Genomic DNA, 57671 nt, shown 5'->3' with positions numbered 1-57671 from the left:
GCCGCAGCCGATGTCAACGCACACCTGGCCGGGCATAAGGTTCAGCCGGTCTCCGACGGCATCGACCAGCGCCTCGACGGCTTCACCAGACGTCTCGCGCCCCGTAACCCACAGCCCGTGATGGACATGGTCACCCCACACTTGGCGATAGATGGGATCGAGGTCGTCGTAGTGCTCCGCCACCGCCACGGCGTCCTGGGGAGTACTGGGCTCGATCACGCCATGACACTACAACGGCTCTCCGGCACGAAGGAAGAGGAATGCCCACGCCTGCACCCCGTCGCTTGTCCAACAAACAGGTGCAACGTGTTCTAGGCTGGAGACCCCAAAGACCCAAGAAAAGAGCGAGGCTAAACGTGCACCAGGACGCCGCCCGGTTCCTGTCCCAGCCGGTGGCCGCCCAGCCCGGTTCGCCCCTACGCGTGGCGGTGTACTCGCGCATTGCCGAGGCCATCCGCAACGGCCTCCTCACGCCCGGTTCCATGATCCCCACCGAAACCGAACTGGGCGCGGACATGAAAGTCAGCCGTACCGTGGTCCGCGAAGCCCTCATGCTCCTCGAGGAGGACGGGCTGATCAGGGCGCGGCGCGGCGTCGGACGCTTCGTCTCGGACACGCTCCCCCGCATCGGCATCGAACGCATCCGCCCGTTCGAGGAGGTCCTCGCCGGCCCCGGCCAGACGCTCGAGGTCAAACGCACCCAAACCATCCGCCAGGCCGCGTCGGAATTCGTCGCCCCCGGCATCGGCGTGGAGCCCGGAACCGACTGCTGGCTGTGGGAATCGGACCTGATCCGCGACGGCGAGGCCATCGCCCACCTGCAGGAGAACGTCGCGGCCCAGCCGGTCAGCTTCGGCAAGGGCCCCGCCGCGCCCCTTGAGATCAAGGACGACGGCGGCAGCACCCTGCTTGCCACGCTGAACAACCAGCTGGGCCGGTTGGCCGGCCCGGGTGAGTGCCAGATCAGCCTCAGCCAGGTGGGCCCCAGCCGCGCGAAGCTGCTAGACCTGCGTCCGACGGACCCGGTCCTGGTGCTGACCCAGTACGTCCGGCACGGCAACCGGCCCTTCTACCTGGCCAAGTGCCTCGTCGCCGCGCGGGCCGGGCACCTCTCCGTGATGCAGCAGTTCCAGTTCTGAAAGCAGCCCAAACCAAGGGCGCCACGCACCCCGCCGCCTTGCCCGCGTTCACCCGGCCACGCGACCAGCATTAGTCAGCGCTGCCCGGCGTCAGCCGGCGGAACCTGCTGGGGCGAGTGCCGCCGTCGTGCCTTCAAAATGGCCAGCAGCTTCCCCACCCGCACCGGCGTATGGTTCTTGCATGGAACCGATTCGGGTCATCCTGCCTCCTGGTTCAGTGCTCCCCGCGGAGCTTGCCTACAAGCGCCTGATTGAGGCGCTGGGCCCGGGCGTGCATGCCGTTGCCAAGGATCTGGAGCTGTACAAGGGCGATGCCGTACCCCCGGGATGGAGCCTGGACACCGAGGGGGACGGAGTCCTGAGGGAAGCTGACGCCTTGGGCTGGGAGACCTTCCATATCCTGGGCTATTCCGGTGGTGGCGGGGCGGCCCTGGCGTTCGCTGCCAAGCACCCGGCCCGGCTGCAGAGCCTGGCCTTGCTGGAGCCGGCGTGGGCAGGGAACTGGGATTGGAGCCGCGCCTACGCGGAGCATTGGAAGAAGTTCGGGGAGCTGGACGCCCTCCCGCCGGAGCAGTACATGCCTGCGTTCATGAGGCTTCAGGTCAGGCCCGACGTCGTCCTGCCGCCGCCGGAGGCGGGTCCCCCACCGCCGTGGATGGCCAAGCGGCCGGCCGGAATCAAGGCCTTTATGCAGACCTTCAAGGACTACGACCTAGACAGGTCCCGGCTTGCCGCCTTCAGCAAGCCGGTGTTCTTCGCCCTCGGCGGCCTTAGCCATCCGGATGATTTTGGCGAGGTGGCGGCCCGGCTGGCCCGGGTCTTCTTTCCCGACTTCCACCTGGAGGTTTTTCCCCGGCGCCACCACTTCGACCCGCCGCACCGGCCGGAGCCCGGGCGGCTGGCGGAGGCGCTGCGCCGGCACTGGGCCTCCGCCGAGGGACGGCCCGAGGGGCAGCGGCTGTCGTCCGGGTCCCAGAGCGTTTAGACCCGGCACGCCCAAACTTCGGCCTAATGTGCTGCTGGTTCAGTGTGCGGCGCCCGGTGGCGGGGCCTGCCGAACGCCTTTGCGTGCCCTCTTCCGCAGCACGATCCTGGCGGTTACGGCTGCGATGAGGCCGGCGAGGGTCACCAGCTGCACTTCGTCGAAGGACAGGCCGTCGATATTCGGCTGGAGCTCCTCCTCCGTCGCCCAACCGAACCAAACTTCACTGACCAGAATGCCCGCCACAAAGTACCCGGCCGCCGCATAGATCCACAGCCAGCGCGACACCCTTTTGCCCACGATCACGTGGGTCACCAGGCCGAAGGCCACTGACATGGTCGCGAGCAGTCCCAGTCCGGCGATTCCCAAGTCCCAGCGATCCACGGCCCGCCACCTCCCTGCTTCCCGTGGTCCTTCCGCCAGTCTCGCGGAGCGTGGTCCCGAGGTGTAGAGGCCATGGTCCCGCCACCCGGATCAGGCGAGTGAACCTGCTTCGGCGAGTGCAGCCGTCGTGGTTTCGACAGGCTCAACCACCGAGAAGTGGCCCAGCAGCGTCTCCACCAGGTGCGGGGCGAACTCCTCCTCCAGGGACAGGACCACGCGGCACCGCGCGCCCTTCACCTCCGGATACCCGGCGTACACGCCGCGCATGTCGCACACCGTCTGCCCGCGGCCGGGCCCGTCGGAGGTGTCGACGGCGGCCCGCACCACGGGCGCCACCGCAGCACGAACAGCACCGACGGCGAGCGCCGCCGCCAGCGGATCGTGCATCGCGGAGCAGGGCCGGCCGTAGATGCCCTCGTAGAAGCGGAAGTAGTAGCCCAGCATCTCCCCCAGCGCCCGCGGCACCGGCGCCGGGGAGGCCAGCAGGGTCTGCCGGTGCGGCTCCTCCAGCACCGACGCCATGGTCACGTCCAGCGGCACCAGGGTCACGTCCCAGTCGGCGGCCAGCACCAGGGCGGCCGCCTCGGGGTCGTGCCAGATGTTGGCCTCGGCCACGGGCGTGATGTTCCCCGGTGCCAGCGCGGCCCCGCCCATCACCGTCACGGACTGGACCAGGGAAGGCAGCGAGGGGTCAAGCTTCAACGCCTCGGCAAGGTTGGTCAGCGGCCCGATCGCCACCACCCGCAACGCCCCGGGATAACTACGCGCCAGCCGCACCAACATCTCGGCCGCGGACTCCGGGACAACAGAAGCAGCAGCAGGCGCCAGCACAACCTCCCCAACACCGTTCTCCCCGTGCACCCACGGCGACCCGCCGCCAAACGAGCCAGCCAGGGGATCGTGCGCGCCAACGGCCACGGGCACGGAAGCTTCCCCGGCCAACGAAAGCAGATCAAGGGTATTCCGGGCACCAACCGCGGCACTGACATTCCCGCTGACCGTCCCGATGCCCACCACAGAAGCAAGTGGGGAGGCGAGCAGGTAGGCCAGGGCGAGGGCGTCGTCGATGCCGGTGTCGCAGTCCAGGTAAACGGGGGCAGTCACAATAGGTTCCTTCGAAACAGGTAGAGGGGTTAGACCGTCTCGCCCTTGGGGGCGGCGACGAAGAGGCTGACGATGAACGCGGCGGCGGTGATGCCCACCGAGATCCAGAGGGCGGTGGCGTAGCCCGCAGAAGTACCAAAGGCGGCGAACGACGCCACGAGCACGACGCCGAGGCTCGCTCCGATCCCGAACGACGCACCGTTGATGCCGGGCAAGGCCGCCGGGGCCTCCTTCGGTGAGAGCAGCACGGAGAGCCCGTTGATGGCAGTCAGGAAGAACCCGTTGTAGAAGATGCCCAGGCAGGCAACAGCAACCAACACGGCAACAGGCGAAGTGGAAAACGCCGCAGCGACCACGGCGCACACCAGGCTCAACGAAGTCCCCAACCGCAGAATGCGGATCCACCCGCGCCGGTCCGCCAGCCACCCGGCCAGAGGCGCGGCGAAGACGCCAATCAGCGCGGCCGGGGTGAGGAACAGCAACGCCGAGATGGAGGCGGAAAGCCCGAAGCCGCCGTCGGAATCCTGGCTCAGCAGCACCACGGTGAAGTTGATGACCGCGAAGATGCCGGCGAGGGTGAGGACGGTGGTGGCGATGACCGGCCAACCTGGCGGGAGCGCAGGTGGTGCACGGCGATGAGCGGGTGGCTGCGGCGCTTCTCGATGAACCAGAATCCCGTGAAGGACAAAACGGTGCCGGCCAGCAGGGCCAGGGCGGTGGGCGACGTCCAGCCGGCGGCCGAACCGTCGGACACGAAGTACGTCAGGAACACCAGGAACAGCGAGAGGGAACCGGCGCCCCACCAGTCCATGGCGCCGCGCAGCCCAGCGGGACGGCCGGCGGGCACCAGGCGGAAAATGCAGAAAGCGGCGATGGCGGTGAGGACGAGCACGACGACGAAGATGGACCGGAAGCCGAGGGTCTCGGCCATGAGCCCGCCCACGTAGCCGTCCACGCCGCCGATCCCGCCGTTGATGGCGGCGATGAGGCCCACGGAGGTGCCGAAGACCCTGGCCTGCAGGTTCTCGCTGAGCACGATGTAGGCGAGCGCGAACACGGCGCTGGAGACGCCCTGCAGGAACCGGCCGGTGACGAGCAGCGGCAGGGTGGGCGCGGCGATGCAGAGGATGGTGCCGGCGCCCATGATGCCCAGGACCAGCAGCAGCGCGGCGCGGCGGCCGATGAAGTCGCTCCACCGGCCGATCACGGGCCCGGCGATGGCGCCGGCCAGGAAGAACATGGACTGGACGGGGGCGGCGCTGTCCGCGCTTTCGCCGAAGCTCGCGGCGATCTGCGGCAGAGCGGGGGTGACCATGCTGGCGTTCAGCTGGAAGGACAGCACGCCCAGCAGCAGGGTGGAGATGAGCAGGGCGGCGCGGCGGCCGGAGAGCCTGGTTGCGTCATCGGGGATTACGACGCCGGCGCCTCCTTCGGCGGGAGGCGCGGTTGCGGCGGGGGTCGGGGTGTTCACATCAAACTCCTTTGTTCGAGCAGAAGGGATCGTCTTTCGCGGCGATTCGAGTTTGTTATACAACCATGTATGACTCACAAGTACAACCATGCGCTACACTTTTCCGAAAGCCCGGCCGCTTCCGGCCCTCCTCCTGAGAGAGTTTTCCCATGAACACAACACGTCCTGCCGTCACGGTGGTCGGCAGCATCAACCTGGACCTGATCGCCACCGCCGAGCGGCTCCCGACGGCGGGCGAAACCATCGGCGGCGCTGTCCTGTCCGAACAGCCCGGCGGCAAGGGCGCCAACCAGGCCGCGGCCGCCGCCCGGCTGGGCGGCAGTGCCCGGATGGTGGGCGCCGTCGGCCAGGACGTGTCCGGGCAGCGGATGCTGGAGGCTTTGGCTGCCGCTGGCGTGGACACCGCTGATGTGGCCGTCCTGCCCCAGCCGACGGGAACCGCGCTGATCGTGGTGGACCGCGATGGCGAGAACCAGATTGTGGTGTGCCCGGGCGCCAACGCGCACCTGTCCCTGGACGGGGTGGAGTTCGGCCCGGAGGAGACGGTGCTGTGCCAGCTGGAGGTCGGCCTGGACGTGGTGCTGGAGGCGGCGCGGAAGACGCCCGGCTTCTATGTGCTCAACGCGGCACCGGCGATGGACCTGCCGGCGGAGCTGCTGGAGCGGTGCGACCTGGTGATCGTCAACGAGAGCGAGTACGCCCTCATTCCCGCCCTGGCTGAGGCGAAGCTGGTGGCGGTGACGTACGGCAAGGACGGGTCCGCGATGTTTGAGCACGGCCGGAAGGTGGCCGAGGCGCCGTCTGCTTCGGTGGCCGTGGCGAACACGGTGGGTGCCGGCGACGCGTTTTGCGCCGCTTTGGTCCTGGCGCTGGGGAGCGGGCTGGACTATACGCGGGCGCTGGCCGTGGCCAATGCCGTCGGCGCGGACGCCGTGGGCGATCCGTCGTCGCAGCCGGATTTGGCACAGCTGCGCCACTACGTGGAGCAGTCCGCTGCTTCGGGCGCTTCCTCATGAACTTTTTGTTCCGCCGCGCCGTTGCGGCGGACTTCCCGGAGGTCAGGCGCATCACCCGTGAGGCTTATCTCCGGGCCGGGCACTTCCCCGCCGACCACCCCTACATGAGCGTGCTCGAGGACGTGGAGCACCGGGCCGAGAACGCGCAGGTGTCGGTGGCAGAAACTGCAGGGAAGGTCGTGGCCGCCGTGACGCTGACGTTTGCCGGCCAGCCCTATAGCGAGATCGCGCAGGACGGCGAGTTGGAATTCCGCATGCTGGCGGTGGACGCCGCACACCAAGGCGGCGGCGTGGGCCGGGCCGTGGTGGAGGAGATAGTGGAGCACGCCCGGGAGCTGCCAGGCATCGAGGCAATCAGCATCACCAGTGCCACGTTCATGGAGCGCGCCCACGGCCTGTATGAATCGCTAGGGTTCCGCCGGGCGCCGGAGCGGGACTGGTACGTGCCGGGCGAGGACGTGCTGCTGTGGGTGTTCCGGCTGGAGCTTTGACCCTGGTTAGCTGCTCATTCGGGAACAGACCCCTTAGTTGAGGCTAGCCAGTCCGCGCTGATGACGACTAGATGCAGCTAGCCGCGCAAAGACGTTGGGACCGCTTGAACGGAATTAGGCAAACGCAGCCTGCTAGCTTCGGGGCGAAATGAGGGCAGCCAAAGCGGTCTTCCAGTCGATGCGTTCCTGTTCCAGACGCACGTTCCCGAGTACCGCCAGCTGTTCCACCACGGCAAGCTCCTCCGGCAGAAGGTGCTGCATGGTCCCAACGGTCGGCTTGGGCTCGTGCCCCCAGAGGTCTTCGAATGCCTCCAACGTGTCCAAGTCCATTAAAGCAGTGCTCACAGGAATGCCTTGGGCCCGCAACCGGTTCAAAATGCCAAAACCGTGGCTGTCCAAGTCGCCCCAGTAGACCACTCCAATGTTGCGGACCCACGGGATGCGGGCCAGGCGGTCCACGGCGTAGCCGGAGCCATGGATCACCACAGCACCGCTTAGAGAGGGCATGGCCAGCACGGACTCCAGGTTCTCAAACACATAGATGACCTCAGGGCACAGGTCCATGGCGGCCAACTCAGTGACGGGTGCAGCTACATCCGCCAGTCCGCCGGGGGCTAGTGCGGGATCTAGGAAACGCACGCGGACCAGGTCGGGTTTGTCCGCCAGTCCCAACCCACTTCTACCGGTGACTGCTTCATGTAGCCGTGTGACGAGGGGTCTGTACTTTTGGACCCATTTGGTGTCGACTCCGCGGATGGGCAGTTGGCGGATGTACAGTCCGGATGTGGGATGCTCTTTGAGCCATTCCAGCACCCCAGCGAGCCGGTTGAAGTCATCGGGCGCTAAAGCCGCAAGTTCCGCGACGCTTCGTCCCACCGCGGTAGCAAATCGGCCAGGATCGGGGGAAGTCGCCGAGTTGACCAGTGCCTTGGCCCTGGAGGATGCCCGCTGCCAATGGGTGGCCTTGCCAGCAAATGCCGCGACTGCCCCAGGCGTGTGGAGTTCCACACGGACGGGAATTCTTTGCTGGCCCAGGCTGGCCCACCGGCGTTCTGTCCATACCACGCAGTCAGTTCCCTCCCATGACTTGGCCCACGCGACGGCGGCCGACACGGAGGCTAATGCCTGCGCTTCTGTGGGCGGATGCAATGGGATGCCGAATGGAAGTGACGTGTCATCGCCGACGGACCACGAACCAACGTGGCGGTTGTATTTCTTTAGCGCCTCAGCGGCCGCCCCGGCAGGAGTCACAGGCAAGGGGCTCAAAACAGCGCATCCTCTGTGTGAGCTTCAACGTCTGCGGTTTCCAGCACCCCTGCTGCGTCTAGCCGCCGCGGCCCCGGCGCCTCCCTAGACAGTGGCGCAGAGTCTGAGACCGCGTTGTCCTCCATGGACAGGGACCCGATGCGGGAGTCCTTGAACTCCCGGCAGGTGACCACGGCCATGCCCCCGATGTAGTCCTCCAGCGTTTGGAGGAGTTTGAGCGGGGTGGCGAGGACCATGTGGAAACCGAATTCGGTGAAGACGTCCATGGCGATGCGGGTGAAGTTGCCGTCTGCCTTATCGAACGCCTCGTCCATGACGACGGTGCCGTAGCGCGGCACGTCCTCACCATCGCCGGCCAGCTGGTAGCGCAGGGCGGCGGCGAGGCAGAACGTGACCAGCTTCTGTCGCTGACCGCCGGAGAGACCAGCGCTGGAATCGTAGACATTGAGCTGCCTGCCGGCTGCATCCACCTCCGTGGCGGTGAAGCGCACGTGCAACCGTGTGTCCAGGCATTGGTTCCGCCAGGAGGTATCGCCTGGTTCGCTGGAGGCGAGCTTCTCCATAAGGCGCCGCATGACCTCGAACTTGGCTTCCGCGTCGTCGCGGCTCTCCGCCAACCAGGAGCCGGTGCTTATGTCTTGAAGATCGCTGAGGAACCTTCTGCCCAGCTCGCCCCGGTTCTCCTTGACAACAATCTTCAGGAAACGTCCAGCATCGAAGGCAGAACGTTGAAGGGAGCCGTTGATAGGCGCCACCCTGTCGCGAACCTCCAACGGCGCGCGCCGGATCTCATTGGCCAGTGTGGCCACATTTTGCTGGGACTGGCGTTCCATGAGTTCGAAGAACCGGGTCTCAAAGTCAGGTAGGCGGTCGGCGACAAGCTGCTCCAGCAGGGCAAGATATCCCTCCCCATCCTCCACCTGGTCGGTCAGATCTCCAGCTTTGGCGGACCAATTACGCCGAAAGTCTCCTGCCAGCGAAGCGAAAGCGGTCCGTGCGGCTGCCGCCTGGGACGTGGCCTGCTTTTCCTCCGTACTCAACCCAGTGGCTACCGTCAGCGCGACCTCGTCGATCACGTCGTGGACGATGCTGCGGCGCTGCTTCAGGAACCGTTCCCGCAGAATGGCGCCAAATTCCTCAGGCACGTCTGTTGCCCCGGCAACACGAGGCTCTAGCCCCGAGACGACGCGCTTCAATCCCGCCAGTTGGGTTTTCACTTCAGCCAGCGACTCCATAGCGGTTTGCTGGGCCTTCTGCGCGGCCTCCCATCGCGCTCCGGCCTCCTTCGCGGCAGCTTCCGCTGCTCGGAGGTCGCCGCTTGCCGCTAGGACCTCTTCCAGCCGTTCCTTATGGCGCTCCACCCTGCTGCTGGCACGGGCAGCATCAATTTCGTCCCAGCTGTGCGTTTCAGTCAGTGCCAGTGCCTCAGCGCGCAGGCGTTCGGTCTCACGGCGATTCTCCGCGGCGTCGACTTCGACGGCGAGTTGGTCAGCCTTGATACGGGCCGCCTGGACGAGCGCACTCAGGTGCTCCAGTTTGTCGACGTTATCGAATCCGAGCACCCACGTCGTGCGATCATCTACCCGTGACCGATCGTCTTTTTCGTGGCGGGTGCGGGAGCGTTTGACCTGCCCGGCACGGGTGACCGCTCTCTCCGCACCGCCGAGCTCCGCCGGTGCATCCACACATTCGTAGTCATAGTTGACGGACAAGACCGAGTGCAGCCATCCGGCCATAGGACCATCGGCCACCTGGACCCGTGAAACTAGGGACCGCTCGGTCCGTGCGGGCCGCGGCGGTTCCGCCCGGCTGGGGACGGACTCAAAGACAAGCCGCGTGCCCAGAAACAACCCATCGACGGCGTTACGCACTCGGTCAATGTGCATCTCCGGGACGAGCATCACGGTGGCCAGGGGCCGCAGCACCCGCTCGATGGCCCCGGTCCAGTCCACGAATTCCTTCCGGACCTCCAACAGCTCGCCAGCGAACGGAAACGCTGACGCTGGCATGCCCGCTACTTCGGCCACGACGGACCTCGCTCTGACCAGCCTGTCGCCAAGATTGGAACGTCGGCCGCGCAGGGATTGGAGCTCCTTTTCGAGGTCGCGGACCTCGGCTTTGGCGGCGGCGCGGGCCTCATGGAGCTCATTGATCGCTTGTCGGCTGGCCGCTTGGGCGTCCGCCAGGCCGCTGCGTTCAATTCGGGCCGCGGCCCGAAGTTCCTCATACTCTTCAAAGCTAGCGGGAAAACTGATACGTACCGCTTCAAGCCGGGAGGCCAGCTCGGCCCGCCGCCCCAGGACGACGCGTTGGCGTTCTTGTGCGAGATCCACCTGGGCCTGTTGGTCTCGCAGGGCCTGGCCGCCATGGTCGTCCACTTGCCGGCGGGCCGCTGAGTATGCCTGTTCCAGTTCTGCTGTTGTAGAAGTCGTCATCTCGACGTCGTATTGCGCGGTCAGCGCGGCGGATTCGGCGGCCGCCTGGGCTTCCTTAGCCAGCTTGAGCTTCCATTCATCCTTGAAGCTAGGCAACGCCGCGGAAAGTGCCGCGGCCTCGGCTGCATGGGCACTACTGAGCGTAAACCGGCGCGCGGGTTCCTCCATCCTGCGCAGATGTTCCACCTGTTCGCGGGCCTCCACCACCAGACGGTGTGCCTCGGATAGTTCACCAAATTGCGCCACCGCGGTATTGGCCATGTCGAACGTCTTTGGCCTATCAAGCATGAATTGGCGGAATAGGTCGTCGAGGTTCCCAAGCGACTTGGCCGATTGGGTCTTGTGCAGCAGAAGCACGGCATTTTCGCCCGAAATACCCATCAGTCGGCAGAAGCGGCTGGCGAAGGCGGAATGTTTGTCAGTGATGTACGCGGCTGGCCACGTGCTCTTGATGCGCCTGGTCTCGATGCCGTTGCGAAGGTGGTCGACAAAGTCGGGAAGCGTCGCCTCCTCCTGCAGCAGGATGCTCAGTTCGCTGACGTCAGCGGGCGTGTTGGAGCCACGGCGGAGGTGGTACAGCTTGAGCAGGAGGACAGGTTTGGTCCCTGTGCAGTCACTGTATCGCAGCAGGATGCCGCTAAACGTAGCACCGTTGCGCAGGTACTCCGCCCGCACTTCTCCTGTTTCGTCATCGGCGCTGCGTCGCCAGGCGCCGCGTATGTAGCTCACCATCGTCCGGTCTTCTCCCCGGACGGAGGTGTCCTGGGCGGCTGCGTTGAATTGCAGCTTTCCGCGAGGCGTCAGCACGGCTGAAATAGCATCCACCAGCGATGACTTTCCCGAGCCGGAGTGGCCAGTCAGCAGGAACCCTTTCCTTGCTATATCCAAGCCATGGTGGCCTTGGAACGTTCCCCAATTGAGAAGCTCCACCCGGTCCAGTCGCCATTGTCCTACCTGGACGCCCGATACCGTATTCGTCGTCACAATGCTCATTCTGCCTCCTCCCCTGTGTCGGGGAGTTCCGCGAAGCCGGGCTCCGCCTCCGCGACCAGCCGCCGGTACTCCGCTTGCACCGCTGCAATCTCCTCAGCCCCGAAGACTAGTCTCAGGACAGGCGAGACCTCGAAGCGGCCCTCCGTGCTGGTCGCGGCCAGTAGCCCGTATTTGATCATTTTTTGCCAGGAGGAGTTAACGCGCTTGGAGAAGCCCGCAACGTCGGCGTTGTCCTTCCCTCGGTAGACCTGCAACTGGTCGGCCATCTCGTCGGCGCCGACAATGGTCTTGCGGCCGCCGTTCTCCTGCAACAGCGTTTGCCGCAGGTGGAGCAGCAGCGCCGTATCCAGGAACGTTAGTGTCGCCGTGCGCATAACCTTCGGTGCGTCTACGTCCGCGGTGGTGTTGCGAACGAAGGCAACTTGGGCGGGGTGGTCGGTGACAAGGTCTAGGAAAAGGTCTGCCAAGCTGGATCGGATGGCCGCCTCGTCGGCCAGGAGCGCCGTCCAGAGGTTCCCGTGCCGGGAAGCGGAGAGGTAGGGGCCTCGCAGTAGCTGGACGAGTACCCGGCGGGAAGATTCCCGTAAGGCACCTTTGTCGCCGTCCCACAGCGCGACGTCGGACGCTGGCTCCTCGCCTCGGGATTCGCTCACGGATGGATCCTTTCAGTAAAGAGGTACCGGCCCACGGTGCCGCGGCGCGTGGTGCCGGGTGCCTCGGTAGAGGGTGCGGGAGGCTGCCAAGTGATGTTTTCGCGCCCGCTCAGCGCGGTGGCGTGTTCCTCGGCAAGCACGAGGAGTCCGACGACGCTTGCCACACCTTGGGTAGCTGGATGGGCAGCCAGAACGTCCGCGATGGTCGCCGAGCTCTGCCGGCCAAGCACTGCGTTGACATTGCCCGTCAATTCGGTCATGTCGATTTCGGAGGCGCGGGCCAGAGCCCGAAGTTCCTCAATATCCACCAACATCGCGTCGTGTTGAGCAATCTCGCCAGAGGCTTCGAAGTCGGCTGGATTGTGCAAATTCAGAGCGGCAACGGAATCGAGCGGAACACTCGTTAGATCCAACGACAAGTTCGTTTTCGCGTAGGGCTTGACGGATTGCGAGGTTTCCAAAGCCTGTCGCAGGGCAGCACGCAGCCGCTGGTTAATCAACCGGTCCTGTTTAAGTTCCTGGGACTGAACAAAGCGTCGCAGGCTGCGGCTGAATGTAGTCATAACGGCATGAATTTCGGAGCTGCGATCCTGAAGGGTGGGCAGAATCCGGCGAAGGGTCCTCCCTTGGGCTGCGGAGAGCCGGGAAGTGAATGGCCTGTCCATGATGGTGTCGATACTGTCCTCAAACTCGCGCCCCTGTTCCGGATCAAGCAACAGGGCATAGAAGCCGGAAAAGCTCCGTCCCGCCTCGGACTCGGCCAGAAGATCAACACCGCGGAAGATGTCATCCAGGGCACTGCCGCGGGGGCCTTCCTGTTCTATCAGCCGTTCCCGCAGCTCCCGGTTGAGTTGCTCAAGATCGGACCGGACCCTGGCAAAATCACTGGGTATCTCTTCGATGAGCGACAGAACGTCGCGCAGGCGTTCAGCGGCCTGGTCGTCGGACAACACGTTGAAGTCCCCGGCAGCGGCACGCGCAATCTGGGCGTCAATGCGCGTGCGCTCCTCGTGCAGTGCCCGCAGCCGCGAGGTACTGTCCGGATCCGTTTCGCGGGCCAGCACGCGCACCCTGTCCAGGATGGTGGCCAGACGCGATTCGGTTACGGCCTGTCGCGGCTCAGACAGCTCGGTGACAAAGCGAATGGCTTGCAGGGAACCCAGCGACAATTCGAAAGTCTCCTCGCGGGATCCCTCTGCCGTGCGGCGGATCAGGATGCCGTCATTGCGCCACGCTGTGCAATATGCCTGAGCCGTCTGCGGCAGGTCGAAACCATTGTCGCGCAGCTCCTCCAGGTCCTCCTCAACGTGCTCAAAGAGCGCGGGCGCCGCCAACCGGCGTTGCTCACCGCCCAGATGCTTGCTAAGTACGGCTACTGCGATTGCTGCGTTATTTGCCCGGAGCAGACGCCACGCTGGGTCCTCGCTCAATAGGCGAGAAGCCGTAAGTGCGGCGCGGAGAACAGTCATGGGTTCACACTAGCCAAGGTCACGGACAATGACTTCTTGCCCGATAAACCCCACATGTACGGCTTCCGCCATCAGTGCCCTACCCCTGCCGGCATACAATTCACACCGCCGCAAGTAAGTACGGGTAGAACTGACCGAACGGGCCGTGCTGCCGAAGGGACCTGCCTTAAACCAAGTTCTCCCCCGCGGCCGGCAAGCCGTGAACTTCGCCGAGTTCAGCTGTACGAAGCCTTATGATCCTTGAGTACCAATTGCGGCCGCTTAGAGGCCGAAAGCTAAGGAACCGAAATGGCCGCTCAACAACTTGTCCCTTCGAACACCGCGCCGAAAAATGTCCGGTTGAGTGCGGACATAACTCCCGCCTCGTATCGCGACCTAGTTCGAATTTCTCAGGATGTAGCTTTTCAGGTCGGAAGAACTCGAGTAGCCCACGTCGAAATTGTTCGGGCGCTCTTAGACGAGCTGATTGATAATCCGTCACTGCGGGCGTTGGTGACAGAGCGCGTTGCACAAACTGCGGCGGACCGCTGACCTGCGGTCAGGAGGAATTGGGCGCTCGTCTCCCCGAAGCCGCAAAGCCAAGGCTTCCAGCGGGCTCCGGCCCGCAGTCTGAACCTACCCGCGTTCCTAAGTGCTTCATGGAGCAACGAACGCGCTGAGGCGAGCGCCGTCATCCTGCCGTCAAAACTATCCAGCAGCGTGTCCAACAGGTGTGGCAAGTCCTCCTCGAGTGAGAGGACCAAGCGGCACCGCGCACCCCTCTTCATCTCCGGATAGCCCGCGTACAGCCCGCGCATGTCGCACACGGTCTGTCCGCGGCCGGCCTGTCGGAGGTGTCGACGGCGGCCCGCCCCACAGGTGCCGCCACCGCCGACCGAACAGGACGAATTGCGAGCGCCGCCGCCAGCGCATCGTGCATGGCGCAGCAGGGCCGGCCGTAGATGTCCTCGTAGAACCGGCAGTACTAGCCCAGCATCCCCAGCGCCCGCGGCACCGCCCCCACAAGAAAGCAGAACCTACCGGTGCGACTCCTGCAACACAGAGGCCATGGTGCCGTCAAACGGCACCAGGGCCACGTCCCTGTTGGCGGCCAGCACTAGTCGGCAGCCTCTGAGTCGTGCCGGATGTTGGCCTCCACCACGCGCATGATGTTCCCGGGCACCAGGGCGGCACAACCCATCACCATCAGACTTCACCAGCGAGGGCATCGAGGGATCGGCTCCATCGCCTCGGACAAGGTTGATCAGGGGCCGACCGCCACCACCCCGAGCGTCGGTATATCAACATCAAGACCCGATCAAGAACAAATCAAGAACGACGCAATATTGCCATGTATCATGCGCATACTTTTAATGATTCGCACTCCAGGCGCGAAGGGCATGTCAAAATACCCAAATGACGACGTACAACCGACGGGGACATTACCGGCGCGGCAAGAACGGACAACTTATTTGGGTCTCCAGCCACACGGTTACTCGAACCGGCGGATGGACATATTCACCACGTGCGTCACCACGGTATACGCCCACTGCATATGCAAAGACGTCGGCTGAGTATCAAATGCCAACTAGCTACGCCAAGCCGGTCACTCGGGCGGTCCGAATCCCTAGATCTACCGGCCTAGTCCGACCAAACGCTGTTTGCCCCGTCTGCGGTGCCCAGGTCTATTTCTACTCCAATGAGCATGGCAGCCGCGTGTACTTCGATGAAGTTGGTCCGCCTTGGCCGAAGCACCCGTGCACTGACAGTTACAGACGTGACTCGTCATTTGGGCCAACATCAAGTCTCCGCAACTCACCCGTCCTCTACCCGGCACCTGAAGGGCGGCGAAAGCTGTACTCAGAGCGAGTTCCCGACTCTGTAGGAGGCAAAGCTTTCACAGTTGTCCACGTCAGACACTCGGGGGATTGCACTGTGCTCGGGCTGCAGCCCATTTACCGGGACGTCTCCCCTAAGGAATGGATAACGGCACGGCAAGTCTCCGTTCCAGTTGGACAGTTGGTATTCGTGGACAACTGTTCGATGTCCTACATGGATGAAGGCCTTGGCGAGGTCGTGAGCGTTGCGATACAGCGGAAGCGGCCAGCACCTCGAGAGCCACTTTTCAAGCGTCTTCAGAAGTGGTGGAACAACTAATGCGCGGGCCAGAGTATCGGAATCGCCAACTTAAACCAACGAACGCCGGACGTATGCGCATGATGACGGAGGCCGTCAGACGTTTACCCAGAGCCATTTCTATGGTTGATGCAGCAATACACTATAAAGAGCGCCGCTGGGTCTGGTTTCAGCGCTGAAGTTTTGGGGGCACCAATGAACGAGGATACTGACGTCGACGCGAGAGATTCGCGGGCACAAGTTCTAAGGCTCATCGATTTCCTGTCCGAATACGATGCCCAGCGCAATAGGCCTGTCCGTAATATCGAGGACTACTCTCTTTTCAGGCTCCGTGACAAGGCGTTGCCTGTGCACGAGGCAATCCAGCTTCATGTCAGCGAGACGGAATGGCTTGGAGTCGATTTTGTTGACTTGCCGTCGGCTCCCGAGGTTCCGGTAGAAATTGAGGAGTATATCGGTGCCGGAGCCCCCCTGTCACCGGTGATTAGGCCCGCGATAACCGTCCCCGAGCCCATCTTCCAAGAACCTGTTGCCACTGACGACCTTACTGAGCCAAAAGATGATCAGGGCCTAACGGAAGAGAACCGTGAAGCCCAGCGGGAAGAGTACGCTCGACTCGTCGAGGCAGCAGAAATCTGGGTTCAGGACGTATGGGAGCCGTGGGCCGACGAGTATTCGCGAGCGTCCAGCGTTAAGAAATTACACCGCAGTGTTTTCGAACAACGCGAGAGGCTCATACTGGATCGAGAATCGGTAGAGCTAATTTGGGGCTTCGGACGGGCACGGTGGGTGACCGACGGTTACACCATCGATCACCCGCTCATTACAGTCCCTGTGGAAGTTGCCTTAGATCAAGAAACCCAACGGCTATCGGTAACACCCGCGGGACAGAGCGAAGTCGAAATTCGATACCTCGCTGGTCTCAGCATTCACGACCGTCCCTCAATCACAGCAGCCCGTCAAGGTGTCGCAGAGCTAGACCTCGATCCGTGGAACTCGCTTGAGACGTCAGAGCTCCTACGCCGCGTGACCAGATCCATTGATGACCGAGGAACTGTCGTCGACGAGGCCATCACGTCCACATCTGTACTGGTTGTGGACGAAAGCTGGACCCTTTACATGCGGCCACGTGTCCCTGATTCTCAAGGCTTCCTTGACGAGATGCGAACCATCTACCTGGCTGAGGGAACTATACCCGAACCGTTGCGGGACATTGTCACGGACCCGGGAAGGGAGCCAAATAACTCAACCTCCCACAATCAACAAGAACATATAGCAACAAGCGCGGAGCCGCTCCTTCTCCCCCTAGCTACAAATGAGGAACAGAAGCGTATCCTCGAACTCTCGCAGACTCATGCAGGCGTAACCGTCCAAGGTCCTCCGGGCACGGGCAAGTCGCATACCATTGCCAACCTCATAAGCCACTACGTCGCGTACGGAAAGCGCGTGCTGGTCGTAGCGGAAAAGGAACAGGCGCTCCGCGTGCTTGCGGACAAGGTACCTAGTGGGATCCGTGACCTGACAGTTTCTGTACTGGGCGCCGACGAGGAAAGTCGCAAGTCCTTGGAAAGGTCCGTTACAACTATCCAAAGCAAGATCGGGACCCTTGACACGGGTAGTGCGGATGATGCGATAGCTAGGCTTCGCCAGGCCCTGGATGCCGCTAACCGAGGCATCGCATCAACAACAGCTGACATGTTGCGAGCCCGTCAGGCAGAGGTGCTCGTCGCCCCCGGCCCCTGGCTCGCGGGTGATGACATTTCTCCGCAGACTGCTGCAGACTGGGTTCGCCGACACGCGACAACGCACTCTTTTATCCCGGACTTCATCCCGCTTTCATCGCCTCTCCCACTTTCGGAGCTGGAATTTGACGAATACTTTCGGCTCCTGAAGGCTGTGGGACTTGAGCGTGCAAAACGAGCCCTGACTGTCCTGCCCCCGGTAGCCGAGCTTCCCACGACAAACGAGCTTGATGATCTTTTCAGCGCGGTTGAAACGGGTGCAAGCCGAGCCGCGGCTGTTCGGGCGAGCTTCTTCGACTGGCAATGCTTCGTAAAGTCTTCCCCAGACGCCGTAAGAGCCATTCGCTTCCACCTCGTCAGCTATATAGAGTCGTTAAAAACCATTGAGTCGTCGCCCTTTGCACCAAGGATTACCGCAGTGTGGGACGACCTGCTCGTACAGGAACTTGCAGATTATTACAACGCCCTGTCCAGCCTTCGCCAGCAGGCTATCGAACACCGGCGAGCACTTATCGCCTCGACCATTCAGCGTCAAGAACCGGCCACTCAGGAACTACTTCGCCGGCTAATAGAGGCGCAGAAGCAATTAGCTTCCTCGGGTAAGCTCGGCTTTTTTGACTTCCAGCACAGGTCGACTTTGTCGACCTTCAGGATAGACGGCCGAGTACCCGCAACCGCAGAGGAAGCCGACCTTTGCGTGAGATTTACCCTGTTGGATATGGCGAGGGATAACATCAGCCGAATCTTCGGCAACCAATCGCCAAATGCCCAGCTTGTCTCGCTTTCCCCCAAGCCAGAGGACGACGTCGCAAGCGAACTGCTGTTACTTCAAGAGCTTTTGAAGCTGCCGCAGCTGCGGCAGGAGGTTTCGTCTGAACTTCAATCACTAGGCCTGCTGTGCACAGACCTCTCTTCTTCTGCCCTGTGTCGGCGCTTGTTATCAGACTTGGACGAGGCAGCGCAGCACTTTGAAGCTGTGCAGTCGTCAGAAAAGATCAAACTCCTTGAGGACATGCTAAAAGGCGGTAGCAGCCAGGCCGATGCGTCGACGTTATGGTTTCAGCTTCTCGAGTCAGTTCAGAGCCAACAGCTGGACCACTGGAGTGAACTGCGCAATGAGGTATCGAGCACAACGGCGTTAGTCGAGTCAGCCCGCAGGACGGTGGAGCTGCATTCGGTCGTTGCAGACGCAGCTCCCCGGTGGGCTGAAGTCCTTTCCTCAGCCCCGGATGCCGCCCCCATGGTTGCGGCGATTAGGGGAGCCTGGCAGTGGCGGCAGCTCGAGAACTGGGTGGAGTCAGTTACAGCGGAAGCTTCGCCTGCAGAACTTCAAGCGCGCATTGATGATCTTGGTCGTCAACGGCGCCGGACCGTCGCGCAATTGGTCGAGGCTCTTGCTTGGCGGAGGCTCGCGGATAGCCTCGGCCCCAGTCAGCGCCAAGCATTGCAGGGTTATTTGAAAGCCGTGACGAGGTATGGCAAGACTGGCGGCAAATACGCTCAGCGTTGGATGCGTGAAATGCGGGAGTCGTTGAACGACTCCAAGGAAGCTGTGCCGGTCTGGATCATGACAACATCCCGTGCGCTGACGAGTTTTCGTCCCTCAGCTACTCCCGCCTTCGATGTATTGATCGTCGACGAAGCCTCACAGATCGGCTTCGAGGCACTCCCATTGTTGTCGCTCGCGAAAAAAGCAATAGTCGTTGGCGACGACAAACAAACCAGCCCCGAACACGTAGGCCTCGACCGTCAGAAGATCTTCGACATCATGGATGATCATCTCGCCTCTGTCCCTAAATATCGAACGCTGTTCGACCCTGACAACAGCTTGTATGATCTGGCAACGCAGAAGTTTGCCACTCCTGTCATGCTGTCAGAGCATTTCCGGTGTCTACCGGAAATCATTGCCTTCTCAAATACGCACGCATACAATCGCCAAATTGTGCCGCTGCGAGACCAGCCTCCGGCTCCAGGATGGGTCCCGCTCGGAGTGGTGAGAGTCAAAGACGGCTACCGTACCGGCGATGTCAACGAACCCGAAGCGCTACAAGTGGCCACCCTCATAGCTGAAATGTGCAGGGACGATAAGTACGACGGGATGACCTTCGGGGTCGTGACCCTGCTGGGTTCGAGCCAGGCAAAGCTCATTTGGGAGAAGCTTTACGACCAGCTCGGGCCGGAGCAGCTTGAGGAACGAAAAATCCGTTGTGGTGAGGCTGCAAACTTCCAGGGCGACGAGCGCGACGTAATCGTCATCTCGACCGTCGTGGCCATAGATCCAAGCCAGACCACGACGCGCTTCGGTGCTATGACCAGCGTTAAGGACCTACGCAAGATCAATGTCGCTGCGTCTCGAGCCCGAAATCAGATGTGGATCATTACATCCGTTGATCCCGAAATGCTCCCTCAAGGCGATCTCCGTGCTGCCCTTATCCGTCACTGCGCCACCTACGTTTCAGAGGCCCCTGCACAGGCGGAACTTCTTGCGGCATGTGAGTCTGAATTCGAGAGAAGGATCATCAACGAACTACTGGGTCGAGGCTATAGAGGAATAGAGGTTCAGAAGACCGTCGGTCGGTATCGATTGGACATCGTGGTCTCAGGACCGGAACGCAGGCTGGCCATCGAGTGCGACGGCGACCGCTGGCACGGTCCCGATGTCTGGTATCAGGACCGGGCGCGGCAAGAAGTCCTCGAACGCTCCGGTTGGACCTTCGAACGTATCCGGGGCTCAGCCTATTTCAGGAACCCCGAGTCGGCTATGACGCCGGTCTGGGAACACCTGAAGGATCTAGGCATCCCCACCGGTGATGATTGGATGCAGGGCCCAACCAGGTCCGTCATTCGAGAAGTCACCATGGCTGACCTTCCAAACTCGGAACCGCCTGTGAGTCACTCTGACAAAGACGCCGAAGGTCCTTCCGACGCTGAATGGGACGAGTTTCTTAATTCGCTTGGTAGTGCCCCCGACCTCCCTGCCGCTACGAACGTTGAAGATGAGACAAAGGGCGCAGGAGATCCGCCTGCCGTAGTTGAGCAGGTACAGATTTCCCCTGTCGTGAGGGTCATGGACCCAGCTCCTGATTCTGAGCCGGCCTCTGAGGATGAAAACTCTTCGGAGCAAGCATTTCGTCAGGATTCCGCACCCTCAACACAGTACGTGGACTTAGCTCCATACAAGATGTGGCCGTTGGTTCCCAAGCCTCCCGTCATAGACCGGAATACTGAATACATCCAGCAAGGGTTGGTGGAAATCGTTCGCTACGAGGGACCCATGATTGCCCGGCAGGCATATCTCCGCTACCAGCAGGCAACCGGAGGCCAGCGTGTCGGCAAGTCCCTTCAACATATTTTTAATGTCGCTACCAGCCGCGCACTTCGTGCTGGTGCAATCGCGCGTCTAAATGATGGTGTCCCGGGCATTGTGGGCGCCACTCTCTATATACCGGGACAAGATCCCGTGTTGGTGCGGCAGCTTGGCCCCAGAACCATATTCGAAGTGCCGAAGTCCGAACTTATGGCGCTGTTCGAACTGATGTCGGCACGAGGTGTTGAGGACTGGGACCTGGACCGTGAGGTACTTAACGCCCTGGGGTTGAAAAAAATGACCAAAAAAACTACCGACTATCTCCAAGAGTGCCGCAGTTACAGCTGGAGGATTTGACATAGATGAGGTTTTGAACGATCGACACTCGCGTATTTGCCGAAACCACTTGTAGGAGCTGCAATGAAACTGTCCACAATTCTCGATCAAATAGACAGCGAGGACATGGCCCTTCCGGAGTTCCAGCGTGGCTATGTTTGGAACCGCCAACAGGTTCGCGGCCTCTTTACATCCCTCTACAAGGGCTACCCCATTGGCGGCTTCATGACCTGGAACACCGCGGTAACAACAGCACGTACCCGCGGTGGTGAAATCGATCGCGATGGCAGTGTCAAACTTCTGTTAGATGGACAGCAGCGCGCGACGACCCTGTATGGAGTTATGCGCGGGTGTCCTCCGAAATTTTTTGAGGGGAATGCCCAGGCTTTCACCGACCTCTACTTCAACGTTTATGACGAAATATTTGAATTCTATGCGCCTGTGAAGATGAAAGATAATCCCGGGTGGATCGATGTTTCTGAATTGATGGTGAAGAACGTTGAAAACTATTTGGCCCGTCATCCAGAGATAGCAGAACTTGGCCCGGCCGAAATGTTGAAAGTTATGGCGCGCATTACCAAGCTTGCCGATATTCAGCATAGGGACGTCCACATCGAAGAAGTCAGCGGGGCAGACAAAACTATTGACGTCGTCGTTGACATCTTCAATAGGGTGAACTCCGGCGGCACGAAGCTCTCCAAGGGAGACCTGGCCCTGGCTAAGATTTGTGCCTCATGGCCTGAGGCGAGGTCTGAGATGAACGGACACCGGCTGAAATGGGAGTCGGCTGGCTACCGATTCACGCTCGAATGGCTTCTGCGTAACGTGAACGCCGTCGTGACGGGAGAAGCGCTTTTTACTGCGCTTGCCCCAGTGGCTGAGGAAGAGATCCGGAAGGGGCTCAAGGAGACCGCCGGGCTCGTGTCCATGGTGTTGGATGTAATCGCTGCCCGTCTCGGACTCGATTTCGACCGTGTTTTCCCAGCTCGATTTGCTGTGCCCATCATTGCCCGCTATTTGCACAACAATAATGGACGGTTCCCCAATGCGGTGGAACGAGACCGTATTCTGACTTGGTATATACACGCCGCCATGTGGGGCCGCTTTGCCGGTTCCACCGAGTCCTTTCTGAATGTCGACCTCAAGGCGGTGGATGAAAGCGGCATCGAGGGCCTAATGACACAAATGCTTCGTTCGCGAGGGGATCTGACAGTCAGGGAAGGCGATTTCGGCGGGAATACCATTGGCGCCCGCTTCTACCCAATGCTTTACATGCTGACACGCACCCAGGGAGCAAAGGACTTTACTACGGGCATAGCTCTTTCAGCCCACATGCTTGGCAGGAACTCATCCCTACAAGTTCATCATATATTCCCGAAGGCACGACTCTATGAGGCCGGATACTCGAAAGAGGAAGTCAATGCCGTCGCAAACTACTGCTTTCTCACACAGGACGCGAACCTGGATATCACTGACCGTGACCCCGCAGAATACTTTCCTGCCGTCGAGGCCGCATTTCCTGGCGCACTAGCGAGCCAGTGGATCCCGCAAGACCGATCTCTATGGTCACTTGATAAATACCGAGAATTCCTTGCAGCTCGCCGGCAGCTCCTAGCGGACGCCATGAACAGCGTCCTGGATGAACTCCGGCACGGCACAAGCTCGGTTGACCTGGAGCGGACCTCTCCCGCACCTGATATCGAGACCCCGAAATCGGCCCAGATTGAAAAACTCGTACGGGAACTGGCGGACCTCGGACTCGCTGCCGGTGAAGTCAACGTAGAGGTCCGTGATCAAGAGTCCGGCGATCTCGTGTGTGTTGCCGAAGCTCATTGGCCGGACGGGCTCCAGCCTGGCATGACTCCGCCCCTGGTGCTGGAGCTTGATGGGAACCCTGAGGAACTCAATCAGCTCGCTAGCCTCGGGTACCTCGTTTTCACTGACGTTGAGGCCGTTCGGCAACACGCGAAGGAGATTGTGCTGGTGCCCGTCGTCTAGCTTGCCATTCAGCAATGCGCTAAGCCTTCCAGCACCCGCATTCAAATGCGCATCCTACGCGGATGCGTCTCCCCTCCGTCCCGCCAAGACACTGGGCGCAGGTTTCGGGCGGAGGGGCAAAATGTCAGGAAACGCTGAAGGCGGAGGCTTTGCTTAAATTCGTGATAAATTTCGGCTGAGTGAGCCCTGAGCTAGCAGAGGTTCCAGTGTCTGGCGGGGGGCAAATGAAGATCATCGACAACGTCAACGATCTGCTCGGTGACGACCTGAAGGCAGAGGTCACCTCCGGGTCTAAGGTGCGCATCGCCGCTTCAACTTTCTCGATCTTCGCTTTCGAGGCTCTTCGTAAGGAACTTGAGCAAGTGGATGAGCTCGAGTTCATTTTCACTTCACCGTCGTTCCTGACTACTCAAGTGACCGGCAAACTTCCCAAAGAGCGGCGCGAGTTTTTCATTCCTGCGGACGGTCGAGCGGAATCGAACCTGCATGGCTCCGAATTCGAGGTTCGGCTTAGGAATAAGCTCACCCAGCGAGCTATCGCGAAGGAGTGTGCTGACTGGGTGCGCCGAAAAGTCACCTTCCGGTCAAACGCGACTGGAAACCCGATGCAGCAGTTCGCTGTTGTGGACGACAAAGCTGCGTACATGCCGCTTCAGGGCTTCACCACCGCCGACCTTGGGTACGAGCGCGGCAACGCGGTCTCGAACATGGTGCAGCGCATCGACGAGACCCCAATGACGGCCCAGTACATCCAGCTGTTCGACCAAATCTGGAACAACGCAGAACAGCTCGACGACGTCACCGAGGCGGTCTACGACCACATCGCTAGCGTGTACGCGGAGAACTCCCCCGCGCGCATATATTTCTTGGTTCTCTACAACTTGTTCGCGGAGTTCCTAGACGACCTTAGCGAGGACGTGCTGCCCAATGACCGCACCGGATACCAGGATACGAAGGTATGGCAGGGCCTCTACAACTTCCAGCGTGACGCGGCGACCGGGATTATTAACAAGCTGGAGACGTACAACGGATGCATCCTTGCCGATAGCGTCGGTCTCGGGAAGACGTTCACAGCTTTAGCGGTGATTAAATACTACGAGCTGCGCAACAAGTCTGTGCTGGTGCTCTGTCCGAAGAAGCTCGCCGAGAACTGGACAAACTACAACGCCAACCTCACAACGAACATCTTTGCCGAAGACCGGCTTAACTATGACGTCCTCGCCCATACAGACCTGTCACGTACCGGCGGCGAGTCTCTGGGCTTGCGACTGGACAGGATTAACTGGGGCAACTACGACCTGGTCGTTATCGATGAGTCGCATAACTTCCGCAACGCCGACTATGCCGAGGAGAAAGAGTCCCGCTACCAGCGGCTTATGCGTCGTGTCATCCGCGAGGGCGTGAAGACCAAGGTGCTGATGCTGTCAGCAACGCCGGTAAACAACCGTTTCAACGACCTAAAGAACCAGCTACAGCTCGCGTACGAGGGCGAGTCGGGGAACCTTGCCCAGCGTCTGAACATCTCGACGACGGTCGAGAAGGTCTTCAGCGACGCGCAGCGCGTCTTCAACGAGTGGTCCAAGCTCACCCCGGAGGACCGCACGGGCGAGCGCATCCTTCAGATGCTCGACTTCGATTTCTTCGAACTCCTTGATTCGGTGACGATAGCCCGGTCGCGCAAGCACATCCAGGCGTTCTACGACACCACGGAGATTGGGGCGTTCCCCGAGCGCCTGCCACCCATGTCCATCCGTGAACCGCTGACCGACCTGGCGGACGCACCCAGCTTCAACGACATCTTTGAGCAGCTCCAAGCCCTCACCCTTGCCGTCTACACTCCCCTCGCTTACGTGTTCCCGAGCCGGATCAGTAAATATGAGGAACTCTATAACGTAACCGCAGGTAGTGCCCGCTCCAACCTCGGCCAGCAAGGGAGGGAGCAGGGCCTGAAGAAGCTGATGACCGTTAACCTCCTCAAGCGCCTAGAAAGCTCTGTTGACGCGTTTCGGTTGACGCTCGCGAAGATTGAGGATTCCGTGGACCACACCCTGCGGCGTCTGGACGCGCATGCAGGCCCGCTCACCGAAGTGAGGGCGGATTTGGCGGGTCTTGACTTCGACGTGGATGACGAAGAGGACGCGAACGTCGAGTCGCTCTCCTTCGGCGAGAAGATCAAGATCGACCTCGACGACCTCGACATCGAATCCTGGCAGCGCGACCTGTGGAACGACCGCGAGACTCTGCGCGAGCTCCTCGACGAGATGCGCCAGGTTGTCCCGGCCCACGATTTGAAGCTGCAGAGGCTTATGCAGCTCATCGCCGACAAGGCCGAACACCCCATCAATGCGGCCAACCGCAAAGTGCTGGTGTTTTCCGCCTTTGCTGACACCGCCAACTATCTCTACCTTGAGCTTGCCCCCGCTCTCAAAAAGATGGGCCTCGAGGCAGCGGTCATTACGGGCGGAAGCAACGGCTCCAAGACGACCTTGGGTACCGGCTTCGACTTCCAACAGTTAATGGCGATGTTCTCCCCGCGCTCAAAGCAGCGTCACCTAACCATGCCGAACGAAACGCGCGATCTGGACGTCCTCTTCGGCACGGACGTGATCAGCGAAGGCCAGAACCTTCAGGACTGCGATTACCTGATCAACTACGACATCCACTGGAATCCGGTCCGGATTGTCCAACGATTCGGCCGCATTGACCGCATCGGATCCACCAACGCTCATATTCAGCTGGTGAACTTCTGGCCCGACATTTCCCTTGACGAATACATCAATCTCAAAGAGCGCGTCGAGAGCCGCATGGTCATCGCAGACCTCGCGGGCACCGCGAACGACAACGTCCTCGCCCTCGCCGACTCCGACGCCGCCTTCCGCAAAGAACAGCTGCGTAAGCTCCAGGACGAGGTCATCGAGTTGGAGGACGTCCGCACCGGCGTCTCGATCACCGATTTGGGTCTGAACGACTTCCGGATGGACCTGCTCGGCTACATCAAGGAGTTTGGCGATATTTCCACAGCCCCCAAAGGCCTCCACGCCGTGATCCCGGCCGACCCCGACAGCGGGCTGAGGCCGGGGGTGATCTTCGTACTGCGGAACGTGAATGCTGACGAGAATATCAACCGCGGCAACCGGCTCCACCCGCACTACCTCGTTTACCTCGATGACGAGGGGAGCGTTATCGCCGACCACACCGAGGCCAAACATCTGCTCGATCTCATTCGCGGGGGCTGCCGTCCTTACGACGAACCGGTCACCGACGTCGTTCACGCCTTCAATGCAGCTACACGCGATGGAGCCGAGATGGGCAAGTACTCTGAACTGCTCACGGACGCGATCCACTCCATGATCGACGTCACTGAGGAGCGCGACATCGACAGCCTCTTCACTGGAGGCCACACGACGGCCCTGACCCAGACCATCGCGGGACTGGACGACTTCGAACTGATTGCTTTTATCGCCGTCGTCGACCCCGTCCAGGGTGTACCAGCCAATGGCTGATCTGCTGTACCGGTGGCCTGTTGCGGCGAAGTTCGGCAGCCGGGTGCCGAAAGAGAAGTTCTACGAGAACGGCCAGGTCACCACCCCCATCCGGGAAAAGTTCGTCACCGAGGTCCGGCGCATCACCTGGGCCTACAAGCTCGCAGAAGTCACGATCAATCTCCCCGGCAGCCCTGCGGTGCCCGAGGTCCAGGTCTTCCAGATCGACGCTAAGATGGACGACGTGTCCGAACCGGTGTTGACGGCGATCGACAAAGCGATCCCGTTCCCGGTTGTTTTCGAGATCACTCGCGGCACCGGAGCCAGCCGGTCCGTTCGTATGGTCGCGGCACACAAGCAGCTCGGCGTAGGCGTACCCAAGCTCAGCGACTACTACTCGACCGAATGGCAGCCCGCCGACGCAGAGCGGCAGCCCCTCCCTACAGCGATCACGCTGCCCTCCCTCTACACTGCGCTCCTGGACCCGCTGATGCCGGTGACTGCGCGGCCGGGAGAGTACATGTCGGAGGTCGCCGCCAGACTACAGACCGTGCGGAAGCTCGAACGCGAGATCGCCGCGCTCGAGCGCAAGCTCCGTACCGAGCCGCAGCTCAACCGCAAGGTCGAGCTGCGGCGCACCCTCAAGACAAAGCAATCAGAGCTAGAGCAACAGAGGTAATCCGTGGAGAAATTAGGCATGACGTCGCCAGACCTGACCGACGCTAACATCGCCAAGCTGGCTGAGCTGTTCCCAAACGTCATGACTGAGACGCTCGACGCCGACGGCAACCCGAAGAAGGCCATCGACTTCGACCTCCTGCGCCAGGAGCTCTCTGACCACGTGGTCGACGGCCCCCAGGAGCGCTACCAGCTCGACTGGCCCGGCAAGCGCGCTGCAGCCTTTGCCGCCAACGCTCCCATCGCCAAGACCCTCCGACCCGTGAGGGAGGAGTCAGTAGACTTCGACACCACCAAAAACCTCTTCATCGAAGGCGACAACCTAGACGCCCTCAAGCTGCTCCAGGAGTCCTACCTCGGCCTGATTAAGCTCATCTACATCGACCCTCCGTACAACACCGGCAACGATTTTGTCTACAACGACGACTTCGCGGAGACGACGGCCGAGTACCTTCTGAGGTCAGGACAAGCTGACGATAGCGGAGCACGACTGAGCGCGAATCCTGAGTCAAACGGACGTTTCCACTCCGACTGGTTAAGCATGATGTACCCGCGACTCAAACTCGCACGCAATCTCCTCGCAGAGGATGGCCTCATGTTCATCAGCATCGACGACAGTGAGGCTGCCGGACTAGCGCAGATCGCCGGCGAAATTTTCGGCCGGGACAATGTGGTCGCTGCAATTGCGTGGGAGAAGCGTTACACCAGAAGCAACAATGCGAACGCGTTCTACTCCGTGAAGGACACGGTCCTCCTGTGCCGCCGCTCTGCCGCGGCGGGGCGCATCAAGGAAGTTCGCGGCGATGGCGCAGCCGACATCTACGGCAATCCCGACAATGATGAGCGGGGACTTTGGACCAGCTCGTCATACGTAAATCCAGCGACGAAGGAAGCCCGCCCGAACCTCGCGTATCCAATCACCCGCCCGTTGGATAATGTGACCATCGAGCACCCCTCGCACGCTTGGAAGTTCAGCCAGTCGGAACACCAACGCCATGCTAGTGACAACAGGCTTTGGTGGGGGAAGGAGGGGACAGCCCAGTACCCGCGACTCAAGGTTTTCCTTTCGGAGCTGAGCGAGGGTATGGTGCCAATCGATCTCTGGTCACATGAGGACGCTGGCACAACCGACGCTGGCGGCGCGGAGATCAAGGAACTATTCGGCGCCGCCGTCTTTGACTTCCCGAAGCCAACTAGTCTGATCAAGAAGATCCTCGGCATCTATGTGCCGCCGTGGGCGGATTGGGCCGAGGACTTCATCGTCCTCGACTTCTTTGCGGGCTCATCGACAACGGCCCACGCGGTGCTGGCGCAAAACGCTGCCGATGGGGGGAGCCGCCGCTTCGTAATGGTGCAGTTGCCGGAACCGTGTGGGCCAAAGTCCGTCGCAGCGAGCCAAGGGTACGAGGACATCGCTGGACTCAGCCGTGAGCGTATTCGCCGTGCAGGGAGCAAGGTTATCGAGGAGGCCGGGCTGATGGCCGGCGCTATTGACGTCGGGTTCCGGACCCTCCGGCTAGACACGACCAACATGGCAGACGTGCTGCGCACTCCGGAGGAGACTGACCAACAAATGCTCTCGGGCCTAGAGAACAGCGTAAAGCCCGGGCGTTCGGGAGAGGACCTCCTGTTTCAGGTCTTGCTCGACTGGGGTCTCGAACTGACCATGCCGATCACAGTCGAGCAGATCGACGATCACGAGGTCTTTGTCGTCGAGGACGGGGCGCTGATTGCGTGCTTCGACGCGGAGGTCAGCCGGGACCTTGTCCGCAGCATAGCGAAGCGGGTGCCCCTGCGCGCGGTCTTCCGCGATTCCGGATTCGCCTCGGACGATGCCAGAATCAACGCGCAACAGATCTTCCACGAGGTGTCCCCAGCAACGGACGTAAAGGCGATCTGATGGGGATGAAGCTCCAATTTAAGGTTCAGCAATACCAGACCGATGCCGTCGACTCCGTAGTCCAGGTCTTCGCAGGGCAACCCAAACACGACGGGATGTCGTACCGGATCGACCCCGGCAATGCGAGGCTGGCCGCAAACCCAACATTATTCGGGACAAGCCAGACACCTGACTCAGGGCTGCGAAACGCGGAGATCGCGCTCTCCGGTGTGCAGCTTCTGGAGAACGTGCACAAAGTGCAGCGGTCCCGGAACCTGCCGCTCTCGGCCAAGGTCGTCGACAGCAAGGCAGCGCCGGGGGCCCCAAACCTCGACGTAGAGATGGAAACGGGGACGGGTAAGACGTACGTCTACATCAAGACGATCATGGAAATGCGCAAGCGCTACGGCTGGTCGAAATTCATTATTGTTGTCCCTTCCGTAGCGATCCGCGAGGGTGTGAAGAAGACCTTCGATGTCACGGCCGAGCACTTCCAGGAGGTTTACGGCACGAAGCCACGCTCGTTCGTCTACAACTCCTCACAGCTCCACGAGCTGGAGCGGTTCAGCTCGGACGCCGGCGTGCAGGTCATGATCATCAACATCCAGGCCTTCAACGCCACTGGGAAAGACCAGCGGCGCATCTATGACGAGCTCGACGACTTCCAGTCCCGCCGCCCGATTGACGTTATCAAGGCCAATCGCCCGATTGTCATCATTGATGAACCCCAGAAGATCGGCGCAGACAACTCACTCAATGCTCTTGCGCAGTTCAACGCGCTCATGATGCTGCGCTACTCGGCCACCCACAAGGTCGAGCACACCAAAGTCCATCGGCTTGACGCGCTGGACGCGTACAACCAGAAGCTGGTCAAGAAGATCGCGGTCCGCGGCATCACTGTCAAAGGCCTAGCCGGCTCCACCGCTTACCTGTACTTGGACTCCATCGAGATCGCCAAGGGCGCCAAGCCCAGAGCCAGGGTTGAGATCGAAGTGCAGACGATGGGTGGCACCATCAAGCGTCAGGTAAAGCGCCTCGATATGGGTACCAACCTGCACGACCTATCCAATGGAATTGAAGCCTATAAGGGCCTCTTTGTTACCGAGATCGATGCCAACCGCGACGTGATGGAGCTGAGCAACGGTGACACCGTCATCGCCGGCCAGCTTGCCGACCGCGACGTGACCGAGGAGACGAAGCGGCGCATCCAGATTCGGGAAGTGATCCGCGCCCACCTCGACAAGGAGCGCGAGCTCTTCAGCCGGGAGATCAAAGTGCTCTCCCTTTTCTTCATCGACGAGGTCACTAAGTATCGCGACTACGACCGCGAGGACACACTCGGCGATTATGCCCGCGTGTTCGAGGAAGAGTACACCGCGGTCCGCGACGATGTGCTAAGTGAGCTCGCCGTCGACGAAGCAACGTCTGCCTATCAGGAGTATCTCCGCCGGGATGACGCCGGAGCCGTGCACGAGGGTTATTTCTCCATCGACAAGAAGACTAAGCGTCAGGTCGACGGCAAGGTCAGCGGCAGGGGGGACGACAAGGGCCAGTCGACCGACTCGGACGCGTACGACCTAATCCTCAAACAAAAGGAACGCCTGCTATCGTTCGAGGAGCGGGTCCGCTTCATCTTCTCGCACTCTGCTCTGCGGGAGGGCTGGGACAACCCAAACGTATTTGTGATGGGCATGCTTAAGAAGAGTGACAACACCATCTCCCGCCGCCAGGAGATCGGACGTGGCCTGCGCTTGGCAGTCGATCAACATGGCGAACGCATGGACAACCCGGTTACCGTGCACGACATCAACGAGCTGACCGTGGTAACGGACGAGACGTACACCGACTTCGTCGCCGGCCTCCAGAAAGAGATCGCAGAGTCCTTGACCGCGCGGCCGCGCAAGGCGAGCATCAAGTTCTTTACGGGTAAGACAATTCAAACGCCACGAGGCGAGTCGGTCGTCGAAGAAGCTCTGGCGCAAGCCCTGTACAAGTACCTCATCAAGAATGACTACCTTAACGAGGACGACACCGTTTCTGAAACCTACAAGCAGGCAAAGGAAACCGGGACTCTTGCCCAGCCGACCTCGGCGGTGCTGCAGCCGGTAATCGACTTCGTCTGGCCCCTCGTGGATGCACTGTACGTCGACGTGCCCCTACCGATCGATCACCGCAAGCCAAAGAGAATTCCGCTCAATGAAGTGAATTTCGCAAAGAAGGAATTCCAAGCACTCTGGAGTCAGATCAACCACAAGGCCGTCTACCAAGTCGAGTTCGACTCCAAGGAGTTGATCCGTAATTGCATTTCGGCGCTCGACAAGCACTTGAACGTGACCGCCATGCAATACGTGGTGCAGGCTGGCCAACAGCGTGAGTCGCTGGAGGCCGACCACCTTACCAGCGGGGGCGGGTTCACAGTGTTGAGCACGCAAACCCACACCGAAAAGGTCAGCGCCGGTTCTCAGGTGAAGTACGACTTGCTGGGGGAAATCACAGAGAAAACGCAGCTCACTAGACGCACTGTCGCCGAGATCCTCAGCGACAGTGCACCAGGAACTTTCGCTAAATTCCGGCTCAACCCGGAGCAGTTCATCACGGAGGCCGCCCGCCTCATCAACGAACAGAAAGCGACGGTCATCGTCGAGCACCTGGCATACGATGCGCTGGAGGACCGCTTCGATTCGGCGATTTTTACCGAGAATCAGACAAAGCAGGACCTCACTCATGCGGGAAGCAAGCTGACGAAGCACATCTACGACTTCGTCATCACCGACTCGAAGATCGAGCGCGCGTTCGTCGAGGAGCTGGACACCAGCAAGGAAGTCGCGGTCTACGCGAAGCTCCCGCGCGGGTTCTTCATCCCGACCCCGGTCGGGGACTACAACCCGGACTGGGCGATTGCGTTTACCGAGGGCAGCGTCAAGCACGTCTACTTCGTCGCCGAGACCAAGGGCTCCCTGTCGACCCTCCAGCTCAAGGGCGTTGAAGACGCCAAGATCGAATGCGCACGCAAGTTCTTCGCGTCCCTGAACGAAAAGAAAGGTAACGATGTCAAGTATGACGTCGTCACGGACTACAGCGAGCTCATGCAGCTCGTTGGTCCGAACGTGCAGGTGTCTCTACAAACAGAGTTCGCCACGCCGGGCGATGCAAGCTGACCTAACGTGAAGCGAAGTCTTGCTGCGGTTACTCTCGACCATCCATTCCGCAGCAAGGCCAAGTTCTGATAGAACGCGAGAGCATTAGCCGCGCAGCCCGAAACCAGCCGGCTCCTGGCGAACGGTCTGCGTCAGTGCACCGGAGTCAGCGGCGCTTCCCCGTGCCTTGTGAAGCGCCAAGCCTCACCCTGCGCCAGCCGCCATCGGTTTCGATGTCCTGCCGAGGGGCGTCTTGAAACAACGTCCAGTGATCTTCGTCTCTTATGCGGTTCTTAGGCAGACTGAAGCCGCCGGTGGCCTTCCTACTCGGAAGCGTGTCGGGACGTTCCCTGTTTCCAGGGACAGGTCGTTCTGATGGCTTTATTTGCAGCGTCGGTCGGGGTGAGGGCTTCGGGCTTTTCTTACGGGCTATAACTCTTCCTCTAGCCCCCTGACCAACTCTTGGTGCCGCTTTTGCCGAGAGGTTTACGGCCGCCTTACCCACACCGCTACACAAATTTCCTTTGCTATTTGCATGCTTCGTAACCCTTCCAGCCAGAGGTCTGGCCGCCAAGATTCTGTTGCAAGCAGGACACTGCCATTTTGAGTCGCTTGCGCCAGCCGAAGGCGCCATCTTTCTCCCAAGGAAGTCGAAGATTGAAACATTGACCAACCTACGACACCAATAGCGGGCATGCATCAATTGCGGGACCTTCAAGGCGCGTGTCGCCAGCGCGAACGCCAGTGTAACGCGTACCAAGGTAAAGGCCGACGACAGATCGAAATATCAGCGTCGTTTTCCGGGTCCTGGAGGTTAAGATGGTGTTGGTCAGATACTTGTTGAGCCGAGTTCGGGTGAGCCAAGGTTCGGCCTGAACGACCTTCGTATACGAACCCGCTCTCCCTGCCTCCACCGGAACATATTGGCCCCGTCTTCCATCTATGTGTTGGCATTCGTATAGGCCTGTCTGGTTCAGGTTCAATGATTACCGGATTCATTTGTGTCTCGACAGTGGAGAACGGACGTCCGGATGAGGAACAATATCGGCCTCGAGGACTCGAGTGATCAGGGATCCTGGCATCGTCACTCAAGGTGCCCAAGGCTTTTTCACGCATAGGACACTTCCGTGCAATCGATTCACTGAGCTACCGCCGCCGCCGTAGCGAATACATCTGCGGGCATCGCCCGGTGCAGCTTCCAAGTTATGGCGATCGGTTTCTCGCCAGTGTGCTGAACGTAGTCCGCCTGACCCAGGCACGTGTAGGGAACTGTCAGCCCGGTCTCGTCGTCCGCTGTATCCCTGGTGAAGATCAGAACCTTCGAACCGTGCGAAGCCCGGTCAAGATAGCGGCGTCCTGTGGGACTTCTGGGTGAGGTCGCGTTCTGCGACTCCCAGTGAAACAGCTCCGGGCTGATGGCGTAGTCCTTGTACATTGTGGTCGCGGAGTGCTTCTTGTCGTCCTTGTTCAGAGTGACAAAGAAGGCATCGGTGGACGTGGCCGAGCACCAAGCGACGCCCTCCCGGTGCTGCACGTTCTTCCCCTGCTCCAGCGAGCCGTAGTGCAGGGCCGCCAAAACCTCCTCCCGTCTGTAGGTGGCGTGCGACAGCAACGGGATGTGCTGCAGCCCTGCGCCCAGGCTTTTCGCTGCATGTTTTGATGCGGCCACGCCAAGCTTGACCACCTGGCGGATCTCGCGGCACACAAACTGGTAGCCGCGCAGGTGGTCCAGGCCGTCGTCGTACGTCTTGAATCCTCCGCCGTCATCCCACAGCGTGAAGAAAAGCATCCGCGCGAAAGCCTTCTCACGCATGCCGAGGTCCGCGTAGCGGGGCGCGTCGGGGGCAACCAGCATCGAATAGGCGGCGGCGCGTTCCGGATCGTCCACGTGAATCAGCGCGGCCATGCGGCCCAGAAGCTTCTTTTCCTCCGCGTCCGACAGCTCCTCGAGCTTCCCCCGCAGCACGGTCTCCAGGGGTGAGAGTCCTTCGATCAGCCCAGCCTGCCGGAGGTAGCCGGTCCATGAGTCCCTGGTGGACCGGTAGATCGTCTTCATGTCATTCCCCGACCGCTCCAGATAAGCCTCCAGCTCGGTCTCGGCACACGAGGCGATGTCCCGGACCAACTGCGCCCGGTTGAACCGCAACTGTGCCTTGATGTTGTCCAGCACCACCTTCTGCGCCACCCGGTCCAGCACGATCTGCGAGCCGGACGGCAGGTAGGGGAACTCGTCCTCGACGGCCTTCTCCAGCTCCTTGCGGCCGTAGCCGGTCAGCGCCCGGTAGCGCAGATCAAAGCGGAACTCACGGCGCTGCTGTCCGATGAAGTCCAGGACCGTCAGCACCGCTTTGCCCTCCGCACGGCGCAGCCCGCGTCCCAGCTGCTGAAGGAAGACCGTGGCGCTCTGCGTGGGCCGGAGCAGCAGGATGGCGTCCACCTGAGGGAGGTCCAGGCCTTCATTGAAGAGGTCGACGGCGAAGATGCAGTTGACCTCCCTCTGCCCCAGACGGCTGAGGGCTTCCTCCCGGTCAGCATTGTCAGTAGTCCCGTCGACGGCGACGGAGGCAATGCCCGCCCGGTTGAACACCTCCGCCATATAGCGGGCGTGCTGGACGGAGACGCAGAAGCCGATGGCCCGCATCTGGTCCGTGCTGGTGACCTTGTCCCGGAGTTCGCGGATCACCTTGGCGGCGCGGGCGTCGTTGCCCGTATAGAGGGCGCTCAACTGGGTGGTGTCGTAGTTGCCACGCTTCCACTCCAACTGACTCAGGTCGACGTCGTCCGAGACGCCGAAGTAGTGGAACGGCACGAGCAGGTCGGCGTCCAGGGCGTCCCAGAGCCGCAGTTCGCTGGCGGTCCGGCCGTCGAAGAACTGCTTGGCAACGTCGACGCCGTCGCCGCGTTCCGGCGTGGCGGTGAGCCCGAGGAGCTGCTGCGGGTGCAGGTGATCAATCAGGCGACGGTAGGTGGGCGCCATGGCATGGTGGAACTCATCGATAACGACGACGTCGAAGAAGCCAGGCTCCAGCTGCTCGATGCCGAGGGAAGACAGCGACTGGACGGACGCGAAGATGTGCTTCCACTCCTGCGGCCTGTGCTCCCCCACGTAGAGCTCACCGAAGGCGCCGTCCTGCATGACGTCGCGGTAGGTGCGCATCGCTTGCTTCAGGATCTCCTGGCGATGGGCGACGAAGAGTAGTTTGAGGTCGCTTCCGGCAGCTTCCCGGAGCCGTTTGTAGTCCAAGGCCGCGACAACCGTCTTCCCGGTGCCGGTGGCCGCGACCAGGAGGTTGTGATTGAAGCCTTTTAGGCGCTCAGCTTCCAGGTCCTCCAGCATCTCCTCCTGGTGAAGGAACGGCTGAACCTCAAGACCGGTGGTTGCATCCGGCGCCGCTGTTCGACGGCCGCCGTTTCGTTCCAACGCAGCGTCCAGCTTTTCGCCGTCACGCTCCGGATCATAGCTCTGAAAAGCCCGCTGCTCCCAGTAGCTGTCGAAGGTGACCTCAAACTTCTGCAGGAGGGCGGGTGTTGCGACGGAACTAAGCCGGACGTTCCATTCCAGCCCGTCCAGGAGTGCAGCCTGGCTCAGATTAGAGCTGCCGACGTAGGCGGTGTCGAAACCCGTGTTGCGGCGGAACAGCCAGGCTTTGGCATGCAACCGAGTTGCCTGCGTTTCATAGCTGATCTTTACCTCGGCCCCGTACCGGTTGACGAGCTCGTCAATGGCGCGGCGTTCGGTGGCGCCCATGTAAGTTGTGGTGATGACCCGGAGCTTGGCGCCGCGCTCCTTGAGCTGCTCAAGGGCTGGCTCCAGGAGCCTCAGGCCAGTCCACCGAACGAAGGCACAGAGAAGGTCAACCGTATTGGCGGACTCCATCTCCGCCCGAAGCTCGGCGGCGAGGTTGGGGTCGTCCTTGCTGTTTGTGAGAAGCGCGGAATCGGACAACCTCGTGGTGGGCCGGCGGAGTTGCCGGCGCTTGAGAGTGTCCGGGCGATGAAGCGACTGGAGCACTGTGGGGCCGTCTACGATGCGGTCCGTTTGCTGCAACGCTTCGAGCAGCCCGTTGGCCAGGGCGACTCTGGCAGCCGGCGGGGCGGAGGTGAGAGCGTCACGAACGACGTCGGCGACATGACGGGAGAGGATATCAGGGACGTCATCGTCTTCGACATCCACGAACAGGGGCTGCAGTTCTACGTTGCGGCCCAAACGCTGGCGAAGTAGGTCCGTTGTCAATAATTCGTACAAGCCTTCGGGCAGCTGCTCCGCCGCCACGCCCCCAATGGAATTAGTCACTGGGCCAGGTTAGCGTGCAAGACTGCAAACGATACGAAAGACCTCAAAGCGTCGTTCATTCAAGATTGCCCGGCGTGGTGGTCTAATGATCTTTGGCCCGACCGGGCCGTTACATGAACACAGGAGTTCCCGAGGCATGTTGTCAGAAGAGGTAAATACCCCGAAACAGAACTGGTTCGTCGGAGCGTTTTTCTCGGATCGGGATCCCCAGGACCAAACTGCCCGGTTTCTGGCTGAAGGAATCTGGGAGAATGGTTTTGAGGACCGCCACCTCGACGTCGTGAAATCCATGCGCCCTGGCGACCGCATCGCGATAAAGGCGAGCTACGTGCGGAAGCACGGCGTCCCTTTCGACACCCGGGGCCACCTCGTCTCAACCATGGCCATCAAGGCAACGGGACGTGTCACGCGAAACCACGGCGATGGCCGCAGGGTCGACGTGGACTGGAACCCGCTGGAGCAACCCCGCGAATGGTACTTCTACACGGGACGGGCAACCATTTGGAAGGTGGCCGCCGGGAGCTGGATGAGCGAAGCGCTGATCCGCTTCGCCTTTGACAATGAGCAGCAGGACATCAGCAGGTTCCGCAACGATGCAGCCTGGTCCAAACGGTTTGGCGATGAGGACCCGAGTCCCGAAGAGGACTTCCAGTGGACGCCGTTTTATGAAGAGCTGGCCACTGCGTTGCTTTCATATAAGGATCGTCGGGGCGAGCTCCTGGCAGCTCTTCAGAACCTCCAGACGCGTCACGAGAATCTTAACTACCTGACGGACAAGGATGAGAACGGTGTTTCCATGCCGCTTGACGATATCTGCCCGTTCACTCTCTTTGGATCCTTCAACCGCGGGATTACCCATTCGAAACGTACGGCTTTGGCCGGAGACTGGGCCAAAGCCTTGGGCGTGTCAACGCCTCCGCCTACTGCTTTCGATGCAATACCACTGCTAAACAATCAGAACTCTTGGTTCTTTTCCTATAAGCCTGAACGGGCGCCTGGTGATATCGATGCGCTATGGGACGCTTTTGAGGCAGCGCTTCACCTGGCCAACTCCTCTGAGGATCAAACGCGAATTAGGTTTGCCGAAGCCTACGACCGTGCCCGCGGTATTCGGGGTGTCGGCGGGAAACTGAGTATGGGCCTCTTTTGGATCCGCCCTTGGAACTTCTTGCCCCTAGACGGCCAGTCGCGAAATTACCTTAAGACTGCTCTGATGTTGGACGGCAACTTGTTCCAGGCGGACGGCAGCCGGTACCTGGACATATTGGACACTCTGGTAGCCAAGTTCGATGACCCCGAATATCCGGTGCATTCCTTCCCGGAGCTCTCGTGGACCGCGTTTCTGGACCCGTCCGGGCGGACCGATTCGAGTGAGGAGGAGGAGGACAAAAATCCGGTGGAGTTGGCACCAGCTTCCCCGACTAAGCCCTATACAGTCTCCGACATCGTCCTCGACGGATGCTTCGTGTCTGAAACGGAGCTGACGGACATTCTGGCGCGCTGGCGGTCGAAGAAAAACATCATCCTTCAAGGCCCTCCCGGGACGGGCAAGACCTGGCTGGCGCGACGACTGGCTTACGCATTGATCGGCAGTAGAGACCTGAAGTCGGCTATCCGGGCCGTGCAGTTCCATCCAAACATGTCGTACGAAGACTTCGTACGAGGGTGGCGTCCCGGCTCTGACGGCAAGTTGACCTTGGTGAATGGGCCTTTCCTTGAGATGGTTGAGCGCGCAAACGCAGCCCCAGAGGTGCCTCACGTCGTTCTCATAGAAGAAATCAACCGGGGCAACCCCGTCCAGGTTTTCGGTGAGCTACTCACTCTCATCGAGGCCGGGAAGCGCTCTCCCCGGGAAGCTCTCCATCTTGCTTATCCGCGTGCATCCGACGAGACGGTCCATGTGCCCAGCAATCTCTACATCATCGGCACGATGAATCTCGCGGACCGTTCCCTTGCCATTATGGATCTGGCGTTCCGCCGCCGATTTGGCTTCGTTTCGCTAGCACCTGCCTTGAACGACAGCTGGTTGCAGTGGATGCAAACCAAACACAACGTTGAAATAGAGCAGCTCGTAAGCATCCGCAGCCGCTTTGAGACTTTGAACGTAGCCATCCGGGACGATGCGACGCTGGGTCCAGAGTTTATGCTCGGCCACAGCTTCGTGACGCCGCCTGCAGAGGAGCGCGTGGATTCATACGTCAGCTGGTTCCGAACGGTTGTAACAACAGAAATTGCTCCCACGCTCAAGGAATATTGGTTCGAAGATCCGTTATTAGTCGAGGGTGAAGTGTCAAAGCTCGTGGAGGGTCTTAGTTAGCAATGGATCCGGACGCTTTCGTGGTCGTTTCCGGAAACACCCGCATTCCAGTCAGGAACATTTGGTTGCTTTTGCTGTACGCTTCCGAGTTTTACAAGGCTGGAGGCACGTCGCTAAGCGGCATTGAAGATTACCCCGAGCGGCTCCCAGACCTACTGGGCGAAATACTTGTCGCAAGCGTTGAAGACCGCCTGAAGAAGCCCCTAACCCCCGAGTTTGCTTCTACAGAAAAAGACCTCAGGCGCGTCCGGGGCCGAATCGACGTCTTGCGTACAGAATCTCATCAGCTGCTAAGCCGCGGGCAAGTGGCATGTCGCTTCGAGGAATTGACCGTGGACACGCCCAGGAATCGGCTGATTCATTCCGCTTTGACGGTTTTGGCCCCCCTGGTCGTCTCTAAAGCGCTGGGCCACCGCTGCCGAACCGACGCTAGGCGGTTATTCGATCTCGGCGTCAGGGCCGCCGGCGCTCGGTCGACTGTTCGTGACACGACCGTTCGGTTCTCTCGGAACGATGTCCAGGACCGGGCCGTACTGCTCGCGGCTCGCCTGGCACTGCAGCTGGCATTGCCAAACGACGAAGGAACTGGAGGGCTCCGACGTGCACACCTCAGCGACACGGAATTCCGAAGCCTTTTCGAACGGGCCGTCGCCGGTTTTTATGGAGTTGCAGCTATCCAGCTTGGCTGGAAAACGCGAAGGGCTCAATTCATCTCCTGGAACGAAAGCAACGAAACTTCAGGTGTACACGTACTGCTTCCAAAAATGAAGACTGACATGACGCTTGAGAACCCAGGCATAAACCGGAAAATCATCGTTGACACGAAGTTCACCTCGGCTCTGACTACTGGCCAATTTGGCGGTCAAACATTTAAGAGCGGCTACCTCTATCAGATTTACACGTATGTCCGAACCCAGGAAAACCCGGCGGACGAACTGTCGCTCTCGGCGGAGGGCATGCTCCTGCACGCCTCCGTTGGGAGGTCGATACGGGAGAGCTTCTACACGGGTGGCCACCGGTTCACCGTAGCTACGGTAGACCTGGGGAAGTCCGCTGAGGAAGTCCGGCGGCAACTGCTTGAGGCCATTGAACTCTAGGACGCAGTGACGCAGGTCGAATTCAGGACATTTCTGAAGGCGCGATCCAGGCTGGCGAATAATGTCAGAGCCGGCTGATACAAATGTGACCTGAAGCAACTTCTGAACTCAGCGCGGCAATGCCACGCCGCTGTGGCCGGAGCCTAAGAACCGTGCGCGTTTCAATGCGCAGCAGTGGAAAGATTGATACCCGTGATGGAAATGCTCAGCGGAGCCAGCGTAGACACATTCAGGAATCTCGTATTGTCCGTTGCGGTGGTTGTCGGCTTCCTGTTTCTACTCGGAAGCCGTGTGTCCACTCCCCTGACAATCGCCGCCAGGCTTGTCACCGCCGCCACTGCAGGTACGGCGGCCTTTGCTGCGGCCAATCTCGCGGTGGTCTTCTACATCCTTGCGCACCTCATGGATCCGCGCTGGTCGGTCGGGAGAGATGCAACGCTTCAGAGCCCTGAACTGTCTGCAGGACCGTTCTTCCAGCCCGTCACCGACACCTTGAATGACATCCTGGACGGCCTGACGGGCAACTTAAATAATGTCATTGCCCTGAAGAACGCGTTCCTCACCATGCCGGAATTTATCATCGCGGCGGGCTGGGCGTCCTTCGCACTGGTGGGCTTTGCGATCGCGAATCGCATTCTTTCCTCGATCATCGAAAAGAAACAGATGAAGCAGATCGACCGGAATACGCAGGACCTTGCTGACATCCGCGCCCAGATTGGGTTGGCCGCCTTCCAGGACACCAAGGTTAGGGCGCAATGAGGTGCATTCCGGAAGAACCGGAGTTCGGCGAGGGACACCACGCGGAGAAGGCCGTCTGGACCGCCCTGCGGAACAGCGTCCCCGATGACTGCGTCCTGGCCCACTCGGTCCATGTCCGCGACGGCCGGAACGAATACGAAATTGACCTGCTGGTCCTCTGGCCCAACGTTGGCATGGCTGCGATCGAGGTCAAGGGCGGCCAGGTCAGCATCACGGACGGGCAGTGGTACCAGTCGGACCGCACCCAGAGACGCAAGATCCAAAGCCCCGTGGCGCAGTCGCAGAGCTCACTCCACGCCCTCAAGAACTGGCTGGAGAACCAGCTCGGTGCGCGCCTGAGCAGCCGCTGCGTCTACATGGTCAGCCTGCCCTATACCGACGTGCCACGGAACTGGACCATGGCTGGCTGCCCTCGGTCACTTCTCCTTGACCAGACCGACAGCAAGTCCCCGGCTGAACTCGTCCGCCAGGCCATTGAAATCGAGGGCGGCGGCGCCTCCCCGCTGGCCCCGGCCTTCCTGGAACGCATCGTCCGCAAGCTTGGCGGAAACATGGACACCGCCGTCGTACCTTCCACCACATCCCAGGAGGATGAGGCAGCGCAGGACCATCTCACTGAGCGCCAGTCCGTGCTGCTTCAGGCCACCCGCGCGCTCCCCCGGATCCGCTTCACCGGCGGCGCCGGCAGCGGAAAGACCTGGCTCGCCGTCGAAAAGGCCCGCATGCTCAGCAAAGAGGGCAAGCGAGTGGGCCTCTTCTGCTACAACAAAGGTTTGGGGCAGTACCTTCAGGACCGCGTCGCAAGCTGGCGACAGGCCAAGCCGGTGTTCACTGGCGAGTTCCACGAATACGTGCGCGGACTCGGCGTCCCCGATGGGCAGGGACAGGACTATTTCGACGTCGAGATGCCCCGCCTCCTGAAGGAACTGGCAGCCGGGATGGCGCCGCGCGAGCGGCTGGACGCCGTCGTCGTCGATGAAGCGCAGGACTTCGCACCCCTGTGGTGGGACGCGCTGCTCGCCTGCACCACCGCTCCCGAGGCCGGTGAGGTTTACGCCTTTATGGATGACCGGCAGGACGTCTACCAGCGGTGGGGAGGCGCGACGGCGGACCTCACCATTGGTCCGATGGCCACGCTGGTGCCCATCCACATCGACGACAACCTACGCAATACCCGTAAAATCGCCGAGACCTTCAAGCCCTTCGCCGGCGCGTATTTCACACCCCGGGGCAGCACCGGCCTGCCCGTTCGTTTCGTGGACTGCCCAACCGAGGAGGCGCTCCAGGTCGCCGATGACTGTGTGGATGCCCTAATTGACGAGGGCTGGGCGAACAACCAGATCGCGCTCCTCACTACGAAGGACCGCCACCCCATCCATTTGGACTACTTCAACCGGGGTGCCACGGAGGAATACTGGCGGGACTTCCACGCCAACGACGGTGAGTTCTACGGGCATGTGCTGGGGTTCAAGGGCCTGGAGCGGTCCGTGGTTGTCCTTTGCGTCAACGGGTTCAAGGACATGGGCAGGGCCCGGGAACAGCTCTACGTCGGGTTGTCCCGGGCGCGGAGCCTACTGGTCGTTGTGGGTGATTCCGGGCTGCTGGAGGAGGCCGGCGGCCGCGAACTGGGGCTTGCGTTGTCGCGAAGCCAAGCATGGAAGCCGGCGCTGGAAGACGGTTAGTGGCGCTGCTCACCTAAATTGTCGGTGCCTCGCAATACTCTTCAGGCACCAGATCAGAACCGTCCAATGGGGGATGAAATGCCAGAACTAGCCGACGCCGGGCCCCACCCGATTGCGACGCTTCCGCGGGTGCCTGTCCAGGCTCCGCCCGCGGCGGTGCCTGCCTCGTACGACTACGCCTTCCTGTATCCGTGGCAGCAGGAGGCGCTGAAGGCTTGGCACTCGAATGCGCGCCGCGGCGTGGTGGAGGCCGTGACCGGTTCCGGCAAGACGCGCGTCGGGATCGCCGCCGCTTTCGAGGCAGTCCGGCAGGGCATCAAAGTCCTGATCCTGGTGCCAACAGCCGAGCTGCAGCGCCAATGGCTGGTCTCCCTGCGCCGGGACCTGCCTGCCGCACGGCGGGGTGCGCTTGGCGACGGCCGGTCCGATTCCCTCGATGACGTGGACATCCTCGTCGCCATCGTTCACTCCGCATCCAACCGGGAGACGCTCCGCTCTCACAAGGCCGGACTGATCATCGCTGACGAGTGCCACCGCTATGCGGCACCCATGTTTACCGGCGCCCTCCAAGAAGGGTACGCCTGGCGGCTTGGGCTGACAGCCACGTTCGAAAGGGCGGACGGTGAGCACGAGAACCTCCTGACCCCCTACTTCGGCGGCGTCATCTACAACCTCTGGTACGACCGGGCGTTGAAGGACCAGGTCATCGCCCCGTTCGACATCGCTTTGGTCGGCGTTGATCTGACGCCGTCGGAACAGAATGACTATGACGAGTTCTCGACGGTGATGGTGGAGGCGGCGCGGAACCTGGAGACGTACGCCGGCATCCCGCGGCGGCCCTTCCCCCAATTCATCGCTGCCGTGGCCGCGCTGGCCGCTTCGGATTCGCCCAGCCGGGAAGCGACCATCGCGCGCAGGTACATGCGGGCAATGTCCTCGCGGCTCACCCTGCTGGCGGAAGCGAAGACAAAGTACCTGGCGCTGGCAGCTCTGAAGGGAACGGTTGATGGGTCCCGCGGGACCTTGGTCTTCACGCAGACCCAGGACTCAGCCCGGCGGGCACAGGAGCTGTATACGTCCCTCGGATCGACGGCGTCGGCCGTGTTCAGCGGCATGGCCAAGGACGACCGCCGGCAGGGCCTGGAGGATTTCCGCACCGGCGCATCACAGGTACTCACCGCGCCGCGGCTCCTCGATGAAGGCATCGACGTCCCGGAGGCCGACCTCGGGATCATCGTTGCAGCCAACCGCAGCCAGCGGCAGATGGTGCAGCGGCTCGGCCGCGTTATCCGCAAGAAGGCCGACGGGCGGCCCGGCCGCCTGGTTGTCCTCTACTCCAAGGGCACGGTGGAGGATCCGGACGTCCAGGGTGAGGAGTTTCTGGGCAAGGTCCTGCCCTTCGCCCGCAACGTGGGATTTTTCGACATCAAGACGGACCAGGACGGGTTGCAGGAGTTCCTCCGCCAGGCCAACCCTGAAGAGGCTTCACGGCCCGAGCCCGGTGAGCCCGCGGCGGGTACGCCCGGGGATGGCGCTGGACCGGAGATCGGCAGTGAGCTGGAGCCGGTGGTGGAGCCTCCCGTGGAGGAGGACGACGAGAGGGCGCCGACGTCGTTTGATCTTGATGACTCCGGCTGGAGTGAGGAACTCCAGGGGCTGGAGGGCTTCAGCGACGACGGGGTGTCTGACTACCTCCAGCGGGCAGGCCGCGCGGATCTGCTGACAGCCGAGCAGGAAGTGGAGCTCGCGAAGGACATCGAGGCCGGCCTCTATGCTGCGCACCTGCTGGCGGACGGCACCGCACGTGGCCGCAGAGTATCCCGGGAACTTCGCACCATTGCCTTGCTCGGCGGACGCGCCGCGGACGCCCTGCTCGAGGCGAACCTCCGGCTGGTCATTTCCATCGCCAAGAAATACGTGTATCAGGGCATGGACCTGCTGGACCTGATCCAGGAGGGGAACATCGGCCTCCACCGGGCAGTCTGCAAGTTTGACTACACATTGGGTTTCAAGTTCTCCACATATGCGACGTGGTGGATCCGGCAGGCTGTCACCCGGGCGCTGGCCGACCAGGCTCGGGCTATCCGGCTCCCGGTCCACATGGTCGAGCAGATCCACAAGGTGCAGGCAATTCAGCGTGACGCTACCCGGAAGGGCCTCGAATACAGCCTTGAGGAACTCGGCAAGCTGACTGACCAGTCGGCTGAGAAAGTGGAGCATCTACTTGCGCTTAACCAGCCCGTGCGTTCGCTGGACTACCTTGTACCGGACGGCAGGGGCGGACTGGAGCCGCTGGCCGACCAGCTCCTCGATCCCTGGCACATTGATGTTCTTGAGCAGATCGCCAAGGAACAGCTCAAGGCCCAAGTGCACGCGGTCCTCGACACGCTGACTGAACGGGAGGCTGGCGTCATTGCGATGCGCTTCGGTATCGATGACGGCGAGGAAAAGACCCTGGATGCCATCGGCAGAGTCTATGGCGTTACCCGGGAGCGCATCCGGCAAATCGAGTCGAAGACCATGAAGCTTTTGCGCCATCCCTCCCGCTCTCAGGGCCTCAAAGAGTTCCTGTTCACCTGCAAAGAAGCTCCGTTTGTCACAGTGGGTGCAGACGATGAGACCGACTTGTCAGCGTCCGACAGTAGCGTGGTAGAAACGACCAGCAGTCAGAACATGGGGGACAAATGAAGATTGAGTTCGGTTGGCATCTGGACCGGGCGCCATGGGCTTACACCGAGCCGGGGCTCAACCACGTGCGGGTGGGCCGTAAAGGTTTGACCACACTGCTGCAGACGCGCTTGGGCATCACCCGTCCCGACACCCCGCATGCTGAGCGCATCGGCCAGTATCTTCAGCGCCTGCGCTCCATAGACACCCCCAGCCAATGGTTTCATGCCTCCTTCACTGTGGACCCATGGTCAACCGCGAGCGAGCTCCTCGAGGCCCGGGACGATGCCGTTAGCAACGGCTGGGACGGGACGCTCCCGCAACCTGGTCCCGACCTGCCGGATCCTTCGCCGTTGCTTCGCACGCTCGCCGCTGCGGAACGTGCCCCTGGATACCTTGCCCCCTCGCTCGCAGACGACACCTCGGAATTGCTCGAAGCCCTCGTCACTCCCCTGCCCCTCGGGATCGAACAGCTGATCCTCCACCAAGCTGAGGCATCTTTCCCCAGGATCTGGCAACGTATCATCGCCAAACTTCGCGGGCATGGGATCCATGTCAGCGAAGCACGGCCGGTCACCGCCCAGCCACACCTGACGGTCCTGACGGCCGAAACCGAATGGGAGGCAGCTGAGCATGCAGCGCGGTGGCTTGCCAGCGGCGACAACGCCAGCACCGCGGTGGTGTGCTCGGACAGCACCTCCGTCCTTGACCAGTATCTCGTCAAGCATTCGCTGCCACGCTTAGGGGTCGGCGCCCGCTCCCCTTGGCGCACACAGGACCAAATAATTCCCCTGTTCTTCGAGCTCATCTGGGCCCCGGCCGACGTCCGACTCTTGGCTGAATTCCTGTCCCTCCCCGCCAGCCCGGTCAAACGACGGGCAGCGAGCCACCTCCTGCATGCGCTCCAGCAGGCACCCGGGCTCGGAGGTGAAGCTTGGGAGAAAGCCATCGAGGAGATCGCCCAAGACCACACACTCGGGTCCGAGCTGGCTATGGTTCTTGACCGCACTTTCAACACCGGGCTTATCAAAGGGGAAGTCACCAGCGGAGCCACTCTGGCAGAGACTGCGGTGTGGCTCGCCGGTCGGCTGCGTGCCCGGGCGGCCGTCGACCCCGCTTTCCAGTCCGCGGCCGCCCAACTTCAGCGGGTTCTGGAGCTTGTGGCGCCCCTTCAGGAAGTCTCCCGCCGCGAGCTGCGGCGCATCATCTCCGCCGTCGTGACGCCGACGCGCAACCCCTTGATCGCCGCGGAAGCCAGCCCTTGGCTGCGGCTCAACCACCTCAACGAACTTGGTGACGACGTCAACAATGTGCTCTGGTGGGGTTTCCGCAATGAACCCACTGGCCATGGGCGCCGCTGGGAAGCGCAAGACGTCGAAACCCTCGGCCGGGTGGGCGTGGACCTGCCCTCGCCGGAACACCTTGCAGCCCTATCGATCCAGCAGACGCTCGCCGCCGCCAGCCGTTGCCGGCAACTGGTCATCGTCCAAGTAGAACAACTCCTTGGCGAACGCACCGAAGGCAACCCGCTCCTTGAGACGCTTGTCGCCGCCCAGCCTTCCCTGCATGCAGGGGCCGCTGAAGAGTCGCTTTCCGCGCGCCTCGCCAAGCTGAGCACCACGCCGGCCGAACTTACGGGTCCAGATGGCCACTGGCACTTCGCTGATCGGAGCACCCAACTGGTCCCCCTGGATCAGCACTTGCCCCTCCCGCCCGCGCCCGTCCACGAAGTTGGTCCGAGCCCCTCGCTTCGACCGGAGCGCCTGTCCTTCAGCCAGCTCACGACGTTGCTCGGATGTTCACTCGCTTGGGTACTCGAGAAGAAGTCAAAGCTGAGCGTGGCCGATGCCGCCAGCATCCCCACAGACAACCAAATGCTTGGGACCTTCGCGCACAAAGTAGTGGAGGTTCTCCACCAGCACCTTGAAGGGCAAACCCGGGCAGTTCCGGAGGAAGCAGAAATCCGCCTGACCATTGACGAACTGATGCCGCACTTCGCCTCGGACTTGCTGTTGCCAGGCCAGTCCCGCCGACGGTCCGCAATCACGGCAACCCTCGTGGCCTCGATCAGCACGTTCTTCAGCCAACTCTCGCGCGGCGGCATCGTGCTCCAAAGCATGGAGCACGAATTCGAGAAAGACCTCCGGCTCTCCGCAGAGGGCAAAGATTTCAGCGTCGCCGTGAAGGGCAGTGCAGACGCGGTGGGCATCGACACCGAAGGCCGCACCGTCGTCGTCGACCTTAAGTGGACCAACAACGCCAAGTACCGCCGCGAGGAAATCCAGCAAGGTACCGCGCTGCAGCTGGCCCTCTACCAGTGGGCCCTTCATCCCGGCGATGCCCCGCCCGATGACCCGACAGCGTTTTACCTGCTCAAACAGGGTGCATTTGCCTCGTCCCACCCGCACTTCGGTACCCAACTGCCCCGGGCCGTCGAGCCCGCCCAGCTTTGGATGCAGGCGGTGGCCGCGGCGGAATTCACCATTGAGGAAGTCCTCGCCGGCCGGATCACGGCAACACAGCCAGCCGACGACACCCGAGCCGAAGACGCTCCGGACCGTGCTCAGATGGACGCTGATGCTGGACGACACCACGTCAAGCCACCCTGCCGTTTCTGCGACTTCGGCGTGCTTTGCGGATTAAAGGGGGACTTTTCATGAACCTGCTGGACAACGTCACTATGGTCTCGGCAAGTGCCGGAACCGGAAAGACCTTCCATCTCACCCAGGTCATCGCGGAAAAGATCGAGGACGGACTGCCGGCTGGCGCAGTCATGGCGACAACCTTCACTAAGAAGGCAGCAGGTGAGCTGAAGGAGCGAATTGGTGCGCGGCTTCTGGAACAGTCCGGAACCGCCACGAAGGACGCTGGTCTCGCGGCGTCACTGCAGCGCGCAGCCCAGCAACTGCCTGCGAGCCTGATCGGGACCGTCAACAGCGTCTGCGGAAAACTTCTCCAGGAACACGCAATCGACGCCGGGCTCTCCCCCGCGCTCGAAGTAATCGGTGAGGAACAACTCCAGGGAATCTTCCACCTGGCTACTGACGTCATCCTCGCGGAGCATGGGACCGACATCCTGCCCATCGCGCGCCGTATGGGAACGGACGGAAACGGGGCACGTGACGCCCAACCGTGGGAGGAGACCGTACGCGGGGTCGTCGACGCCGCCCGCACCAACCTCCTAAGTGCCGATGATCTTGTTGGCTGTGCAGAGCGCTCCTGGCACGGGCTGCGGGAACTGCTGGACGCGCCGGGCCAGGACGACCGGCAGACGTGGCACCGGGAGCTCCTCGAGCGGCGGACGCAGCTCGACACCCTCGCGAGAACGGGAATCGGCCCGGACGGCAAGGCCGCGAAAATCACGACGAAGGGTTTCATAGAGCAGTATCCCAAAGTGATCCAGAAGATCGACCAGGCAGTCAGCATGGATGAGACTATGTGGGAGATCTGGCGTGGGTTCATCCCGTCAGCACCTGCTGCCCCCATCAAAGCCATCTTTTGGGACCTGCGGGAACGCATTCACGAGGGGTTACTCTCCAACCCGGCGTTCCACTCGGACTTGGAGCAATATATCCGGCGTATCTTTGCCTGCGCCGCTGAATGCCTCACCACCTACGCCGAGTTCAAACGACTTCATGGACTTATGGACTTCGTGGACCAAGAGACTCTCGTCCTCGAGCTGGCCCAGAACAGCCCAGCCTTCCGAGCATCGTTCGCGAGCCGCATCAGCTTCCTGGTTGTCGACGAGTTCCAGGACACCAGCCCGCTGCAGCTTGAGCTGTTCCTCCAGCTCAGCCGCTTGGTGAAGGAGGCCGTGTGGGTTGGCGATCCGAAGCAGTCGATTTATGAATTCCGTGGCACCGATCCAGACCTGATGCAGGCGGTCGTGGATCGCGTGCCAACAAGACGGCAATTGTCGCATTCTTGGCGCTCCCACCAGACTGTCGTCGACGTGTCCAATGCCGTTTTCGAACCCGTCTTCGCAAAGCACGGAATGCCACGCGAGACCGTTCACCTGGAGCTGCCGGAAGACCACAAAGGTTGGTCAGCCGGAAGCCTGGAGGCCTGGACACGTCCCCAAACCAACGACGCCGAACGCTTGCGCGCAACAGCGGCCGGGGTCGCTGATTTCCTGCTGCGCCGTCCGGAGATACGACCAAGCGACGTTGCGGTACTAACGCGGTCAAACGCCGACGTGGAGGCGCTCTCGGCTGCCCTCGACGGCTTGGGCATCCGGGCAAGCCGCAATCCGCGCAGGCTCGCCGAGGCCCGCGAGATCCAGCTAACTCGCGCCGGAATGGCCTACGTCTCGGACGGCTACGACACCGTCGCCCTCACCGAAATCGTCGCCCTCCATCCGGCCCATCACGCCAATGGGAAGTGGCAGCAGCATCTTTTGTCCGCTGCCGACCCGGCCGCGGTACTTGAAGACTGGAACGCGGACCCTCTGCTGACCTCGCTTGACGCCTTGCGCACGCAGGCCAGAACGGCCACACCCACGGAAATCTTCGAAGCTGTGGTCGGTGTACTCGATCTTCCGCGGCTCATCAGCTCGTGGTCTGTGCCTGCCACCCGGCTGCGCAACCTAGACGCTTTCCGAGGCATCCTTGAGGACTACTACGAGCACTGCTTGGCTCTCCGCTCACCTGCCACCTTGCGGGGTTTCCTGACTTTTCTCAGTTCGGAACAGCACCAGTCAGCCGAGAACGCCGGCCCGGACGTCGTCAATGTCCTCACGTACCACAAGGCCAAGGGGCTGGAGTGGCCAGTCGTGGTAATGGAAGCGCTGGACAAGGACCTGCGGTTCGCGGCATTCGGTGCCGCCGTGGAGCAGGATGGATCACTCAATCTTGAGCAACCCCTAGCCGGGCGCTGGATCCGCTTCTGGCCCAGCCCTTTCCCTTATGCGGGCTCACCGCTCGACGCCCGCGGCAAGGAAAGCCAGGAGGCGTTGAACGCTGAGGAACGCGAACGTCGGAACATGTCCCGCCTGATGTACGTCGGTATGACCCGGGCAGTGGAAACCAATGTGCTGACCGGCAAGGGCAATGTTCCAGGGTTGCTGAATAACCTCGGCGTTGAGTCCCTTCTGTCCTGGTCCGCAGGTCAGGTCCCCGAAGCCCCCGGCTCCGAAGCCGGCCGGTTCGAGGACCCCGAGTCATCAGGCACTTCGGGGACCCTGAACGTAGCCGGCAGCGGTGCTTTTTCCGCACGGGTGGCGACGCTGGAGCCTGCGTCTCAGGCTGTAGCCGTACCTGGGTGGGGCGCGCAGTTCACCGACGCGCCGACGCAGCTGCCCCCCGCCCAGCATTTGCCGTCGCGCCTAACTGCCAGTTCCGAGGGTTCCGAGGGTGATCAAGCAAAGATATCCTCGGCCGCAGAGCTGGGCTTCCCTCTGGCAGACCATGGTGCGGAGGAATGGGGCGCCGTGGGCAGCGCCGTCCATGCCTACCTCGGCACGGCATATAACGCCCTCGACACCAGACAGCAGCTGGACCTTGCGGAACGAATCATTGGGCGCTGGAAAATCGGGCATCTGATCGACCCGGATCTGCTCGTGACGTCGGGAACCCGCTTCGAGAACTACCTGAACTCGAAGTTCCCCGGCTGGATTCGGCATCGCGAGGCAGCAATTGGTTGGCGGCCGGAGAACAGGGTGATGGAGGGATGGATCGACCTCTTGCTTGAGGGGCCGGAGGGATACGTGCTTGTAGATCACAAGACTTATCCGGGCACCGATCCCGAAGGCCACATACGCGAAAAGTACCTAGGCCAAATGGCGGCCTACCGGGGCGCGGTTCTCGCTGCAACCGGCAAACCGGTCTTGCGGACTCTGATTCACTTCCCTGCGTTGGGGAGCGTCTACGAGGTCGGCGAGGCGTAGAAACCCGGTGCGGTCACCACCAGTAGTGGCGGCACCCTGCGCTCTGGCAGGCCCATTTCGGAACGCCGAGTTCGGTCTTACCGGTCCGCGGGTAGTAGCGCTCTTCAGTAAGCACGACGCAGCCTGCGAACTCCGCTTTCGGGTACTGCTCCCTCGCACCGGGCATAACCATGCCATAAATGATGCGCCAAGCTTCATGCCCGCAAACCGGACACTTCCTCGTCGCAGCTCGATTCCTAGTCCCGCCTTCTTTTGCCATGGAAGCAACATAGCGGCCGATCCCGACAATCCCTGACTTACAAAAAGTTCTTAGCCGCCAAGCGTTTTTTGTAATCGCCGAGGTCCGTTTCGTCCGCGAATGACATCCCCCATAGTCGACAATGTTCTCAGACGATGCAGTGCCGACAAAGAGACTCAAGGAGCCCCTGTGAATGACGAGATTCAGCTGATCGCTGACGGCGACGGTTTAGCGATCATCGGCGATCCCGCAGCTGTTGACCAATTTCTCGTCTCGGAGGGTTTGTCAGCGAAGGATCTCGGACTACAACGGTTGGGTCCGAGGCTTAGCAACGCAGCCGGCGTGGTTCAGCTAGGTTCTGAAATCGCCGCAAATTCCGGACAGTGGGTCAAGCTCACAGAAGAGTCAGCCAAGGCAATCAAGAAGTACGGTCTGATGACCAACTCGAAGTCCGGACTCAGCATGGGTGTCATCCAGGCAAAGGGTCAAGCGCACGGCATCAAGGGAATTGTTCAGTTCGCTAAGGGTCCAGGCTCGATTGCAACCAATCCTGCGATTCTGACCGGCGCTGCTGGGATCATGGCACAGCTTGCCATGCAGCAGACCATGGATGAGATCACGGACTACCTCGCCACAATCGACGAGAAGGTGGATGACTTACTGCGCGGACAGAAAGACGCCGTCGTAGCGGACATGATCGGCGTAGATCTCGCTATCGAGGACGCGATGACCATTCGCGACCAAGTGGGTCGAGTCTCCGAGGTGACGTGGTCCAAGGTTCAGGCAACGTCAGTCACCGTCGGCAGGACGCAGGCGTACGCACTCCGGCAACTCGACGCCTTGGCGGAAAAGCTGGAGAACAAGGCTAAGGTCGGAGATGTGGCCAAGACGGCCAAAGAAGCTGAATCTTCTGTAGGTGAGTGGCTCGCTATCTTGGCTCGGTGCTTCCAGTTGCTGGATGCAACAGCCGTGCTGGAGCTTGATCGCGTGCTCGACGCGTCTCCGGAAGAACTGGACGAACACCGCCGCGCTTTGAGGGTTGCTCGCCAGAACCGTCTCGAACGCATCTCTCGAAGCACAGAGCGCGTCATAGCCCGCATCCAGGCTGCGGCCAGCGCAGCCAACGCTAAAGTCCTGCTTCACCCGATCACGGCCCAGGCCGTCATCGTCTCCGCCAACCACGTAGCTTCCCGGGTTGTGGATTTCCAGGGGCTACTCGGAATTGAACGCAGTCGTGAGTCGCTTGAAGCCAAGCGATGGATCGAGGCTGCCATTGAGGCAAGAGACCGGGCGCTAGAGACCGGAGCCGACGGCGTGGATGTAGCCAAAAACCTCGGTAGCGACACCCTTGACCGTGCCAAGTCGGTCACGGACAAATTATCCAACAAGATCTCAAAGCACTCCTTGTTTCGGCGGGCAAAGGATGACGAGGATTCCTCTGAGAAAAGCTAAGTTGCTCGTGTCAGGTGAGATCCCATTACGAACCCGGAGGAAAACATGACTAACAGGGGCTATAAAGCCTTGCGCATTATTAAAAGCGGCGGCGCGAACTTAAAGTCTGGAGGCGAGAAACTCTACTCCTTGGCGAAGGACCCTGCTGTGCAGGCCAAGGTTCGGAACATGGTCGCAGACGGCCAGAAGTTATACAGGGCGGCGAGCAGCCCCGAAGCAAAGCAGGCATACAGACAAGCCGCGGAGTTCATCAGAAAGACTAGGAAGAGTTGAGTAGCTCTCAGCAGATGTACCGGCTCGCATGCCCGGGACCAATCAGGTGAGAGCTGGATATGCACGTCAATTCTTCTTGCGAAATCCGGCTCGGCAACCTGCTCCATCTGCCAGGCTCGGCTCCGTGATGAACAACGACCAAGTCGTTCTTGCGCCTGAACACTAAAGTCAGCACCGGTCGCAGAGGACAGGAGAAACAGGTTCAGTGACATCCTCTCAGCAGCGCATAGCCCTACTGCCGGACATGCCCGACTCAAGACTGCTGGTGGAACTCACCAGCCACGCGAGCGATCTCTCGGAAGCCTCCCATGCGTTGGCGAGTGCAGTCGCAGCCGGTGAGAGTTCGGAACTGTGGTTCCCGCTAACATCACACGCAGTGACGGCCTACATTCGACCCTTTATTCATTCGAATGTCCGTCGGCGCCTCGACGAGATGCTCGATGCGCCAGCCGTGCCGCCATCGATGACGTGGTTGCACGAGGTTATTCGGCAGTACCGCAACACGACAATTGCACATTCGCAATCGAACTTGGCGCTGCCTTTTCCCGTTGTCCTGCTGGACGACGCCGGGAAGCCAACGAAAGTCGCTCCGGTATCCCTCATTAATCAAATGCCGATGGCGATTGCAGAACGGTTTGCTGACTTGGTTGCCGCCATGGAAGACGCGGTAGATCATGCAACCCAACCAGTTCTGGACCGTCTGCATGCGTGGGCAAGAAATCGAACGGCAGAAGAAGTCATAACTTGGGATCCGCCAGAAATCGGGCATGAGGCCGCTTTGAATTTCAGCGCCAGAGAACGAAGAACCCGGGTTCCTCGCTACACAGCCTATTGGCAGAAGCAGTTACCCAGCGATGAGCAGGTACCGGGGCAATTGTCATAACCCGGGCTCTTCGAGGTTCACCTCGTCCTTACAACCGCCGCTGCCGGAACATCGGGAACGACTCCCGCACGCGTTCCACCGTCTCCAGCGACACCTCCACCACCCGCACCCCAGGCTTCAATCCAAGGTCCGCTTCAACAACCCCCATCGGATCCACCAGCACGCTCCGCCCCACGGACACCGGCGGCGCCTGGCACACCCCTGCGACGTACACGCTGTTCTCAATCGCCCGCGCAGCGTTCAGCGCCAGCCACTGTTCCGTCTTGTGCTCGCCCGGCACCCAGGACGAGCAGACCAGCAGGACCTGCGCGCCGGCGTCGGCCAGGGACCTCGCAAGCTCCGGGAAGCGCAGGTCGTAGCAGGTCATCAGCCCGAACCGCACTCCCCCGAGCTCGAAAACCACCGGGACCGTGGACGGGCCCGGCTTGATGAACTCAGACTCCCCAAAGCCCTGCGCGTCGAAAAGGTGGATCTTCCGGTAGGAAGCCAGCCGGCCGCCGTCGGGCCCGAACGCCACCAGCGTGTTGTAGGCACGGCCCGGCTCGTCCGAGGTTTCCACCACGCCCGCCACCAGCGCGATGCCGTGGCGGCGGGCGGTATCAGCAAGTTCGCGGCAGACGGGCCCGTCCAGCGGCTCGGCCACCTCTGGGAACGTCGCGTCCACCTTTTTCTTCTCGTAGGTGGCGTACTCCGGGAAGGCGACCAGCGCGGCGCCGTCGCGCGCTGCCTCGGCGGCGAACCGGTCGATCGCGGCGAGGTTGGCCTGGATGTCGACACCCGACTCCAGCTGACCCAGCGCTATCTTCACGAACTTTCCTTCCCTTGGCCGTACAAGCCACAACTCAAACAGAGATCAGGCGGCCGCCTCGACCGTCGCCTTCTCCGTGGCCGTCATCTCCGGCGGTGCCGCCTTGAACCCGCGGGTGATCAGGGCCAGGACCACGATGCCCAGCACCAGCCAGGACACGCCCAGCGTAATGGCGTTGCTGTCCAGCTGGGAGAGCAGGTAGGCGCAGATGACCGCGCCGATCACCGGGACCACCACGTAGGACGCCGGGTTCAGCTGCTGCCCGGCCCGGCGCTGGCGCACATAGTGGAACACCACCGAGGCGTTCACCAGCGTGAAGGCGGTGAAGGCACCAAAGTTGATGAACGACGTCGACGTCGCCACGTCCAGGAAGATCGCGATCAGGCCCACGGCGCCGGTGACCACCAGGTTCGCCACCGGGGTGTGGAACTTCTCGCTGAGCTTGCCGAAGACGGCCTTGGGCAGGACGGAGTCGCGGCCCATCGCGTACAGCAGGCGGGAGGCGCTGGCCTGTGCGGCGAGGCCGGAGGCGAACTGCGCCACCACCAGGCCGGCCAGGAACACGGCGCCGAACAGCTGCCCGCCGATCTGCAGGGCGATGGAGCTGGCCGCGGAGGCCGAGTCCTCGAACACGCCGCCGGGGTGGACCAGCTGGGTCACGTAGGACACCGCCACGAAGATGCCGCCGCCGATTAGGGCCACCAGCATGATGGCGCGCGGTACGGTGCGGCGCGGGTTGATGGTTTCCTCGGTGAGGGTGGTGACGGCGTCGAAGCCCAGGAACGAGTACGCGGCGATGGCGGCGCCGGCGGAGATGGTGGTGAAGCTGGCGGTGTCGTTGAAGAACGGCTGCCCGCTGGCCAGTCCCCCGGCACCGTTGGCGGACACCACGCTGCCGATGGCCAGCGCCACGAAGAACACCAGGACCAGCAGCTGGAACGCCATCAGCACGTAGTTGGCCTTGTCCGCCACCTTGATGCCCAGAATGTTCAGGAGCGTGGTGATCACGATGAAACCCACGATCCAGACGCCGATGGGGATGCCCGGGAACTGGGCGGTCAGGTAGGAGCCGCCGATGAGCCAGATGACCATGGGCAGGAAGAGGTAGTCCAGCAGCACCGCCCAGCCCACCAGGAACCCGACGCGGGGATCGATGGAGCGGCGGACGTAGGTGTAGGCGGAGCCGGCCACGGGGTAGGCAATGGCCATCCGGCCGTAGCTGTGCGCGGTGAACAGCATGGCCACCAGCGCCACGAGGTATGCGGCGGGTGCGGCGCCGCCGGTGGTTTCGGCGATGATGCCGAAGATCCCCAGGACGATGATCGGCGTCAGGTACGCCAGGCCGAACAGGACCAGCGAGGGCAGCTTCAGCGTGCGGGTGAGGGTGGTTGTCACGGGAGTTCCTTACGGCTTGTAGGACGGCGGTGTCCAGGTGGCCGGATTGATCCGGCCTTGGTAGACGGAAAGTTCGACGGCGGGCTCCCCCTCGCGGAACTGCGACCAGGGGCGGTTGAGGTTCTCCGTGCCGTGGGTGCGGACATGCTCGACGGCGGCAAGGTCCAGTTCCGCGGTGAGCAGCACCGGCTCATCATCAGGCGCCTCGGCGAGGGTGTTACCCTCCGGGTCCACGATGATGCTTTGGCCCTTGCCGGTGGGGCCGGCGCAGTTGACGCTGACCATGAAGACCTGGTTCACGATGGCGTTGGCCTTGGCGAGGATCAGCTCCTGCCTGCGGTCCGGCGTGGTGGTTTTGACGACGTTGAGGATCACGTCGGCGCCCATCCAGGCGAGCTGGCGGGACACCTCGGGGTACCAGGCGTCGTAGCAGATGTTCAGACCCACCCTCCCGATCCCGGGCAGGTCCACGGTGGTGAACCGGTCGCCGGGATCGTAGGGCTCGAACGGGCGCCAGGGGAAGATCTTCCGGTAGTAGCCGGCGAGCTCCCCCTCGGGGGACAGCACCAGTTGGGTGTTGAACAGCTGGCCTTCCGGTCCGCGTTCACAGACGCTGCCGGGGACCAGCCAAATGTTGAGGTCCCTGGCCAGCTGCTTGAGCTCGGTGACCCGTGGCCCGTCCAGCGGTTCGGCGCTTGCGTGGAGCATCTCGGCGCGCTGCAGGTCCGGGTCCTGGTCGCCGAAGAGGTGCAGCTCGGGGAAGACCACCAGCTTGCTGTGCGGCTGGGCCTCAAGGGCTGCTTTGACCTCGTCCGCGAAGGCGGAAACCGGTTCGCCGATGAGCCGGGGCCGGGCCTGGGCGGCGACGAGGGGAAGGTTTCGTTGCATGGGTTTTTCTCCGCTGTGGGGTGTGATCCGGGTTATATTAGATCAGAATGATCCAATAAAGGGAAGGGGGCAGGTGTGGGCCGTAAAGTAGCGGTTATGACCGATCAGCTGGAGGAGACCGCCGATGCCCCACGCCTTGGTGCCAGCAGACTCACCGGGACAGAGCGGCGCAGCGCCATGGACGCGGTCCGGATGCGAATCGGCATGGCGATTTCACTGGGGCTACTGAAGCCCGGCGAACGGCTGCCCGACCAGGAGGACGTAGCCCTAGGTCTCTCGGTCAGCCCGATAACCGCCCGTCGTGCCCTGGCGAGCCTTGCGGAGCAGGGCGTTGTGGTGCGCCGGCGCGGCCGGGCCGGCGGGACGTTCGTGGCGGACGCGCCGCCTGCCGACGTCCTGGCGTCACTGTCTGCCTCGCCCTCCGAGTCCCTGGCGGTGAACCGGCTGGTGGACCGGCGGCTACTGTTCGAATGCGCGGTGACGCATTACGCGGCGGTGAACGCCACCACCGAACAGCTGGACGAGCTGGACCGGCTGACCCGGGAGATGGCCGGAGCGAGCGACTGGTCCTACTACCACCGGATGGACGAGCAGTTCCATCTACTGGTGGGTACGGCATCCTGCCTGGACACCGCCGTCGAGGTTTATCACGAGACGCTCGCGGAGCTGTATGACTACTTCATCCCCTACCCCATCGAGAAGCTGCACAAGTCCAACCTGGACCACATCGCGCTGGTGGCAGCCCTCCGTGCGGGCCGCGTTGAGGAAGCGGTGGAGGTTTCGCGAAAGCATGTGGACATCCTGCACCGAACGATGTTTATGGGGCTAAAAGATTCCGGCGGCCTTGCAAACAAGTCATAAATCAAGAATCGGCTGCAAAGCGTCCGCCTGAGATACGGGTTGCACGAACGCTTGCGCCATGTCGTCGTATCTTTCAAGCAGACACGTCCCAAGTCG

At 61.5% G+C, this 57671-nt stretch carries 32 protein-coding genes and 1 pseudogene (1 of these 33 running past the window's edge); 21 read left to right on the top strand and 12 right to left on the bottom strand.

Annotated elements, in window-relative coordinates; genetic code table 11:
- Positions 1-219, bottom strand: partial view of a class I SAM-dependent methyltransferase gene (locus ACWRN3_RS00445; protein ID WP_476739572.1) — the start only. Its footprint begins 630 nt before the window's first position; only the first 219 of its 849 coding nucleotides appear in the window; its start codon is at positions 217-219; its stop codon lies beyond the left edge, outside the window.
- 137 nt (positions 220-356) lie between these two features.
- Between ACWRN3_RS00445 and ACWRN3_RS00440 the strand changes: the two genes are divergently transcribed.
- Positions 357-1139, top strand: a complete 783-nt coding sequence (locus ACWRN3_RS00440) for a GntR family transcriptional regulator (protein ID WP_476739571.1) — start codon at positions 357-359, stop codon at positions 1137-1139.
- Between the two features lie 181 nt (positions 1140-1320).
- Positions 1321-2124, top strand: coding sequence for an alpha/beta fold hydrolase (locus ACWRN3_RS00435; RefSeq protein WP_476739570.1), 804 nt, complete (start codon positions 1321-1323; stop codon positions 2122-2124).
- Positions 2125-2163: 39 nt separating this feature from the next.
- Here the strand turns inward: ACWRN3_RS00435 and ACWRN3_RS00430 are convergent, their stop codons facing one another.
- From ACWRN3_RS00430 to ACWRN3_RS00420, 3 genes and pseudogenes are all read right to left on the bottom strand, one after another.
- Complete coding sequence (locus ACWRN3_RS00430) at positions 2164-2505, bottom strand: hypothetical protein (protein ID WP_324644443.1); 342 nt, start codon at positions 2503-2505, stop codon at positions 2164-2166.
- Between the two features lie 90 nt (positions 2506-2595).
- A complete protein-coding gene (locus ACWRN3_RS00425) occupies positions 2596-3609 on the bottom strand; it encodes a nucleoside hydrolase (RefSeq protein ID WP_476739569.1) in 1014 nt (337 codons plus the stop codon).
- A gap of 29 nt (positions 3610-3638) precedes the next feature.
- A pseudogene (locus ACWRN3_RS00420) lies at positions 3639-5080 on the bottom strand (MFS transporter).
- A 149-nt stretch (positions 5081-5229) separates the two neighbouring features.
- Here ACWRN3_RS00420 and ACWRN3_RS00415 point away from each other — a divergent pair.
- Both ACWRN3_RS00415 and ACWRN3_RS00410 read left to right on the top strand, forming a co-directional pair.
- On the top strand, positions 5230-6096 hold the full coding sequence (locus ACWRN3_RS00415) for a ribokinase (protein ID WP_476739568.1): 867 nt from the start codon (positions 5230-5232) through the stop codon (positions 6094-6096).
- Positions 6093-6587 (top strand): GNAT family N-acetyltransferase, encoded by a 495-nt coding sequence (locus ACWRN3_RS00410; protein WP_476739567.1) that lies wholly within the window; start codon positions 6093-6095, stop codon positions 6585-6587. Before ACWRN3_RS00415 ends, ACWRN3_RS00410 begins: the two co-directional genes overlap by 4 nt.
- A 132-nt stretch (positions 6588-6719) precedes the next feature.
- On the opposite strand, the gene ACWRN3_RS00405 is transcribed toward ACWRN3_RS00410, so the two are convergent.
- The 4 genes from ACWRN3_RS00405 to ACWRN3_RS00390 are packed head-to-tail and all read right to left on the bottom strand — an operon-like array spanning position 6720 to position 13403.
- Positions 6720-7838, bottom strand: a complete 1119-nt coding sequence (locus ACWRN3_RS00405; RefSeq protein WP_476739807.1) for a Wadjet anti-phage system protein JetD domain-containing protein — start codon at positions 7836-7838, stop codon at positions 6720-6722.
- 11 nt (positions 7839-7849) lie between these two features.
- Complete coding sequence (locus tag ACWRN3_RS00400) at positions 7850-11281, bottom strand: ATP-binding protein (protein ID WP_476739566.1); 3432 nt, start codon at positions 11279-11281, stop codon at positions 7850-7852.
- On the bottom strand, positions 11278-11934 hold the full coding sequence (locus ACWRN3_RS00395; RefSeq protein WP_476739565.1) for a DUF4194 domain-containing protein: 657 nt from the start codon (positions 11932-11934) through the stop codon (positions 11278-11280). Before ACWRN3_RS00395 ends, ACWRN3_RS00400 begins: the two co-directional genes overlap by 4 nt.
- Complete coding sequence (locus ACWRN3_RS00390) at positions 11931-13403, bottom strand: DUF3375 domain-containing protein (protein ID WP_476739564.1); 1473 nt, start codon at positions 13401-13403, stop codon at positions 11931-11933. Before ACWRN3_RS00390 ends, ACWRN3_RS00395 begins: the two co-directional genes overlap by 4 nt.
- A 2310-nt stretch (positions 13404-15713) precedes the next feature.
- On the opposite strand from ACWRN3_RS00390, the gene ACWRN3_RS00385 reads away from it, so the two are divergent.
- The 6 genes from ACWRN3_RS00385 to ACWRN3_RS00360 all read left to right on the top strand — a co-directional run bounded on the left by ACWRN3_RS00385 (position 15714) and on the right by ACWRN3_RS00360 (position 32098).
- Positions 15714-20924 carry an AAA domain-containing protein gene (locus ACWRN3_RS00385; protein WP_476739563.1) on the top strand — a complete coding sequence of 1737 codons (5211 nt, stop codon included), beginning with the start codon at positions 15714-15716 and terminating at the stop codon, positions 20922-20924.
- A 63-nt stretch (positions 20925-20987) separates the two neighbouring features.
- Positions 20988-22901, top strand: coding sequence for a GmrSD restriction endonuclease domain-containing protein (locus ACWRN3_RS00380; RefSeq protein WP_476739562.1), 1914 nt, complete (start codon positions 20988-20990; stop codon positions 22899-22901).
- 224 nt (positions 22902-23125) lie between these two features.
- Positions 23126-26404 (top strand): helicase-related protein, encoded by a 3279-nt coding sequence (locus ACWRN3_RS00375; RefSeq protein WP_476739561.1) that lies wholly within the window; start codon positions 23126-23128, stop codon positions 26402-26404.
- Positions 26397-27062: a DUF4391 domain-containing protein gene (locus tag ACWRN3_RS00370; protein WP_476739560.1), complete on the top strand. Its 666-nt coding sequence runs from the start codon at positions 26397-26399 to the stop codon at positions 27060-27062. The genes ACWRN3_RS00375 and ACWRN3_RS00370 overlap by 8 nt, the downstream gene beginning before the upstream one ends.
- An 18-nt stretch (positions 27063-27080) precedes the next feature.
- On the top strand, positions 27081-28961 hold the full coding sequence (locus ACWRN3_RS00365) for a site-specific DNA-methyltransferase (RefSeq protein ID WP_476739559.1): 1881 nt from the start codon (positions 27081-27083) through the stop codon (positions 28959-28961).
- Positions 28961-32098, top strand: coding sequence for a type III restriction-modification system endonuclease (locus ACWRN3_RS00360; RefSeq protein ID WP_476739558.1), 3138 nt, complete (start codon positions 28961-28963; stop codon positions 32096-32098). Before ACWRN3_RS00365 ends, ACWRN3_RS00360 begins: the two co-directional genes overlap by 1 nt.
- Positions 32099-33215: 1117 nt before the next feature.
- Here the strand turns inward: ACWRN3_RS00360 and ACWRN3_RS00355 are convergent.
- Positions 33216-36335, bottom strand: a complete 3120-nt coding sequence (locus tag ACWRN3_RS00355; RefSeq protein ID WP_476739806.1) for a DEAD/DEAH box helicase — start codon at positions 36333-36335, stop codon at positions 33216-33218.
- Positions 36336-36507: 172 nt separating this feature from the next.
- Between ACWRN3_RS00355 and ACWRN3_RS00350 the strand changes: the two genes are divergently transcribed.
- The 10 genes from ACWRN3_RS00350 to ACWRN3_RS00305 all read left to right on the top strand — a co-directional run bounded on the left by ACWRN3_RS00350 (position 36508) and on the right by ACWRN3_RS00305 (position 53623).
- Entirely contained in the window at positions 36508-38688 is a 2181-nt protein-coding gene (locus ACWRN3_RS00350) for an McrB family protein (RefSeq protein ID WP_476739557.1), read from the top strand.
- A 2-nt stretch (positions 38689-38690) separates the two neighbouring features.
- Positions 38691-39785: a 5-methylcytosine restriction system specificity protein McrC gene (locus tag ACWRN3_RS00345; protein WP_476739556.1), complete on the top strand. Its 1095-nt coding sequence runs from the start codon at positions 38691-38693 to the stop codon at positions 39783-39785.
- A 192-nt stretch (positions 39786-39977) separates the two neighbouring features.
- On the top strand, positions 39978-40544 hold the full coding sequence (locus tag ACWRN3_RS00340) for a hypothetical protein (protein ID WP_476739555.1): 567 nt from the start codon (positions 39978-39980) through the stop codon (positions 40542-40544).
- On the top strand, positions 40541-42226 hold the full coding sequence (locus ACWRN3_RS00335) for an NERD domain-containing protein (RefSeq protein ID WP_476739554.1): 1686 nt from the start codon (positions 40541-40543) through the stop codon (positions 42224-42226). The genes ACWRN3_RS00340 and ACWRN3_RS00335 overlap by 4 nt, the downstream gene beginning before the upstream one ends.
- A 78-nt stretch (positions 42227-42304) precedes the next feature.
- Entirely contained in the window at positions 42305-44914 is a 2610-nt protein-coding gene (locus tag ACWRN3_RS00330) for a sigma-70 family RNA polymerase sigma factor (protein ID WP_476739553.1), read from the top strand.
- Positions 44911-47553, top strand: coding sequence for a PD-(D/E)XK nuclease family protein (locus tag ACWRN3_RS00325; RefSeq protein WP_476739552.1), 2643 nt, complete (start codon positions 44911-44913; stop codon positions 47551-47553). The genes ACWRN3_RS00330 and ACWRN3_RS00325 overlap by 4 nt, the downstream gene beginning before the upstream one ends.
- Entirely contained in the window at positions 47550-50777 is a 3228-nt protein-coding gene (locus ACWRN3_RS00320) for a UvrD-helicase domain-containing protein (protein ID WP_476739551.1), read from the top strand. Before ACWRN3_RS00325 ends, ACWRN3_RS00320 begins: the two co-directional genes overlap by 4 nt.
- A 427-nt stretch (positions 50778-51204) precedes the next feature.
- Positions 51205-52467 (top strand): hypothetical protein, encoded by a 1263-nt coding sequence (locus tag ACWRN3_RS00315; protein ID WP_476739550.1) that lies wholly within the window; start codon positions 51205-51207, stop codon positions 52465-52467.
- 45 nt (positions 52468-52512) lie between these two features.
- A complete protein-coding gene (locus ACWRN3_RS00310; RefSeq protein ID WP_476739549.1) occupies positions 52513-52740 on the top strand; it encodes a hypothetical protein in 228 nt (75 codons plus the stop codon).
- A 265-nt stretch (positions 52741-53005) separates the two neighbouring features.
- The gene (locus ACWRN3_RS00305) at positions 53006-53623 is read left to right on the top strand and encodes a hypothetical protein (protein ID WP_476739548.1); all 618 of its coding nucleotides are present in this window, start codon (positions 53006-53008) and stop codon (positions 53621-53623) included.
- A 28-nt stretch (positions 53624-53651) separates the two neighbouring features.
- Here ACWRN3_RS00305 and ACWRN3_RS00300 read toward each other — a convergent pair whose 3' ends face one another.
- Genes ACWRN3_RS00300 through ACWRN3_RS00290 form a run of 3 tightly spaced genes read right to left on the bottom strand, consistent with a single transcriptional unit; the run spans position 53652 to position 56714 of the window.
- Complete coding sequence (locus ACWRN3_RS00300) at positions 53652-54431, bottom strand: carbon-nitrogen hydrolase family protein (RefSeq protein WP_476739547.1); 780 nt, start codon at positions 54429-54431, stop codon at positions 53652-53654.
- Positions 54432-54476: 45 nt separating this feature from the next.
- Positions 54477-55826 carry an APC family permease gene (locus ACWRN3_RS00295; RefSeq protein ID WP_476739546.1) on the bottom strand — a complete coding sequence of 450 codons (1350 nt, stop codon included), beginning with the start codon at positions 55824-55826 and terminating at the stop codon, positions 54477-54479.
- A gap of 9 nt (positions 55827-55835) precedes the next feature.
- Positions 55836-56714 (bottom strand): carbon-nitrogen hydrolase family protein, encoded by an 879-nt coding sequence (locus ACWRN3_RS00290; protein WP_476739545.1) that lies wholly within the window; start codon positions 56712-56714, stop codon positions 55836-55838.
- A gap of 96 nt (positions 56715-56810) precedes the next feature.
- On the opposite strand from ACWRN3_RS00290, the gene ACWRN3_RS00285 reads away from it, so the two are divergent.
- Positions 56811-57575, top strand: a complete 765-nt coding sequence (locus ACWRN3_RS00285) for a FadR/GntR family transcriptional regulator (RefSeq protein WP_476739544.1) — start codon at positions 56811-56813, stop codon at positions 57573-57575.
- Positions 57576-57671: the final 96 nt, after the last annotated feature.

The organism is Pseudarthrobacter sp. rb (assembly GCF_056389225.1).
The sequence above is the reverse complement of the archived record's forward strand: the minus strand, read 5'-3'. Positions and strand labels throughout refer to the sequence as shown.

What these genes read in the sequence shown, in the direction of transcription:
- ACWRN3_RS00370 (WP_476739560.1), top strand. Translation starts at nt 26,397, where the DNA reads ATGGCTGATCTGCTGTACCGGTGGCCTGTTGCGGCGAAGTTCGGCAGC.
- ACWRN3_RS00400 (WP_476739566.1), bottom strand. Translation starts at nt 11,281, where the DNA reads ATGAGCATTGTGACGACGAATACGGTATCGGGCGTCCAGGTAGGACAA.
- ACWRN3_RS00435 (WP_476739570.1), top strand. Translation starts at nt 1,321, where the DNA reads ATGGAACCGATTCGGGTCATCCTGCCTCCTGGTTCAGTGCTCCCCGCG.
- ACWRN3_RS00360 (WP_476739558.1), top strand. Translation starts at nt 28,961, where the DNA reads ATGGGGATGAAGCTCCAATTTAAGGTTCAGCAATACCAGACCGATGCC.
- ACWRN3_RS00320 (WP_476739551.1), top strand. Translation starts at nt 47,550, where the DNA reads ATGAACCTGCTGGACAACGTCACTATGGTCTCGGCAAGTGCCGGAACC.
- ACWRN3_RS00310 (WP_476739549.1), top strand. Translation starts at nt 52,513, where the DNA reads ATGACTAACAGGGGCTATAAAGCCTTGCGCATTATTAAAAGCGGCGGC.
- ACWRN3_RS00385 (WP_476739563.1), top strand. Translation starts at nt 15,714, where the DNA reads ATGAACGAGGATACTGACGTCGACGCGAGAGATTCGCGGGCACAAGTT.
- ACWRN3_RS00410 (WP_476739567.1), top strand. Translation starts at nt 6,093, where the DNA reads ATGAACTTTTTGTTCCGCCGCGCCGTTGCGGCGGACTTCCCGGAGGTC.
- ACWRN3_RS00335 (WP_476739554.1), top strand. Translation starts at nt 40,541, where the DNA reads ATGAGGTGCATTCCGGAAGAACCGGAGTTCGGCGAGGGACACCACGCG.
- ACWRN3_RS00415 (WP_476739568.1), top strand. Translation starts at nt 5,230, where the DNA reads ATGAACACAACACGTCCTGCCGTCACGGTGGTCGGCAGCATCAACCTG.
- ACWRN3_RS00285 (WP_476739544.1), top strand. Translation starts at nt 56,811, where the DNA reads ATGACCGATCAGCTGGAGGAGACCGCCGATGCCCCACGCCTTGGTGCC.
- ACWRN3_RS00345 (WP_476739556.1), top strand. Translation starts at nt 38,691, where the DNA reads ATGGATCCGGACGCTTTCGTGGTCGTTTCCGGAAACACCCGCATTCCA.
- ACWRN3_RS00325 (WP_476739552.1), top strand. Translation starts at nt 44,911, where the DNA reads ATGAAGATTGAGTTCGGTTGGCATCTGGACCGGGCGCCATGGGCTTAC.
- ACWRN3_RS00390 (WP_476739564.1), bottom strand. Translation starts at nt 13,403, where the DNA reads ATGACTGTTCTCCGCGCCGCACTTACGGCTTCTCGCCTATTGAGCGAG.
- ACWRN3_RS00350 (WP_476739557.1), top strand. Translation starts at nt 36,508, where the DNA reads ATGTTGTCAGAAGAGGTAAATACCCCGAAACAGAACTGGTTCGTCGGA.
- ACWRN3_RS00290 (WP_476739545.1), bottom strand. Translation starts at nt 56,714, where the DNA reads ATGCAACGAAACCTTCCCCTCGTCGCCGCCCAGGCCCGGCCCCGGCTC.
- ACWRN3_RS00375 (WP_476739561.1), top strand. Translation starts at nt 23,126, where the DNA reads ATGAAGATCATCGACAACGTCAACGATCTGCTCGGTGACGACCTGAAG.
- ACWRN3_RS00380 (WP_476739562.1), top strand. Translation starts at nt 20,988, where the DNA reads ATGAAACTGTCCACAATTCTCGATCAAATAGACAGCGAGGACATGGCC.
- ACWRN3_RS00330 (WP_476739553.1), top strand. Translation starts at nt 42,305, where the DNA reads ATGCCAGAACTAGCCGACGCCGGGCCCCACCCGATTGCGACGCTTCCG.
- ACWRN3_RS00365 (WP_476739559.1), top strand. Translation starts at nt 27,081, where the DNA reads ATGACGTCGCCAGACCTGACCGACGCTAACATCGCCAAGCTGGCTGAG.